This window comes from Achromobacter kerstersii (assembly GCF_902859595.1).
GTDB lineage: Bacteria > Pseudomonadota > Gammaproteobacteria > Burkholderiales > Burkholderiaceae_B > Achromobacter > Achromobacter kerstersii.
Map to the genome: position 1 here is coordinate 173,015 of NZ_CADIJQ010000007.1, position 56,460 is coordinate 229,474.

Consider the following 56,460-nt stretch of genomic DNA (forward strand, 5'->3'; position numbering starts at 1 on the left):
TTGAACGAGCTGACCGTCAGCCCGATGGGGGCGCCATCAAGGCCGGCGGCCGTGACAACCGTTACGCCCGTGGCGTAACGGCCCAGCGCGGTGCGGAAAAAAGCGGCGTCAAAATCAGGGGAGGAGGCGGGCATGCAATCGTTAAGTCGGGCGGGCGCGCAGCGCGCCCGGCATCAAGGCGACAGGCGTTCGATCTTCCAGGACGAGCCGTCGGCGACATAGCGCAGCCGGTCGTGCAGGCGCGACGGCCTGCCTTGCCAGAATTCGATCGCGGTGGGCTTCAGGCGGTAACCGCCCCAGTGCGGCGGACGCGGCGGCTCTTCGCCGAAACGTTCGCGGAATTCTTTTTCGCGGGCTTCCAGCGCTTCACGGGTGATGGGTTGGCTCTGGGGCGAGGCCCAGGCGCCAATGCGGGAACCGGCCGGGCGGCTGTGATAGTAGGCGTCCGATTCCTCGGCCGCGACCTTTTCCACCACGCCTTCGATGCGGACCTGGCGTTCCAGCGGCTGCCAGAAGAACAGCAGGCTGGCGCGCGGTTCGGCCAGCAGGTCGTGGCCCTTGCGGGATTCGTAGTTGGTGAAGAACGTGAAACCGCGCTCGTCATAGCCCTTGATCAGGACGATGCGGGCGCTGGGCTGGCCCGAGGCGTCCACCGTAGCCAGGGTCATGGCGTTGGGCTCAGGCACCTTGGCGGCCAGCGCTTCGTCGAACCAGCGCGAAAACTGGTCGAACGGCGAGGCGGCGGCCTGGGATTCCAGCAGGACGTTCTTTTCGTAGCTTTGACGCAGATCAGAGACGGACATGAGGCGTGGGAGTCAGCGTTGATAACAGGGAGTTTATACCGCTTGGGCAATCCCTCCCTTATTGACCCCGCGCAGGTCTCAGGCAAGTTTCCGCCCGGGAGGGCGGGCCGGGGCTGCGGCGGGGGGCCGCTCCCGGGTCATTCATGGGTCATTCTTGGGCTGTTCTTCGGTCGTTCTTCGGCCATTTTCCGATTTATGCGCCTTCTGGCAGCGTGTGCTCGTCGGCTTCCAGCATGCGGGCGATGGCGTCCAGGCGGGCGTCATGGATGCCGGCGGCGCGCAGCGCCTGGGCGGTTTGGACGACGTAATCGGTGCAGGGGCCGTAGCGGCCCGCGGCGCGGCGCACGATGGCCAGCAGCTCGGCGTCGGGCAGGGCGCGGATGTAGGCCGGGTTGTCCCGGTTCATGATGAAGACCAGCGCGCGGACGGTGCCGGCGTCGGTGGTGCAATTGATCCAGCGGGGCAGATAGGCGCCGGTGGACATCTCGCGTTCCCACAATGCCGGAAAGTAGGTCGGCACCTGGCTGCCCGCCAGACGGTAGACCACGCCCCGGCAGGAGCCCCCGCGGTCCAGGCCGAACACCAGGCCCGGGCATTCCGGGGTGCCGCGGTTCACACGAGACCACAGGCACAGCGCCCGGTGATGACCGCGCAAGGTCGCCAGGCGGCGTTCCATGAAATCAAAGTCAGGGCGCCAGATCAGCGACCCGTATCCATACACCCAGACGTCTTCGCCCGACTGCCAGTGGCGCAGGGCCTCTTCCAGCGATGCCTGCCTTTCCTCTTGCGTCCACAGACGAAAGGGCAGGCTGGCGCCGGCAATGCCGGGTTCGGGGGGAGAGGACTGCATGTTCACGACTACGGATTCCGTTCAGACTCGAGCGGGGGGTTGCGATTGGCCCACCCTCCCGCCATTAGGGCCAGCGAATAGGCCCAGAACAACGGGGCAACGCCGATGACCGCACCCAGCGCGCCGAAGGTCAACGGCAGAGAAACCTGCGAGCCATTGATCAGCGCCATGCGCAATCCCACGGCTTCGGCCGCACGGCCGGGCGGGGAATGCTGGTGCAAGAGGGATAGCATACTCGGTTGGCAGCACCCCAACGCAAGCCCCAGAATGAACGACAGCACGATCAGGATGCTAACGTCGGTGAACAGCGGGTAAAGCATGAAGTCGATGGCGGCCGTGGCCATGGCCACCCGCACCAGCGTCCACGACCGCACCCGGCGCATGATCAGCGGCAATACCAGCCGGATGACGAACGTTGCCGCCGCGAACGACGCAAGAATGACGCCAATGGTGGTGGCCGACAGCCCGATCGCCACGCCAAAGATTGGCACCACGAACAAGTGCGTGTCCCACGCGCCCGACAAAATGGTGTTGACCATCAGGATGCGGCGCAAGGCGGGGACGGCCAGCAGTTCGGTCACGCGGCGGCGCTGGGCTTCCTTGGCGCCTGACAATTGCGAATCCACGGCCTTCAATTGGTGACGCAAGGCGTAAAGGCCGATGCCGGAGAGCAGCGGCCCCAGGGCCAGCAGGCCGAAGGCGGTGCGCGTACCCAGATGGTCAATCGCCAGCCCGGCGATCAGCGGGCCAGAAAACCCCGAACCCGCCAGCGCCAGAGACATGAATGAAAAGTTGCGCAGACGTTGCGCGGGTTCGGCGTGGCCCAGCAAGTCTTGCGTTGCGACCTGATGCAGCATGAAGCCGATACCGATACAGCACGAGGCAATCAGCAATGCGACTTGCGTTTGCGAGATAAAGGGCAATGCGGTGCCGATGGCAACCAATGACGTCCCGATGACGAGCGGACGCACGATGCCGACCCGATCCACCCACCGACCCGCGCGCACCGAAAACAGCATCGGCAGCACCGCGAACACCGCGACCAGCGTGCCGACCTTGAACGTGGACAGCCCCATCTGCAACGCGGTCAGCGAGACGGTAATCCGTCCCCCTGTCAGCGCCACGTGATTCATCATTGCCAGCAGGCACAGCAGCACCGCCCCGGAAAATTCCGGGGAACTGGAAGGCGAGGAGGGGGATCTGTTGGAGGTAGACACGGCGTAACTGCGTTCATTCTGTGCGGATCATCGGCCTATGTCGAGGCGCGTTTATTTTGCGCTGCGGCAAATTGTTTCAGCGCGTGGCAACAAGATAGGCGCCATCTAGCGGCCAAGTCGTGCGCTTACGGTGCAAGATGGCGGCGCGTTCGCCGCACGTTCGCGCCATGTGCGGGCGCGGGGTTGCATGCTTGCGCCGATGACGTTGTATCGTTCTCGCAACGCAACAATTGGCTGGCTGTTTTAAGGCTGGACACCGCTTTACTGTTTTTCACCGTTTCGCCACACATAGGCCATCGTTTGGCCGGCACGCCCGTTTAGGATGGGCAGCTAAGTTTCGCAATACGGGCGGGGGCTCGCGCCTCGCCGCTTCTTACCAGGTTCAATGAAAAAGTCCCGCAGCAAGTTCAAGCGTTATGCGCTGATCGCCGTCGTCGTTCTGCTAGTGGCCCTGGGCCTGCGCGCCGCCTTCTTCTCGGCGCCGCCGCCGCCCACCTTCGCGGTGGCCGAAGTATCGCGGGCCAATCTGGAAGACAGCGTGCTGGCCAGCGGCACCATCGACGCCATTGAACGCGTCAGCGTGGGCGCTCAGGCAACCGGCCAGTTGAAGTCCCTGAAAGTGGAACTGGGCGATCGCGTCAAGAAAGGCCAGCTGGTGGCCGAGATTGATGACCTGACCCAGCAGAACGAATTGCGCAACGCCGAAGCGGCCTTGCAGACCCGCCGCGCCGAACGCGCCGCCAAGGTCGCCACGTTGAAGCAGGCCGAACTCGCCTTCAAGCGTCAACGCCAGATGCTGGCCGCCGACGCCAGTTCGCGCGAAGCCTATGAAACCGCCGAAGCCACGCTGGCCGTGACCCGCGCCGAAATCGCGTCGCTGGACGCGCAGATTGCACAGGCCGAGATCCAGGTCGACACGGCTCGCGTCAACCTGGGCTACACGCGCATCGTGTCGCCCATCGACGGCATGGTGGTGGCGGTGGTGACGAAGGAAGGCCAGACGGTGAACTCGATCCAAAGCGCGCCCACCATCATCAAGGTGGCGCAAGTGGACACGATGACGATCAAGGCGCAAATCTCGGAAGCCGACGTCACCCGCGTGAAGGCCGGCCTGCCCGTGTACTTCACCATTCTGGGCGAACCTGACCAGCGCTATCACGCGACCTTGCGCGCGGTGGAACCCGCGCCGGACTCCATTCAGAAAGACGACGCGACCACGTCGCTGACCTCGTCCAGCAGCTCTTCGACGACGGCCGCCGTCTATTACAACGGCCTGTTCGACGTGCCCAACCCGGACGAAAAGCTGCGCATCTCGATGACGGCCCAGGTCTTCATCGTGCTGGGCGAAGCCAAGGATGCGGTGGTGGTACCGGCCTCGGCGCTGGGCAAACGCGGGGAAGACGGCCGCTATGCGGTGCGCGTGGTTGGCAAAGACAACAAGACCGAGGTGCGCCACGTCAAGATCGGCATGAACAACAACGTGCAGGCGCAGGTGCTGGAAGGACTTGAGGTGGGCGAGCGCGTCGTGTCGGCGGACTCCGCGCCGGCGGCGGCTGCGACGCAACCCGGCCCGCCGCCGGGAGCCTGACATGAGCGGGCCGTTGATCTCGCTCTCTGGTGTGCGCCGAGAGTTTCCCGCGGGCGACCAGACGATTGCCGTCCTGAAGGACATCAACCTGACCATCGAGGCAGGCGAAATGGTGGCCATCGTGGGCGCGTCCGGCTCGGGCAAGTCCACCTTGATGAACATTCTGGGCTGCCTGGACCGCCCGACCCGCGGCGACTACCAGGTCAGCGGCCGCAGCACGGGCGAGCTGGACCCGGACGAACTGGCCGAACTGCGCCGCGAGCATTTCGGCTTCATCTTCCAGCGCTATCACCTGTTGTCAGACCTGACCGCGCTGGGCAACGTGGAAATGCCGGCCGTCTACGCCGGCAAACGGCGCGAGGCGCGGCTGGACCGCGCCGAAGAACTGCTCAAGCGGCTGGGGCTGGGCGACCGGTCTGAACACCGGCCCGGCCAGTTGTCGGGCGGCCAGCAGCAGCGCGTGAGTATTGCGCGCGCGCTGATGAACGGCGGCGACATCATCCTGGCCGACGAACCCACCGGCGCGCTGGACACGCACACGGGCCAGGAAGTGCTGCGCATCCTGGAAGAATTGAACGCGGCCGGCCACACCATCATCATCGTCACGCACGATATGAATGTGGCGCGGCATGCGCAACGCATCATCGAGATCAGCGACGGCGAAATCGTTGCCGACAAGCGCAACCCCGACGCGCCGCACCGCGAAGTGGTCCGCGATGACGCGCCGCCCCTGCCCAAGCGGCCGGCCTGGCAGTCGTACCTGGACCGTTGTGGCGAAGCCTTGCGCATGGCGCTGCTGGCGATGAACGCGCACCGGCTGCGCACGTCGCTGACCATGCTGGGCATCATCATCGGCATCGCCGCGGTGGTGTCGGTGGTGGCGCTGGGCGAAGGCTCGCGGCGCAAGATCCTGGAAGACATCAGCGCCATCGGCACCAACACGGTCGAGGTCTTTCCCGGAAAGGACTTCGGCGACGAGAAAGCCGTCAACATCCGCACGCTGGTCGCCGCCGACGCCGACGCGCTGGCCCGCGAACCCTATGTAGACAGCGTCACCCCCGAAGTGGCCACCAGCAACACGCTGCGCTATCGCAACGTGTCGGTGAACGGGTCGATCCAGGGCGTGGGCGAACAGTACTTCCGCGTGCGCGCCATCCAGCTTGAAAAAGGCAAGTTCTTCGATGAGACGAGTGTGGTGCGCCGGGCGCAGGAAGTCGTCATCGATGACGGCACACGGCGCGCGCTGTTTGGTTCACACACCGAGCCGATCGGGCAGGTGGTGTTCCTGGGGTCGATGCCCGCGCGCGTGATTGGCGTCACGGCGAAGAAGGAATCTGTCTTTGGCAACAACGAATCGCTGAACGTTTGGATTCCCTACACGACGGCGCTGTCGCGCGTGCTGGGCCAGCAGCATCTGAAGAGCATCACGGTGCGTGTCAACGACGCGACGCCGCCCGCCGCCGCCGAGAAGGCCATCGAACGCGTGCTGATGCGGCGCCACGTCGTGAAGGACTTCTTCGTCTTCAACACGGACGCCATCCGCAAGACCATCGAACGCACCACCGCCACGATGACCTTGCTGGTGTCGCTGATTGCGCTGATCTCGCTGATGGTGGGCGGCATTGGCGTGATGAACATCATGCTGGTGTCCGTGACCGAACGCACTCGCGAGATCGGGGTGCGGATGGCGGTGGGCGCGCGGCGCAGCGACATCATGCAGCAGTTCCTGATCGAAGCGGTGCTGGTCTGCCTGATAGGCGGGGCGCTGGGCATCATTCTGTCGCTGGCGTTGGGCGTGCTGGTGTCCAAGGCCACGGGCGGCTCGTTCCAGATGATTTACTCCACGGCATCGATGGTGGCGGCATTCACGTGCTCGACTTTGATCGGTGTGCTTTTTGGTTATTTGCCAGCGCGCAACGCGGCGCGCCTGGACCCCGTCGAGGCCTTGGCCCGGGAATGAGGACGATGAAAGCGGTTTCCCTGATCTGCAAACCCGTTGCCCTGGCGCTGCTGCTGGCGCTGGGCGGTTGCGGCAGCCTGCTGCGCAGCGACTACGAACCCCCGCTGACGCAGGCGCCCGCGGCGTGGACGTATGGTTCAGCGGCCAACACCAATGCGCCGTTGGCGGAAGGCGGCGCCTGGTGGCGTAACTTCAATGACCCTGTGCTGGATGGCCTGATCGACGCGGTGCTGGCGCGCAACAACGACCTGGCCGCTGCCGCCATCCGTGTCCGTCGCGCGCAGTATCAGGCGGGGCTGACCGAAGACAAGCTGATTCCGCAACTGGGCGGCGACGCCAACGTCACGCGCGTTCGCAATCTGTATGGCGACCGCAGCATCACGCGCACCAACCAAGCCGAGCTGACGGTCAGTTACGAGGTCGATCTGTGGGGCAAGCTGTCCCGCCAGCGCGACGCGGCGCAATGGGAAGCGCTGGCCACCGAAGAAGACCGCCAGTCGGCGGCGTTGTCCCTGGTGGGCACCACCGCGACCTTGTATTGGCAGACGGCCTTCATCAACCAGCGCATCGCCAGCAGCGAAGAGAGCATCGCGTATGCACGCCGCACGCAGGACCTGGTGCGCGCGCAATACGCGGCGGGTGGCGCATCGGCGCTGGAGCTTGCCGAAGCCGAGCAAACCGTCGCCAGCCAACAAGCCGCGCATACGCTGCTGGTGCAGCAGCGCGTGGAATACACGAACGCGCTGACGATTCTGTTCGATGGCCCGCCAGACCGCAGCATGGCCGACCCGGCCCGCCTGCCGCAGTACCCGCTGCCCGAAGCGCGCGCGGGCGTTCCGGCTGATCTGCTGGGCCGCCGCCCCGACTTGCGAGCCGCCGAGTTGCGCTTGCGCGAAGCGTTGGCCACGGTTGACGCGACGCGCGCCAGTTTCTACCCACCCGTGACGCTGACCGGCGCGGTAGGCAGCGCGAGTCCGACGCTGTCGAACGTGCTGCAAAACCCGATCGCAACGCTGGGCGTAGGCCTGACACTGCCGTTCCTGCAATGGAACCAGATGCAGCTGAACATCAAGATCTCGAAGGCAGACTACGAAGAACGCGTCGTCAGCTTCCGGCAGTCGTTGTACCAGGCGATGGCGGACGTGGAGAACGCGCTGTCGAACCGGACGCAGCTGTCGTTGCAGGCGGAGCAACTGGCAGTGTCGTTACGGGCGGCGCGGGAAGCGGAACGCTTGTACGAGGTCCGGTATCGGGCGGGCGCGGTGTCGTTGAAGGACTGGCTGGACGCGCAGGAGAAGCGGCGGACGGCGGAGATTGCGAGGGATGAAAATGGCTTGAATCGGTTGGTGAATCAGGTGACGGTTTACCGAGCGTTAGGGGGGGATGATTTGGTGGCTCGTGGTGGTGGTGTGGGTTCTTAAGACGCCCGTGACATCGGGGGCCTGGGGTGCGCGGGGCAACGATTGCGGTCCGGAGCCTTCGCTCCGGACTGCCCCGTTGTCATCTTCGTCCAGGCCTTCGGCCTTCCCTTCAGATTCCCTCGGGCTTATCGACGCCCCGCGCACCCCAGGCCCCCGACGCCACGGGCTCCGTCAGTTGCAATCTCACGGTAACTGGGGCGGTCGGGGTTCTTGAGGTTCTCGCCACCGGAATTTGAGTGGTGGAAGATCTTGCGGGGCCCGCTCCATGCCGGCCGCGCGGGCGGCCTTTTGGAGCTTACGCGTCGTGGTGCGTCGTCGCGGTGTTCGCTTCGCGTGTGGCTGAATTGCCGCGCTTCACCTGTTCGGCGAGGTATGGCCATCGGTTAGAGGGCATTCCTGCGAGGCTCGGCCATCGGATGAGTGGCGCTCCCCAGCAGGCACGGCCATCGGATGAATGGCGCTCCCCAGCAGGCACGGCCATCGAATGAATGGCGCTCCCTAGCAGGCACGGCCATCAGTTGAACTCCGGTGCGGTGGCGCGCGACGGGTCGGCACGCGCAAGGCAGTGGCGGACGCGCGCCACCCCTCTACCTCCCCCCAAATGTGCGGGGACCATAAAAAAACCATTCTCCACATTCGCGAAAGCGACCACCGCCCAAACGACCACCACCGCGTATGCCGAGTAAGGCCGCCCGCGCGGCCGGCACTCGGCGGGCCCCACAGCACTCGTGGCTAAGGCACACCCTAGCAGCGCGACATGCCAAGACTGCGGCAGCCCGTCGGCGCGGTGGCCCTGACTGCGCGCAACCTCGATGCGCCCGAGGGAATCTGAAGGGAAGGCCGAAGGCCTGGACGAAGATGACGAAGGGGACGTCCGGAGCGAAGGCTCCGGACCGCAATCGTGGGCGCGCGCAGTCAGGGCCACCGCGACGATGGGCGACCTACGAAGCACTAACCACCAGCGCCTACGACGCCCTAACGCCAAGAAGCACCAACGCCAGTACCCACCAAGCACAACCCTCTGTCCCTCCCCGAACAAAAAACCTGCCCTAAAATACCCGCCATGACCTCCCCCGATCACGCTCTCCCTCCCGCTGACCTTGAACGCCGTTTCGGCGGTCTCTCCCGGTTGTACGGCCCCCAAGCTCCTGCACGCCTGCAAACTGCGCACGTTGCGGTGGCTGGCCTTGGCGGAGTCGGGTCATGGACAGTCGAAGCGTTGGCGCGTTGCGGGGTCGGGGCGTTGACGCTGATCGACCTGGACCATATCGCTGAATCCAACGTCAATCGGCAGATCCACGCGCTGTCTTCCACGCTGGGCCAATCCAAGGTCGATGCCATGGCGGAACGCGTGTTGGCGATCAACCCGGAATGCCGGTTGACCCGCGTGGATGATTTCGTGTCGCCGGAAAACGTGGCCGACGTTCTGCCTGGCCCCTATACCGTCATCATCGACTGCACCGACCAGGCCGCGGCCAAGATCGCCATGATCTTGCATGCGCGTGCGTTGGGAATTCCCATGTTGTTGTGCGGGGGCGCGGGGGGCAAGACCGATCCGTTGGCCTTGCGGGCCGGTGATTTGTCGGTGGCGGTCAACGATGCCTTGCTCGCCAAGCTGCGCAACAAACTGCGCAAGGAACATGGCTTTCCGCGGGGGTCTGATCAGAACGGAAAAGCGCTCAAGCGTGTGCCGAAGATGGGCATTCATGCGCTGTGGTTTGACCAGCCCGCCATCCTGCCTGACGCCTGGACGCGTCCCACGGAAGGCGAAGATGACCTGGGCGCGTCGGGGCAGAACATTGCGCCGCAGGGCTTGTCTTGCGCGGGATATGGGTCGGTGGTGACCGTGACGGCCGCCATGGGCATGGCGGCGGCGAACGAGGCGTTGCGGCTGGCGATCTGAGCACCAGCTGGGGCAACGCAGCCCCTCTCGGCGGCCGCGCGCGTTTACAGCGCCACGAACACTATTCCGTCCTCGATCCTGACGGGATACGTCATCACGTTTTCACGCAGCGGCGAGCACAGCGCTCGGCCGTCGCGCACGTCGAAGCGGCCCTGATGCAGGGGGCATTCGATTTCGTGGCCCGTCAGGAAGCCGTCGCATAGCCTGGCGTTGCCGTGCGTACAGAGGTTGTCGGTGGCGTAGACCTCGCCTTCCACGCCGTACAGCGCGATTTCGCGGTCACCTGCCTGCACGGCGATAACGTCGTCTTCCGGCACGTCGGCGCGGGCGATGGCCTTGATCCATTGCGTACTCATGCGGCTTTCCTCTTCAGATGGGGTAGATGAGCGAATTCGGGATCAGTTCGCTGTCGAAAATGCACAGCCGCGATTCGAACTTCAGGCCGTCCGGCGTGCGGCGCACGACGTCCAGATAGCGGCCCACGTTGAACACGGTGGTCAGCTGGTTGGGCTTGGTGCGGAACACAGCGTAGTTCGCTTCGGATTCGATGCGGTCGTCGTCGACCGCCAGCACGCGCGGCGCGCCGACCACGTGGCGCTGGTAGTACGGGTCGTGAAAGATTGTGTCGGTGGCGCCGTAGATGCGGTCTTTCAGCATGCCGCGGCTTTCGAACGCCATCGTCGCCAGCGCATAGCCGCGTTCGTGGTTTTCGCGGGGCAGCACTTTGTAGACGCAGTCTTCCAGAAAGAAGTCAGGCCATTTCTCCCATTCTTCGGCGTCCAGCGCGGCGGCGTAGTCGGCGTACAGGCGGGTCAGCTGGTAGTAGAGCGGAAAGTCCAGCATCGTCATGCCTCCATCACGCGGCGCCAATACGCGTACATGCCGCGGATCAGCGTTTCGGTCACCATGTGGTCGGTGTTCTCGGCGGTCTTGCCGCCCAGTTCCGCCACGCTGCGGTGCCACGGCTTCTGTTGAAAACCCGATTGCGAAAATTCGATGACTTCGCCGTCGTCCGCCGACACAAAGCCGGCGGGGCCAAACAGGTTCGCCTGGCGCAGCCGCCGCCGCGTCATCTCAGGCGTGTCATCTGCGAAGCCGAAGTGCGTCCAGACGAAATCGAAGGCGTCGTGCCCCACGGGCTGGATGTGGCGGGTGGACAGCGAATTCACCTGCTGCTGAATGATGACGCTGGGAAACAGCGTCATCAGCACGGCGGTGGGGCCGTTCCACCAGGGCTCCTGCACGATGTCCAGGAAGCGGTCATCGTTTAACGACATCTGTTCCTTGAAGCTGGACACCCCGCTGGTGACGCTGCCCTTGCCGCCCTGGCCGCGCGTGGAAATCATGGCGGCGTGGCGGAAGTGGCGGTCCATTTTCAGTTCAGACCGGTTGTCCGCGCGCCACAGGCCGAAGGTGACGAACCAGGTATGCAGCAGGCCGGGGTGATAGGGGTCTTTAATGTTTTCCTGCATCAGCTTCCAGTTGCCCGGAATGCGCTGGCGGCTGTAGCCGTGAATCACCAATTCGCGGCCGTCGAAGACGCGGTCGAAGTAGTGCAGGATGTCGGGGCCCAGATAGTCTTCCAGCGGTTCGGCGTCGTGGTCGAACGACGCGAACACCACCCCGTTTCTACAGGCCACCGCCAGTTTGGTCAGGCCGTGGTCTTCCGTGTTGAAGTCGGCGGGCATGCCGCCGTTGACCTTGCCGTCTTGTTTGACGCCGCGCCGGAACGGCACGCCGATCAGGTTGCCTTGCAGGTCGTAATTCCATTGGTGATAGGGGCAGACGAATTCGCTGCGGTTGCCGGAGCGTTCCCGGCAGAACTGCACGCCGCGATGCGCGCACACGTTTTCCACCACACGGACCTGGCCCTCGTTGTCGCGCAGCAGGATGACCGAGCGTTCGCCGACCGCCGTGCGTTTGAAGTCGCCCGGCTTGGGGATTTCGGCCTCCAGGCCGACATAGCACCAGTGCGCCTGGTAGAAAAAGCGTTCCAGCTCGCGCTGGTGCAGGGCGGCGTCGGTGTAGACGCCAAAGGGGATGCGGTGTGAACCGTCACCCTGCCAGGGCGGGTCGATCTGCATGGTTTGTCTCCTATTTTTTATCGCTTCATCATCGAGCAGGCGATGAAATAAATAAATAGAATCTGATCAATAGAAGACATCACCAAAATCAATATTGGTGGAGACAAACGCATGAACCTGAAAGACGTGGACCTGAACCTGCTGGTCGTCTTCAACGAACTGCATAAGCATGGCCGGGTGTCGGCCGCCGCCCAGAGCCTGGGCATCTCGCAACCTGGCGTCAGCAACGCGCTGAGCCGGCTGCGCAAGCTGCTGGGGGATGAGCTGTTCTTGCGCACGTCGCGCGGGATGGTGCCCACGCCATATGCCGAGGCGCTGGCCCGGCCCATCGCGGATGCGCTGGGTGCGTTGCATGGCACGCTGAACGCGCATGCCGTGTTCGACCCCGCGCGCAGCGAACGGGCGTTCGTGATTGGCGTGAACGATGTGGGCGAAACCTACTTCTTGCCGCGCCTGATGCGGGCGCTGGACGCCGCCGCGCCGGGGGTCACGATACGCACCGTGCGCACCACGTCAATCGACGTCCGCGACGAAATGGAGCGTGGCCGCATCGACCTGGCCATGGGTTTTCTGCCTGGCCTGCAAAGCGGCTTCTTTCAGCGCAAGCTGTTCAGCCAGCCCTATGTATGCATCTTCCGGCACGACCATCCGCTGGCGCGTTCAGGCGTGTCGGCCAAGCAGTTTCGGGCGGCGGAGCATGTGGCGATCGTCTCCGAAGGCACGGGGCATGGCGTGGTGGATGAGGTGATTGCACGGGCTGGCATTCGCCGGCGCCTGAGGTTGACGGTGCCGCATTTCATCGCGGTGGGGCCGGTCTTGCAGGCCACCGACATGATTGCCGTGGTGCCGCAGCGCTTTGCCGACTGCGCCTGTACGCCGTTCGGGCTGGCGACGGCGCTCTGTCCGGTAAAGATTCCGGAGTCGGTCATCAATGTGTTCTGGCATGCGCGCAACCACCGCGAGCCTGCCAATCAATGGCTGCGGCAGGTAGTGGTGGAGCAGTTTGCGGATCAGGACGGGCGGGTCAGGCTTCCCGCAGCGTGACGCTGAACCAGCCGCGCAGTGCGTTGGACAGGCGGATTTCGTCGGCGGCGTGCAAGTCGGCCAGGGTCAGCACGCGTTCGCGCACGTTGCCGGTGTCCAGCAGTTCACCGCGTTGCACGCCCGGCAGGCAGCCGCTGTCGACAGGCGGCGTGTACCAGTGGCCGTCCATGCGCAGGTAAACGTTGCTGCGGCTGCCTTCGCACAGTTCGCCGCGTTCATTCAGATAGAGCAGGTCGAAGATGTGCGGATGCGCGGGCAGCCATTCGATGGTCTTCGTGTACCAGGGGCGATGCGTGGTCTTGTAGCGCAGCAGCGGTTCCGAAGACCGCAGCGCCTCGGGCGCCAGCATCACTTCCTGCACGGCGGGCAGTGGCGGCAGCATGGCCGTCTGGATGTGGCGGCTGCCGTCGCGGGCGACCAGCAGGCGCAGACGGTGCGGGCCGGGCGTGACCAGGCCCGTGGCGGCGATCATGATGTCGCCTTCCACCGCGCGGCCGCCCCAGACGTAGCCCAGCGCCTTGCATGACGCTTCCAGCCGCGCGAGGTGGCGGGCCAGCAGCGGCACGCGTTGTTCGGCATCGACCAGGATGGTCTCGATCAGTTCGGGTTGCATGGGACTCTCCTGGGCAATGGGCGGGGTGGGGCGCGCTCTATGCTACTACCGGCGGTGGTGACGTGGCAGGAGTTTGATGGGTTGCGCGTTGGGCATTACCTATCTGCGTGGATGATTGGCCGCGCGGATCGGCAACACCCTTCAACTCCGCAGGATGCGGGCCTTCCAGTGGCATTCCTGCCATTCTTCCGCCGGGTCGGAATCGTGGACGATGCCGCCGCCCACGCTGTAGACGCCGTGGCCATTCTGGTCCAGCACCAGCGTGCGGATGGCGACGTTCAATGAAAAATCGCCATTCGGCGCCAGCCAGCCCACGCTGCCGCAGTACAGGCCGCGCGGGGCGGTTTCCATCTGGCGGATGCGGCGCATGGCGGCGACTTTGGGGGCGCCGGTGATCGACCCGCAGGGGAACAGGGCGGTCAGCACGTCTGCCAGCGTGGCGTCGGGGGCCAGCGCCGATACGGTGGACGTCATGGTCCAGACCGTGGGGTAGCGTTCCAGCGAAAACAGGGCGTCGACCTTGACCGAACCCGGCTCGGCCAGCCGGCCCAGGTCGTTGCGCAGCAGGTCCACGATCATCAGGTTTTCGGCGCGGTTCTTTTCGCTGGCCAGCAATTCCTGGCCCAGCCGTGCGTCTTCAATCGGGTCGGGGTGGCGCGGTGCGGTGCCTTTCATGGGGCGGGTCGTCAGGCGGGGGCCATCGCGCCGGACGAAGAGTTCGGGCGAAAACGACAGCACCGTGCGTGCGCCGTCTTGGATGAATGCGCCGTGGGCAACCGGGTTGCGGCTGGCGATGCGCCGGTAGAGCGTGGCGGCGTCGCCTTGGTATTGCACGTCCAGCGGTTGCGTGAAATTGACCTGGTAGAGCTCGCCGTCGCCGATCAGCCCGCGGATGGCGTCGATCTGGCGCACATAAGCGGCTTCGGTCATGCGCGGGGCGGGCAGGCTGATGGCGGACGGCGCGCTGGCAGCGTCCGGCGCATCCCACGGGGTGTCGTCCACCTTGCGTTCGAAAACCAGCGCGGTCAGCCGGGCGCGGCCGTCGTCTTGCGGCGGCGACCACGGGCCGGCCGGCGCGGGCAGGGTGGCTTCGGGCAACAGCCATTCGCCCAGTTCATAGTCCAGCAACAGGGCGACCCAGCGCCCCTGTTGCCGCGCGGCCTCAATGGCCGCCAGCGCGGGGGCGACTTCGCCGGCGGTGCGCGCTTCGATGCGGGAGCAAAAGCCCTCGAACTTCAGCGCGCGGCCGGCCAGCCGGTCTTCAAAACGACATTCCATGCTTGCTACTGCGGTTGATGTGCCAGGAATTCCGTCAGGACGCGCCCCGTGTGGGAGTGGTCGGCCAGGGTCATCACATGTTCCGGCGAGCCTTCGGCAACCAGCTTGCCGCCGCCTGTGCCGCCTTCGGGGCCCAGGTCCAGCAGCCAGTCGGCTTCGGCGATGACGTCCAGATTATGCTCGATCACCACCACCGTGTTGCCGGCTTCCACCAGACGATGCAGCACATGGATCAATTTTTCGACGTCGGCCATCGACAAGCCCACCGTCGGTTCGTCCAGCACGTACAGCGTGTGCGGAATGCGCGAGGCGCGGCCGGTCTTGATCAGGCCATCGGTCAGGCGCGCCTTGGACAGCTCGGTGACCAGCTTGATGCGCTGCGCCTCGCCGCCCGACAGCGTGGGCGACGGCTGGCCCAGCGTCAGGTACCCCAGGCCCACGTCTTGCATCAGTTGCAGCGGACGATGGATTTTCGGGTGCGCCGCGAAGTAGCCGATGGCGTCGTCCACTTCCATGGACAGGAGCTCGCCGGCGTTCTTGCCGCGCATCTGCACGCTGAGCGTGTCGCTGTTGAAGCGTGCGCCATTGCACGCGTCGCACGGCACTTTCACGTCGGGCAGGAAGTTCATTTCGATGGTGCGCATGCCCTGGCCTTCGCAGATGGGGCAGCGGCCGTCGCCGGTGTTGAACGAGAAGCGCGCCGCCGTCCAGCCGCGCATGCGGGCTTCGCGGGTGTCGGCGAACTGCTTGCGCACGTCGTCCCAGAAGCCCACGTAGGTGGCCGGGCACGAACGCGGCGTCTTGCCGATGGGGGTCTGGTCCACTTCCAGCACGCGGTCGATGGCTTCCCAACCCTTAATGCTTTCGCAGCCGGCCCAGCCTGGCGACTTGCCTTGCGAGACGGCTTGCGTCAGGTTGTCCAGCAGTACTTCACGGGCCAACGTGGACTTGCCGGAACCGGACACGCCAGTCACCACACTGAGGCGGCCCACCGGAATCTTGGCGTCCACGCTGCGCAGGTTGTGCAGGCGCGCGCCGCGAATTTCGATCATGGGCGTGTCGGCTTCAACCGGACGGCGGCCTTGCAGCGGATGCGCAAGCGGCGTCTTCAGGTAGCGGCCGGTGATGGACTCCGGCGCGTTCATCACGTCTTCCACGGTGCCTTGCGCCACGACACGGCCGCCGCGGATGCCCGCGCCCGGTCCGATGTCGATGACGTGCGACGCGCGGCGGATGGTGTCGTCGTCATGTTCCACCACCACCAGCGTGTTGCCGTTGCCTTCCAGCCGCGCCAGCGCGTCCAGCAGGATGCGGTTGTCGCGCGGGTGCAGGCCGATGGTGGGCTCGTCCAGCACGTAGCAAACGCCCTGCAGGTTGGAACCCAGCTGCGCGGCCAGGCGGATGCGCTGCGCTTCGCCGCCCGACAACGTCGGCGCGGCGCGGTCCAGCGCCAGATAGTTCAGGCCCACTTCCTGCATGAAGTTCAGGCGGCCGCGGATTTCCGTCAGGATGTCGCGGGCGATTTCGCCTTCGCGGCCGCGCGCAACCAGTCCGGTGAAGAAGGTGTGCGCGTCAGACACGGGCAACGACGCCAGTTCGGCGATGGATTTATCGCGCCAGCGCACGGCGCGCGCGACGCGGTTCAGGCGCTGCCCGTCGCATTGCGTGCACGCCTTGGCCTCGCCTTCGTACCACGCGTTCCAGGCGGTTTCTTCGCCAGTCTGTTCTTCGTCAAAGCCCTGCAATTGCAGGCCCGTGCCGTAGCAGCCCGTGCACCAGCCGTGCTTGGAGTTGTACGAGAACAAGCGCGGGTCGGGTTCCGGGAAGCTGGTGCCGCAAGACGGGCACGCGCGCTTGACCGAGAAATGCTGTTGCTGCAATTCGCTGTTCAGCGCTTCATGCAGCTTGTTCACCGGCCACACCACCGACATCACGCCCTGGCCATTTTCCAGCGCGCTCTTGACGGCCGCGCGCAGGTCGGCTTCGTTGGCCGGGTCCACCACCACGTCCGCCACGGGCAGTTCGATAGTGTGTTCCTTGTAGCGATCCAGGCGCGGCCACGGGGCCACGGGGATGAACTCGCCGTCCACGCGCAGGTGCGAATGGCCCTTGGAACCGGCCCACTTGGCCAGGTCCGTGTAATAGCCCTTGCGCGCGGTGACCAGCGGGGCCAACAGGCCGATATGCTCACCCTTGTGGTCGCGCAGCAGGCGGGCCACGATCTGGTCCGTGTTCTGCGGTTCGACGGCCACGTTGCAATCCGGGCAGTACTGCGTGCCCAGCTTCACATAGAGCAGGCGCAGGAAATGGTGGATTTCCGTCATGGTGGCCACGGTGGACTTGCGGCCCCCGCGGCTGGTGCGCTGTTCGATGGCGACGGTGGGCGGGATGCCGAAGATGGCGTCCACATCCGGCTTGCCGGCCGGCTGCACGATGGCGCGGGCGTAGGCGTTCAACGATTCCAGATAACGGCGCTGGCCTTCGTTGAACAGAATGTCGAAAGCCAGCGTCGACTTGCCCGAGCCGGACACGCCGGTGATCACGGTGAATTTGTCGTGCGGGATTTCGACGCTGATGTTCTTCAGGTTGTGTTCGCGCGCGTTGCGGATTTCGATCGCCATGTTGCCTTGGCGGCGCGCACGCATCACGGATTGCAGCGGCGTGCCGTCGCCCGCCCCAATGGCGGCGTCGTTGTAGGTTGCGACGGGTTCGGCAATGCGGGCGGTCAGGCCGGCTTGCTCGGCTTCCTGCGCATCGGCGTCGCTGGTCACCACCACGTCGGCCGGCAGGATGCTGACCTCGTAGTCGCGCAGCGCGGCGCCGGTGTGGGACTTGGGGTTGTCCATCAGGTCTTGCGGCGTGCCTACGCCCAGCACCAGGCCGCCGGCGTCGCCGCCTTCGGGGCCCAGGTCGATCAGCCAGTCGGCTGCGCGGATCACGTCCAGGTTGTGTTCAATGACCAGCAGCGTGTGGCCCGCAGCTAGCAGCTTGCGGAAGGCGCGCATCAGCCGCGCGACGTCGTCAAAGTGCAGGCCGGTGGTGGGCTCGTCGAACAGGAACAGGCTGCCCTTCTTGGCGACCTTGGCCGTGGAAATGCCGCTGCGGGCGGCTTCGGCCAAGTGGCCGGCCAGCTTCAGGCGCTGCGCCTCGCCCCCCGACAACGTGGGCACGGGCTGGCCCAGCCGCACGTATTCCAGGCCCACGTCGGCCAGCGGCGCCAGGCCGGTCTGGACGTCGCGCAGGCCCTTGAAGAAGTCCAGCGCTTCGCTGACCGTCATGGCCAGCACTTCGTCGATGGACGCGCTCTTGCCCAGGTGTTCGACGCGCACTTCCAGCACTTCGGGGCGGAAACGCTTGCCGTCGCAATCCGGGCAGCGCAGGTAGACGTCGGACAGGAACTGCATTTCGACGTGTTCAAACCCGGTGCCGCCGCAAGTCGGGCAGCGGCCGTCGCCACCGTTGAAGCTGAACGTGCCGGCCGTGTAGGCGCGTTCGCGGGCAAGCGGCGCCTGGGCGAACAGCTTGCGGATGGCGTCAAAGGCGCCCACGTAGCTGGCGGGGTTGGAGCGCGCCGTCTTGCCGATCGGGGTCTGGTCCACCATGACCACGTCGGCAATCTGCTCGGCGCCCAGCAGGCGGTCAAACGCGCCGGGCGATTCCGACGGCTTGCCCTTTTGCTTGAGCAGGGCGGGGTACAGCACGTCTTGAACCAGGGTGGACTTGCCCGAGCCAGACACGCCGGTCACGCAGACGAGACGGCCCAGCGGCAGCTCAACCGATACGTTCTTCAGGTTGTGTGCATTGACGCCTTCCAGCAGCAGGCGCGGCGTGTTCGCCGCCACCGGCATGGGGCGCGGCGCTTCCACGCGCTGGCGGCCGCCCAGGTAATTGCCGGTCAGCGTGTCGGCCGCGCGCAGTTGCTTGGGCGTACCGTCAAAGACGATGTAGCCGCCGCGTTCGCCCGGGCCGGGGCCGATGTCGATAATGCGGTCGGCAGCCACCATCACTTGCGGATCATGTTCCACCACCACCAGCGTGTTGCCGGCGTTGCGCAGCCGGTGCATGACTTCCACCACGCGGTGCATGTCGCGCGGGTGCAGGCCGATGGACGGCTCGTCCAGCACGAACAGCGTGTTCACCAGTGATGTGCCCAGCGCGGTGGTCAGGTTGATGCGCTGCACTTCACCGCCCGACAGCGTGCGGCTCTGGCGGTCAAGCGTCAGGTAGCCCAGGCCCACGTCGCACAGGAATTTCAGACGCGCGCGGACTTCCGTCATCAGCAGATCGGTGGCCGCGTCCAGTGCACCCGAGAACGACAGCTCATCGAAGAAGCGTCGCACGCGTTCGATGGGCAGCAGCATCACGTCATGGATCGACAAGCCGCCGATATTGTTCAGCTGATCGCGCGTCCAGTTGGCGCCGACCGGCATGAAGCGCTGGTAGCGGCCGTCTTCCGGCGGCAGCACGGTGTCGGCTTCTTCTTTCGTGCCCAGGCGCCACAGCAGCGCATCGGGTTTCAGGCGCGCGCCGTTGCAGGTGGGGCAGGGCGTGTAGCTGCGGTATTTCGACAGCAGCACGCGCACGTGCATCTTGTAGGCCTTGGTTTCCAGCCAGTCGAAAAAGCGCTGCACGCCATACCACTGGTGCTTCCAGGCGTCGTTGCCGCCCTTCCAGTCGGGCGTGCCATACAGCACCCAGCGTTTGTGTTCTTCAGACAGGCTTTTCCATGGCACACCCAGCGGCACGCCCGCGCGCGGTGCGTACTTCTGCAGCTCGTCCTGGCATTCTTTATAAGACGGCGTGGTCCACGGCTTGATCGCGCCTTCCAGCAGGGTTTTGTTTTCGTCGGGGATGACCAGGCCGAAGTCGATGCCGATCACGCGGCCGAAACCGCGGCAGGCCTCGCAGGCGCCCAGCGGCGAATTGAACGAGAAGCTGCTGGGCAGCGGGTCGGTGTATTCGATGTTGCAGTCGGCGCAGTGCAGGCGGTCGCTGTACTTCCAGATGTCTGCGTTTTCGCCTTCGGCGTTCACGGCGTACACGGCCAGATGCCCGGCGCCCATGCGCAGCGCGGTGTCCAGCGCTTCCATGACGCGTTCGCGCTCGGTGCCGGCAAAGCGGAAGCGGTCTTGAATGACGTGCAGAATGCGGCGTTCTTCGCCCGCGTCCTTGGCGGCCTTGCCCTTCTTGGCGCCCTTGGCGGCTTTGGCGGCTTTTGCGCTTTTGGCAACGGTCGCGCGCGGCACGGCCGTTTCCTCGGCGTGCACGCGTGTATAACCCTGCTGCTCAAGAAAGCCGCGCACTTCGTCTTCGGTGAAGTTGGCGGGCACGGCGATGGGAAAGGTCACGACCAGGCGCGGGTCGCCTGCCACGGCGGCGCGTTCGGCCAGCGAGTGGTAGATGGAATCAGGCGTGTCACGGCGCACCACCTTGCCGCAGCCACGGCAGTACAGCCGGGCGCCCCGCGCGAACAGCAGCTTCAGGTGGTCGTTCAGTTCGGTCATCGTGCCAACCGTGCTGCGCGAGCTGCGCACGGGGTTGGTCTGGTCGATGGCGATGGCCGGCAAAATGCCTTCGATGCGGTCCACCTGCGGCTTGTCCATGCGGTCCAGGAACTGGCGCGCATAGGGCGAGAAGGTTTCCACGTAGCGCCGCTGGCCTTCGGCATACAGCGTGTCAAACGCCAGTGAACTTTTGCCGGACCCCGACACGCCGGTCACAACGACCAATTCGCCGGTGGCGAGAGTCAGGTCCAGGTTTTTGAGATTGTTCTGGCGTGCGCCAACGATGCGGATTTGGGAGCTCATGGACGGTATCGTAGCCTGAGGTAGGCGCCTGCCCGAGCGATAACCCTTCGCTGGTTCCAAGCGCGGCGATATGGAATAATTGCCTATATTGTGAGGCGCTTGTCCATAATATGGACAAATATAGGCCGTGCAGCTGTACAAATAAACAGTATCGCAGATTCGTCTGACATTCGTGCTGATTGCCTTACGAAATCGCTGCGGGCATTGTTGATGGCAGATTGTCATCATTTGGGGACGTTCTTGTTGGAAACCAAGGTCGCGGGCGCTGCGGCGTTCGCTAAATTCATGACCGTGTTGCAGGCGGTGGCCGATGCGCCCGAACCGCCCACGGCCGCGCTGCTGGCGCGTACCTGCGGCTATCCACGCCCGACGGTCTACCGCATCGTGGCGGCGCTGGCCGAGCAGGGCATGGTGGCGGAATCGGGCGGCGTGTACCGCCTGGGCACGCGCCTGATGTCGCTGGCCAGCCGCGCCTGGTCGCAATTTGACCTGCGTGCGGCTCTGGCGCCCGACTTGCAGGCGCTGCGCGACGCCACCGGCGAAACCGTGCATCTGGCGGTGCCGGCCGGCCACGAAATGATCTATATCGACAAGCTGGAAAGCCCCGGCCCGGTGCGCATGGTGTCGCGCGTGGGGTCATCGGTGGCGCTGCATTCCAGCGCGGTCGGCAAGGCCTATTTGGCCGCGCTGGACGACGCCGCCCGCGAACGCCTGCTGCGCGATTTGCCGCTGCAGGCCCGCATGCCCGGCACCGTCACCAGCCTGCCTGCGCTGCGCACCGTGCTGGACGAGGCGCGCCGCCGCGGCTATGCCATGGACAACGAGGAAAATGAAGCCGGCATCGTCTGCTACGGCGTGGCGCTGTGCGACGCGGCTGGCCGGCCGGTGGCGGGCGTCAGCGTCAGCACCTTGCTGTTCCGGCGGCAAGACGACCCGCAAGCCGCTTATATCGATCCCTTGCTGCGGCTGCGCGACGCCGCCGCAGCCAAACTTGCCGTCCTGCCGGCATCGTCCGGCGGCGTCTGACCGTTCGCCACAGAGGAATTCCATGACCGCTTCCGCTCCTATCGCCTCAAAGCTTTCCGCCCTGCTGGCCGCCCGGGTCGTGCCCGTGCTGCGCTATACGGACGCGGCCACCGCCGCCTATGCCGCCGAAGTGGCCGTGGCGGCCGGCTGCACCACCCTGGAACTGACCTGGACGATTCCGGGCGTGACGGACCTGGTGCGCGCGCTGCGCGACAAGCACGGCGCCAGCCTGCTGCTGGGCGTGGGCACCGTGCTGGATGAAACCCAGGCGCGCGAGGCCCTGGTGGCGGGCGCCGATTTCCTGGTGTCGCCCGCCTTGGCCACCGATATCGTCGACATGGCGCACGCCGCCGACGCGCTATGCCTGCTGGGCGCGTTCAGCCCCACCGAAGTGCTGGCCGCGCGCCGCGCGGGCGTGGACGTAGTGAAGGTGTTCCCCGCCGACACCGGCGGCCCCAAGCATCTGGCCGCGCTGAAATCGGTTTACCCCGACACGATCTTCTGCCCCACGGGCGGCATTACGCAAGACAACATGGCGTCGTACTTTGCCGCAGGCGCCGGGCTGGTGGGCATCGGCAGCAACCTCTACGACAAGGCCGCCTTCGCCGCGCGCGACACCGCCGCGCTGGTGGCCCAGATCACCCGTACCCGCGAGGCCGCCCATGGCTGACTTCGATATCGTCGCGCTGGGCGAACCGCTGGTTGAGATGAACCAGACGCACAAGGGCCAGCTGCAATATCTGCAAGGCTTTGGCGGCGACACGTCCAACGCCGTTATCGCCGCGGCCCGGCAGGGCGCCCGCTGCGCCTACCTGACGCGCGTGGGCAATGACGCCTTTGGCGCCCAGTTCCTGGACTTGTGGGCCTCGGAAGGGGTCGACACCAGCGGCGTGCAGCGCGATGACGACGCCCACACTGGCCTGTACTTCGTGCAGCACGGCCCCGACGGCCATGCGTTCAGCTACCTGCGCCGCGGTTCCGCCGCCAGCCTGATGACGCCGGCTTTGCTGGATAGCGGGCTGATCGAACGCAGCCAGTTCCTGCACGTGTCCGGCATCAGCATGGCGATCAGCACCAGCGCCTGCGATACGGTGTTTGCCGCCATCGAACGTGCGCATGCGGCTGGCGCCCAGGTCAGCCTGGATTCGAACCTGCGCTTGCGGCTGTGGCCGGTTGACCGGGCGCGCGCCATCTTGCGCGAAACCATGCGCGAGGCGGACCTGTTCCTGCCCAGCATGGACGACATGCAGCACCTGACCGGCAACGACGACCCCGAACGCACGCTGGACTGGATTCGCGATGGTGGCGCGGCGGGCGTGGTGGTGCTGAAGCTGGGCAAGGACGGTTCCATCATTGACGACGGCAAGACACGCACGCCGGTCGCCGCGTTGCGCGTGGACGCGGTAGACGCCACGGGGGCGGGCGATTGTTTCGCCGGCAGCCTGCTGGCCCGGCGCTGCCAGGGCGATTCCTGGGAAGACGCGGTGCGCTACGCGAATGCGGCGGCGGCGTTGTCCACCTTGGGCTATGGCGCGGTGGACCCGTTGCCGCGCACCGAACAGGTTTTGGCAAGGCTGAAGTCGCTGGCGGAGTGATGGCGGAGTGATGGCGGAGTGATGGCGGGCAGGGCGTTGAAAAATTTAGGGACGGATTATTCCCTGCCGATTCGCCGCCCTGATTTCCCGCCATTGGCGCCACCTGTGAATTTCAGGCTAAAATGCCAAGTTACCCAATTTTTCCGCCAGCCCGACTACCGGTTGTGCGGGATATTTTTTCCGCAAATTCAACAGGAGAATCAACATGGCTGAACGCAAACGCGTGCGTCGTAACACCCTGGAACGCCGTTGCCTGGGCAAGGCCTTCAAGCGCTTGTTCGTCAAGTCGCCCAAGGGTGTTTTCAAGATGCTGGAAAAGATCAAGCGCGTCTAATCAACGCCCTGATCTGAAAAATCCCCGCATGGCGCAAGCTGTGCGGGGATTTTTTTTGGGGTGCACTGAAGCTGGGCGAAGCGCGAAATGGGTGCAGGGCGAAAGGGGCGAAGCGCGATACCCGTCAACCTATCAGACCGCCGGACCCAGCTTCGGCTTGATGAAATCCATGAACGCCCGCGTCTTCGCCGGCTGGATGCTTGACGGGTAGATCACGTAGATCGAGATCGGGTCCACCGACCAGCCCGGCAATACGCGCCGCAGTGAATTGCGCTTGATGATCGGGTCCAGCGCCTGGCAATGGGGCATCCGCGTAATGGCCAGGTCCAGCCCGGCCAGCGTGCCCGCAATGCTCATATTGTTGGCGGCAAGATGGCCGCTGACCGGCACCACTTCATTGACCGACCCGTTGTGCAGCGTCCAGTGCGAATGCGCGTCGTCGATGGTGGTGCGCAGGCATTGATGCTGGCTCAGATCGGCGGGCGTCTTCGGTTCGCCGTGGCGTTCCAGATAGCGGTCGGACGCATACAGATAGTTGTCCAGCGACACCAGTTCCTGCACCACCGCGCCATCGGGCCGCGTGGCGCCGCCGCCATTGCCATTGCCATTGCCGGCATCCAGCGTGGCCAGCGAAAAGTCTGAATTGCGGCCAAAGCGCAGCACTACGTCGAACGGCGTGCCTTGCGCGTCGGACGCCGTCATCATGCTCAGGTCGAATTCGCATTCGACGTCGGGATAACGGTCGGTGAAGTCGTTGATGGTTTCCGGCAGCAGCCAGATCGCCAGGCTATAGGGCATCGACACCCGCAAATTACCGGATGGGCCGCCGGACAGCGACAGCAATTGTTCATGCGCCAGACGCGCTTCGTCGATCAGCCCCTGGCAGCGGCGCATGTACGCCGCGCCCGCTTCGGTCAGGTCCAGCCGGCGCGTGTTGCGGTTGATGAGCCGCAGGCCGATGGCGCGTTCCAGTTCATTGATGCGGCGAGACAGCGTGGACGTGGGCATGTCCAGCGCGCGGGCCGCCATGCTGAAGCTCTTGCGCTTGGCAACCTCGACGAACAAGGCGATGTCATTGAGCTGGACAGTTGAAGCTTCCATAGGCATTCCGGTTTGGGCCGCACGAGTTTACGCCAGTCCCGCTTGCGGCCCAATGCACAAACCCGCGCAATTTCGCCTGAATAATGCACGCGTTGTCAGATTTGATTGCAAATTCGAATGGGATGGCATCGGTTAGTGGGGGCATATCCCCTACACTTCAGGCGAAAACAGATAGACCAAGACCGCAGCGGTGTCACGGAGATCGCAAAGGGGCATAGCAGGCATGACCGATACACCAACGTTTTTCACCGTTCTGACGCCCACCTACAACCGGGCAGGCACGCTGCACCGGGTGTATGAATCGCTCTCCCGGCAGACATTCAGGGATTTCGAATGGGTGGTGGTGGACGACGGTTCCACCGACAACACACACGAATCCATCCTGGATTGGCAGACGCGCGCCGATTTTCCCATCCGCTATATCTGGCAGAACAACCAGCACAAGAAAACCGCCTTCAACCGTGGCGTGCGTGAAGCGCAAGGCCAGATGATTGTGGGTCTGGACAGCGACGACGAAATGCCGCCCGATGCGCTGGCCACCTTCAAGGACGCCTGGGACGCCATCCCGCCTGCGCGCCGCGATTCCTATGTGGCGATCACGGGCTTGTGCGCGCGCCCTGACGGCAGCATCGTGGGCGACCGCTATCCGCAAGACGTCTTCGACAGCACCGCTGTGGACGTGTACTTCCGTTATCGCATCAAGGGCGAAAAATTCGGCTGCATGCGCACCGACATCCTCAGGAAATATCCCTTTCCCGAAGACGTGGCGGGCTTCGTGCCGGAAAGCCTGGTGTGGTGGGCGATTGCACGCGCGGGCTATCTCAGCCGTTTCATCAACCGCGTCGTGCGCACCTACCACGACACGCCGGGCGGCCTGAGCCAAGGCGCCGTGTCCGTGTCCAACAACGCGCAGGGCCTGTACCTGCTGGCGTGGGACATGCTGCAACATCACCTGGAATTCTTCCGCTTCCGGCCGCGCGAATTCATCATGGCGGCGGCGCGCTATACGCGCTTCCGCCTGCACCTGAAGCACTCCGGCGTCCCGACCGCCGTGCAGGCCTACAAGCTGACGAACCCCGTCGCGACCTTCATGGTGGCGGCGATGTGGCCCGTCGGCTATGCGCTATACCGCCGAGACCGGCGGCGCGGGGTGGCCTGAGCCGCCGTGGCTGGCGGCGCTGCCTGATCCGCCTTGGGCCGCGCCGTGGCCTAGGCCCAGGTACACCTCGACCACGCGCGGGTCCACGGCGACTTCCGCCGCCGGGCCTTCCAGCGTGACGGCGCCCGTCTCCAGCACATAGGCGTAGTCGGCCACTTGCAGTGCGGCGCGGGCGTTTTGTTCGATCAGCAAAATGGACACGCCCATCTCGCGCAGCCGCGCCACAATGCGAAACACTTCGCGTACGATGCGCGGCGCGAGGCCCAGGCTGGGTTCATCGAGCATCAGCAGCCGGGGTTTGGCCATCAGCGCGCGGCCCACGGCCAGCATCTGGCGTTCACCGCCCGACAGGGTGCCGGCCAACTGGGCATGGCGTTCCTTCAAGCGCGGGAACAGCTCATAGACCTCTGCCAGCGTCTTGTCCTGATCGCGCAGGCCGCAACGGAAGCGGTGGAACGCGCCCAGCATCAGGTTGTCTTGCACCGTCATCTCGGCAAAGAGTTCGCGTTTCTCCGGCACCAGATTCATGCCGGCCGCCACCATTTCTTCGATCTCGGCATGTTCTTGCGCCTTGCCGCCGAACGTGATGTGGCCCGTTGACGGCAGCACACCCATGATGGCGGACAGCAAGGTGGTCTTGCCCGCGCCGTTCGGGCCGATCACGGTCACGATCTGGCCTTCGCCCACCGTCAGGCTCACGCCCGACACGGCTTCCACCTTGTCGTAGGCCACGCGCAGGCCGCGCACTTCCAGCAGGTTCGTGCTCATTCGTCCACTCCGCCCAGATACGCTTCAAGCACCGCGGGGTTGTTCTGGATGTCGGCGGGCAAGCCTTCGGCGATCTTTTCGCCAAAGTCCATTACCACCACGCGATCCACCAGGCCCATCACGAAATCCATATCGTGCTCGACCAGCAGGATGGCCATGCCTTCAGCGCGCAGCTTCTTCAGCAGCTCGGCCAGCTCGCACTTTTCTTGATACCGCAGCCCGGCCGCGGGTTCGTCCAGCAGCAGGATGCACGGGTCGGAGGCCAGCGCGCGCGCAATTTCCAGAATGCGCTGTTGGCCCAGCGCCAGCGAGCCCGCCTCGTCGTGCAGATGCTTACCCAGGCCCACGCGCTCAACCTGGCGCGCGGCTTCGGCCAGCAGGCGCGCTTCTTCGGGCCGGTCCATGCGCCACGCCGCGGGCAGCACGCCGCGATGCCCGCGCAGGTGGGCGCCGATGGCCACGTTTTCCAGCACGCTCATGCGGCCCAGCAGGCGCACATGCTGGAACGTGCGCGACAACCCCAGCCGCGCAATCTTGCGCGCGCCAGCGCCCGCCACCGATTCGCCCAACAACGTCACCTGACCCGACGTAGGCGTATCCACGCCCGAGATCTGGTTGAACATCGTGCTCTTGCCCGCGCCGTTCGGGCCGATCAGCGCCAGGATTTCGCCCGCGCGTATCTCCAGGTTCATCGCGTTGTTGGCGACCAGGCCGCCGAACTTGCGCGTCACGTCCACGGCCTTCAGCACCACTTCTCCACGCGCCGGCATGGGCTTGCGCGGCAGCGGCTCGGCGTTCATGTCCACGCGGCGCACCGCCTTCTTGACCGGCACCCAGCGGGTCAGCACCGGCCACAGGCCGCTGCGGGCGCGGTGCAGCAACAGCACCATGCCAAACCCGAAAACGATGACTTCAAAGTTGCCCGTCTGGCCCAGCAGCTTGGGCATCCAGTCCTGCAGCCATTGCTTGAGCACGGTGAATACCCCCGCACCCACCAGCGCGCCCCAGACCTGGCCCGCGCCGCCGATGACGGTCATGAACAGGTATTCGATACCCATCTGCAAGCCGAACGGGTTGGGGTTCACGAAGCGCTGCATGTGCGCATACAGCCAGCCCGACGCGCAGGCCTGCAACGCCGCGATGATGAAGATCACCATGCGCGAACGCGCCGTGTCCACGCCCATGGATTCCGCCATGACGCGCCCGCCCTTGAGCGCGCGGATGGCGCGGCCTTCGCGCGAGTCCAGCAGGTTTTGCGTGGACCATACCGCCACGAGCAGGAACGCCCAGATCAGGTAGTAGATGTGTTCGCCCTGGTTCAACGACCAGCCGAACAGGCTGATGGCGGGGATGTCCGGAATGCCGGTATGCCCGCCCAGCCCTTCAACGGAACCGAAAGCGAAGTACAGCGACAAGCCCCATGCAATGGTGCCCAGTGGCAGGAAGTGGCCCGACAGCTTGAGCGTGATCGCGCCCAGCAAATACGCGATCACCAGCGTCAGCACCAGGCCGGCCAGCAGCGTCAGCCAGGGCGATGCGCCCAGCCATGCCAGCCAGCTGGGCAGCGTGTCGGCGCGGGTCGTCAGCAGCGCGGTGGTGTAGGCGCCCACGCCCACGAACGCGGCCTGCCCAAAGCTGGTCAACCCGCCCACGCCCGTCAGCAGCACCAGGCCCAGCGCCACCAGCGCGTACAGGCCGATGTAGTTCAGCAAGGTCACATAGAACGGCGGCAAGGCCAGCGGCCCCAGCGCCAGCAGCGCCAGGAACACGAAGAGGATGATGCGGGGGTTCATTCGTCTTCTTCCTCGACGTGATGGCTTTTCAACGAGCGCCAGAGCAGCACGGGGATGATCAGCGTGAACACAATGATTTCTTTGTAGGCGCTGGCGTAAAACGACGAGAACGCTTCGATCAGGCCCACCAGAATGGCGCCGCCCGCCGCCAGCGGGTAGCTGACCAGCCCGCCGATGATGGCGCCCACGAAGCCCTTCAGGCTGACCATGAAGCCTGAATCGAAATACATGGTGGTGATGGGGGCGATCAAAATGCCGGACACCGTGCCGATCAGCGCGGCCAGGAAGAAGGTGGCGCGGCCCGCGAAAATGGGCGAAATGCCCATCAGTCGCGCGCCCAGCCGGTTGAACGCGGCGGCGCGCAGGGCTTTGCCGTACATCGAGCGCTCAAAGAACTGGTACAGCACCACGATCAGCACCGCCGACACCGCCACCACCCACAGTGCCTGGCTGTTGACGTTGATCGGCCCCAGCGTCAGGCTGGCGTCGGAAAACGGCGCGGTGCGCGCGCCCTCGGCGCCAAACGCCAGCAGCCCCAGGCCAACCAGCGCCAGGTGCACGGCAATGGACACGATCAGCAGCACCAGCGTTGAAGCCGACGCGATGGGTTGGTAGAACAAGCGATACAGCTGCGGACCCATCGGCACCACCAGCAGCAGCGTCAGCAAGGCCTGCACCGCCATCGGCAATTGCGCCAGCGGCAGCTGGTAAAGCAGGCCCGCCAGGATCAGCGGATAGATCACCTTGACGCCAATGCGCCACAGGCCGCGGTTGCGGCCAGGGCGCTTGGCCCGCGCCATCAGGTCGGCGGCGGCTTCGGCCAGCGCGAACGCCAGCAGCAGCCAGACCAGCAGCACGGGTTTACCGGCCTGGATGGCCGCCATGGTCAGCGCACCGAAGGCGACGAATTCGCCCTGAGGGATGAACAGCACGCGGGTAACGGTAAAGACCAGCAGGATCGACAACGCCAACAACGCATAGATCGCGCCGTTGGTGATGCCGTCCTGCCCAAGTATCAAGGCGATCTGAGCATTCATGCGAAAAAGTCCAAGCCGTTACTTCACGAGCGTCCAGTTGCCGTCTTTGACGGTGATGAGCTCGCGGCCGCGGTCATCGAAGCCGCTGTGGTCCGCGGCGCTCATGTTGTAGACGCCTTGCGTGCCTACCAGCTCCTTGGTCTGTTCCAGCGCGTCGCGCAAGGCGCTGCGGAATTCCTTGGTGCCCGGCTTGCCGGCCTTTTCTGCAATCGGTACCGCCTTTTCCAACAACAGGCCGGCGTCATAGACGTTGGCGCCGAAGGTGGCGGGCTTGGAGCCGTTCAACTTTTCGTACGCGGCGATGTAGTCGCTGGCGACTTTCTTGGACGGGTTGCTGTCCGGCATTTCCGGCAGCACCAGCATCAGGCTGGCGGCCAGCACCGTGCCTTCGACCTTCTTGCCGCCCAGCTTCAGGAAGTCGGGCAGGGCCGCGCCGTGGGTTTGGTAGAACTTGCCCTTGTAGCCCTGATCGAACAGCGTGGTTTGCGGCAACACGCTGGCCGCACCCGGGGCAGCGACCAGCACGGCGTCGGGCTTGGCGGCCAGGATCTTCAAGGCCTGGCCCGTGACCGAGCTGTCAAAGCGCAGGTAGCGTTCGTTGGCGGTGACCTTGATGCCTTTCTCGGTGGCCAGGCCCGAGAAAACCTTGTACCAGTTCTCGCCATACGGATCGTTCAGGCCGATGAAGCCCACCGTCTTGATGCCGTTCTTGGCCATGTGGTCCACCAGCGCACGGGCGATGATGTCGTCGTTCTGCGTGGTCTTGAACACCCACTTCTTCTGATCGTTCATCGGCAGCACCACCGCCGCTGTGCCCACGGGCGCCAGCATCGGCACGCCGGCTTCCGCGGCGAACTGGATCACGCCCATGGCGTTGGGCGAACCCGACGGCCCGATCAGCGCGTCCACGTTCTGCTCCGAAATCAGTTTCTTGAAGGCGGTGACCGAGTTGGTCGAATCGCTGGCGTCGTCCAGCGAGATGTACTCAATGGTCAGGTCACCGATCTTCTTGGGCAGCAGCGGCACCGTGTTCTTTTGCGGAATGCCCACCAGCGCGGTGGGGCCGGTGGACGACGTGACGACGCCCACTTTGACTTGGGCCAGCGCGGGCAGGGCGAACAGGGTGGCGATGGCGGCAGCAGCAGCCAGGGGGAGTTTCTTCGACAGCATGGCAAAACCTCCGGATAGGGAGCAGAGTGGGAGTGCGGCTGAAAAGCGGAGAAAACAGGAACGACAGGAATTACTTGTTGCTTAAAATCTCTAACCCTCAAGGATGAGCACTGTAGACGTGGTACTGATGCTTACCTATCCGTTAAAACCCGACGACAGACGGGGGATGCGCCCGGTCAGATGGTGATGGAACTGACGCTGGCGCCGCCGCACACAAACAAGGTCTGGCCGGTGACGAAGCTGTTGGCGGGGTCCGCAAAGAACATCACGGCGCGCGCCACATCGTCCGAGCGGCCCAGGCGCTTGACCGGGATGCCGTTGGCCAGCTGCTTTTCTCGTTCGCTGCCGGGTTCGATCACTTCGTAGAACATGTCCGTCTGGATCGGGCCGGGCGCCACCACGTTGACCGTGATGCCGTAGGGCGCAAGCTCCAGCGACCATGTGCGCGCCATGCCGACCATGCCGGCCTTGGTGGCCGAGTACGCAGTGCGGGTGGGCAGGCCCAGCGCGCCGCGCGAAGACATCATCACGATGCGGCCGAAATGGCGTTCCTGCATGCCGGGCAACGCGGCCTGCACCAGGCTGATCGCCGCACCCAGGTGGATCTGCGTCAACCCGTGCAGCTCTTCCTGCGTGACTTGCGGCAACAGGTTTGGCCAGATGACGCCCGCGTTGTGGATAACGTGGCTGATGGGAAATTTGGACGCGGCCTCCTGGCCGGCTTGCGCGGTGGCGTCAGCGTCCAGCAAGTCCACCTGCATGTTGTGCAGGCGCGGGTGGGTGAAGTCAGCGGCGCGGCGCGCCATCGAAATCACTTCGTAGCCCGCATCCAGCATGCTGCGGCAGATTTCGGCGCCGATGCCGGCGCTGCCGCCGGTGACCAGCGCTACGTTCGTATGTGTCATGCGTGTCCTTGGTTGGAGTTCGCCAAATGTGCCGGTCAGGCCTTGGGCGCCAGCGCCAGCACGCGCAGGGGGCTGCCCGAACCGCTGCGGATCTTCAGCGGCGCCGAGAAGATCACCGCGCCCGTCGGCGGCAGCTGATCCAGGTTCGTCAGGCATTGCAGGCCGTAGCGGTTGTTGCCGTGCATGTAGTAGTGGCAGGGGTAGGGCGGGTCCAGATGCTGGGCCTGGCCCGCGTCCGTGCCCACGGATTCCGTGCCGAAGCCGTGCACATCGCGCTCCTTGATCAGCCAGGGCACAACGTCGGCGTCGGGGCCGGGCGAGTGCGCACCGTCGTCTTGCAGGTTCAGGTATTCGGCGGGCTTGGCGCGCTTGGACCAGTCGGTGCGCATCAGCACCCACGAGCGCGCGGGGATGCGGCCATGCTGTTCTTCCCACTTCTTCACGAAGTCGATGGTGAGCAGGAAGTCGGGGTTGTTGCGGGCCTCGGCGGAACAGTCGATGACGCAGGCGCTGGCGATGAAGGCGTCGATGGGAATCGTGTCGACGGTGTTGTCGGGCTGGTCTTTGCCGGTGACCCAATGCGCGGGCGCGTCAAAGTGCGTGCCGGTGTGTTCCGAGCACGAGAAGTTGTTCCAGTACCAAGCCGGGCCGCGCTCGTCGTAACGCGAGATTTCCTCGATGCGGAACGGCCACGCTTGGCCGAATTCAGGAGGCAGCACGATGGTGGGGAATTCTGGCGTCAGCGTCTCGGTCAGGTCCACGATGCCGATGCGCCCGGACGCAAGTTCCGTCATGAATTGGGCAAGTATGTTCTGGCTCATGCTGTTGCTCCTTTTGATTCGTGTTGGGGGTCGTGCGTGGGCGGCGGCGGGGAGTCATGCCGGAGCCGTCAGGCGCCCAGTTCCCGTTCCAGTCCCTTGGGGTTTTCGGCCAGCCGAGCGCGGAATTCCTGCGCCACGTCGCCGACATAGACGTCTTCAACGCCATCCTTCAAGGCGCGCACGATGGCGGCGGCAATGGCTGCCGGCGCCACGCGCGGCGGGGGCGTGCGCTGTTCCCATTCGTGGTCGACCGGCCCGGGGAACACGTTCACCACCCGCACGCCCGCGCCACGCATCTCGGCGCGCAGGCATTGCGTCAGCGACAAGGCGGCGGCTTGCGACGCCGACCACATGCCGCGCGACGGCAGGTTCATGTGCGCGTAGATGGACAGCACGTTGACCCAGGCGGTGGCGCTGTTCACGCCGTCGGCGGCGCGGCCGCACAGCGCGGGGCCGAAGCCTTGCGCCAGCCGCATCAGGCCCAGCACGTTGACGTCCAGCGCGTCGAGCGCGGTGTTTACGTCCTTGCGGCCCATCAGGCCGCCTTCGCGTTCCAGGTCGGCCGTGTTCACCAGGATCTCGACCTTGCCGCCGATGGAAGCCGCCGCGCGTTCGACGGAATCGGTATCGGTGACATCCAGCGTCACCGTCTGCACGCGCGGGTCGGCGGCCAGCGCGTCAAACGCCGCGTCGCGCTTCCAGGTTTGCGGGTTGCCCACGAACACCGTGGGGCAACCTGCGTCCAGCAAGGCGCGCGCGACGGCATTGCCCACGGCGGATTTGCCATCGGTGACGAGCGCGCGGCGGAACTTCGGGTCGCACGAGGTTTCGCGCAGGGTCTTGTCGTCTTCCATGTTCGGGGTATTCCTTTCTGGCAGAGCGATCATCACGGCCTGGCCGCTGCGGTCCAGCTTCAGCGTCAGCCGCACGCGGGCGCCATCGGCGCAGTCTTGGTGCACATGGGCCACCACCGACGGGCCGGCGTCCATGCGCACGGTGCCTACGCGCCACGGCAGGCGTTCGCGGAAGTACAGGTCGTTGCTGTGATGCAGGGTGGTGCTGACCAGCAGCACGCCGTTGGGGTCGGCAGGCTTCCAGGGCAGGTGCTCGGACAGGCAATGGCCGCAGACTTCACGCGGCGGATATTGCACCGCGCCGCAGTCGGCGCAGGTCTGAAGATCAAAGCGGCCTTCGGCGGCGGCGGCGGTCAGCCCCAGCGCGGCGCGGCTACGCGAACCCGGCGGCAGCGTGGGCTGGCGAGTGCGCGCCACCGGATTCTTCCGGGGCGGTTTGGCTAGCGGCTCGGTCATGCGTCGCTCCTTGCCAGAATGGCCGCGGCGGTGCACAGCCCGCGGTCGTAATTGATCATGCCGAAGCCGCTGACCAAGCCAATGCGGGCGTCAGCCACTTGCGTGCCGCCTGCGGTGCCGGTCAGTTGGCGCAAGGCTTCGATCAGGCCCAGGTAGCCGCCCGCGGCACCCGCCTGGCCTACCGACAGCTGGCCGCCATTGGTGTTGAAGGGGAAGCTGCCGTCCACGGTGAAGGTGTGCTTGCGGATGAATTCCGGCGCGGCGCCTTTTTCGCAGAAGCCCAGGTCTTCCATTTGCATCAGGTTGATGACGGGATAGTCGTCATAGGCTTGCAGGAAGTCCATGTCGGCGGGCGTGGCGTTGGCTTGGCCGTAGAGTTCGTCCACGTCCATGGTCCAGCCGCCGCGCTTCTGGATCGGGTCGTCGATCCAGGCGTTGTGGCGTTCGATGGTGGCGCGGATGCGGGCGTAGGGCAGGTTCAGCGCGCGTGCCTGATCTTCGCGCATCACCAGAAAAGCGTCGGCGCCCGCGCAGGGCATCACGCAGTCGAACAGGTGGATTGGGTCGGTGATGACGCGCGCGTCCAGGTACTGCTGCAAGCTCAGCGGCTTTTTCATCAGCGCGTGCGGATAGCGCAAGGCGTTGTCGCGCTGGGCCACGCACAGCTTGCCGAAGTCTTCGCGGGTGGCACCCGTGGTGCGCATGTAGTTGGCCGTCAGCAGGGCGAAGCTGGCGTTCGGCCCGCCCGCGCCATAGGGGTAGACGGCGTCTTGCGCAAAGCGCGAGAACTGGCTGACCGTGTTGCGAAACGAGTCCACGTGGTTGGTGTCGCCCGCGATGCAGGCCACGATGTTCGCGTCGCCCGCTTGCACGGCGCGCGCGGCGCGGCGCAGGGCAGCCACGCCGCTGGCGCCGCCCATGGGGATGTGGTCCAGCCAGCGCGGGCTCATGCCCAGGTGCTGGACGAGACCCACGGCGGTGTCGGGCGCCAGCGTGAAGCTGGACACGCACAGGCCGTCGACATCAGTCTTGGCCACGCCGGACTGCCGGATAAGCGCGCCGAGTGCGCGCCCCAGCCACCAATGCGCGGCATGGGTGGAATAGCGTTCATACGGGATCGTGACGGGCAGCGCCGCCACAATGCCGTCGTAGCCCAGGCGGCTCATTGGGCAGACTCCTGGCGGGCGGGTTCCTGGCGCTTTTTCATGGCGTTGGTGTCGACGCAGCGCGCCGTGCCGGGCAGGGTGGGCGCAAGCGCCTTCATCTCGCCGCGCTGGATCTTGTTGGTGGTGGTGAGCGGCAGGCTGTCCACAAACGCCACATAGCCGGGCGCCTTGTAGTACGCCAGCTGCTCCAGGCACCACTGCACGATGCCGCGCGCGGCCTCCGCCATGGCGGAGGCGTCGGCGGGCAGGGATTCGGGCACCACGCAGGCCAGCACTTCGTCGCCGCGCACCGGGTCTGGCACGGCGGCCACCGCCACCGCTTTGACCAGCGGATGCTGCATCAGCACGCTTTCCACTTCCACGGCGGAAATGTTTTCACCGCTGCGGCGAATCACGTTCTTCTTGCGGTCTACGAAGCGCAGCGCCCCGTCGGCTTCGCGGCGGACGATGTCGCCCGTGTGGAACCAGCCGTCCTGCCAGGCTTCATCGGTTGCGGCTTCGTCTTTCAGGTAGCCGGCAAAGAAGCCGTAGCGCGGGTCGTCGCCCGCATGGCGGACCAGCAGTTCGCCATGTTCGCCCACGGCGGCGGGCTGGCCGGCGTCGGTCACGATGCGCACGTCGACGTCATCTTCTTCGCGGCCGAAGCTGCTGGTGCCGATGTGGCGCGGTTCCTGGTTGGCGATGATGACGGCGCCCGCGCCGGTTTCGGTCATGGCCCAGGCTTCCAGCAAGGGGAAGCCGAAGCGCGCTTCAAAGGGCGCATGCAGCTTGCGGTCTACGCCCGCACCGAAACCGAAGCGGATGGCGGGCTGCAAGTCGTCGTCCGACGGCGCGGCCTTCATCAGGATGGCGGGCATGACGCCCAGGTAATGCAGCACGGTGGCGCCGGAGTCGCGCACGCTGTTCCACCATGTTTTGGGATGAAAGCGATCCAGCGGAATCAGGCAGCCGCCGGTCAGCACCATCGCCATGGCCGAATACGCCATCGCGTTCATGTGGACCAGCGGCAGCGGGGTCAGCATGCGTTCCTGGCCGGGGCGCAGCGCGGCCAGGCCGCCAATGCGCGCATACCAGCCACCCGCGTGCAGGAAGTAGCGGTTGGGCAGGATGCAGCCCTTGGGGCGGCCAGTCGTGCCAGACGTGTACAGCAGCGCGCACTCGGTCAGTTCGGTAGGCGCGGTATCGCCCAGCGGCGCGGCAAAGGGGGCGGCGGGCGGCGCGTCGTCCGGACCCATCACGCGCAACGGGCGGCCCGCGCGTGCGGCGGCGGCCATCAGGTCGGCATGACGGTGCGGCAGGGCGACGGCCAAGGCGATCTCGGAGTGGCCGGTCAGGTATTCGAGTTCGGCCGCGCGCAGGTCGGGGTTGATCGGCACGACCGATACGCCCAGCGCGTTCAACGCGAACCAATGCAGGAAGAACGACGGGCGGTTCTCCAACAGCAGCCCCACGCGATGGCCATGGCCATAGCCCGCTTGGGCATAGGCGGCGCGCAGGGTGCCGATGGCATCCGCCGCGCGGGCGTAGCTGAGTTCGCCAACGTCGATGCCGTAGACGTCAGCGGTTTCCGGCAGGATGCACAGAAAGGGCTGGGCGCCGTAACGGGCGGCGGTGTCGCTGAAAGCCTGATGGACGGTGGTGCTCACAAGCCGCTCCTACATGAACAGTTGGATGTTGCCGAAGGCGGCATCGCAGTTGACGAGGTCAACGCGCTTCAAGCGGATGCGCAGCGCGCCGTCCTGCTCGACCAGGTGATGCGTGGCCCAGCCGGCAAACAGCGTCTGCGTGTCCTGCCGGGTTTCGACGTAGTGGAAGGCGGTGCGCACCACATGCCGGCCTTCGTTAGGCGCGGCGTCCGGGTGGCCGTGTTCCACCGTGGGCGCTTGCAGCAGGTGATGGCAACGGCTCTTGGGTTGCTGCGAAAACGTGCGCTGGCCGGCCAGCCGTTCCACGCGTACGCGCAACAGCAGCTTGTCTTCGTACATCAATGAGGCATGCAGCTTCGGGTCGGTCTGGCCATGCGCCAGCGGCATCCAGTAGTACCCGTCTTCGGTGTACAGGTTCAGCCAGTCTTCAAAGCGCAGCTCGTCCAGCAGGCGCGCTTCGGCGTAGACAAAATCAATCAACTCGCGGTCGCTTGCGCTCATACCGACTCCGGTCCGGTCATGTAGCGGCCCCATGCGCGGTACTGGTTGCGCATCTGCCATTCATTGGTGCCGTTGGTGGTGACGTTTTTCTGGCCGGCTTCATCCGGGGTGTACAGACGGCCCACGTTGACCCAGTCGCGCGCCCGCGAATTCAAACCGTCTTGCGCGCGTTCGTACATTTCCAGATCGTCATGGCCGACAACGGACGTGGGCGCGTTGATCAGCCGGTTGTACATAAGCGTGCGTTCCAGCAGCAGGTCGGGCGCGCCCACCAGGCGGAACGTCCACGATTCCACCAGCGTGCGGTCGGCGGCGATGGGCTTGAAGATGCGCAGCGTCTGGATCGGGCCCTTCACCATGATGTTGGGGAAGTACACAGTGTTGTGGCGCACATCGCCCAGAATCTGCTTGGCGCGTTCTTCGCCATAGGCTTCAACCATCGAATCCCAGTAACCCGGCACGCCCGAGTACGACGCGTGGATGGAGTCCGATACGCCGGTATGCCCGTGGCCGTTTTCCCACACGCGTATGCCCATGTTCTCGAAGAATTCATACGGCGAGATAAAGGGCGCAAACAGTTCCACCGCCATCGGTTTGGGCGTGCCTTCCGGCGCCTGTTCCCACACCTTCACGGCGGTGCCGGCCGACGATTCATGCGCCACCATCGGGTGGCAGGTGTCGGTCTGGTTGTCGACCAGCATCTTCCAGTTGCAACGATGCATGTAGCGCAGCACGCCGCCAGCCACTTCCAGCCGGCCTTCCGGGGACCGGTCAACCATGTTGTCCAGCGTGGACAAGGATTCGCCGAAGAAGTCCTCGAACGACTGGCCTTCCGGATTCAAGCGGCAGAACACGAAGCCGCGATGGTTCTTCACGTCTTTGACGGCCGCCATGCCCTGGCTGGCTTCGCAGTTTTCCAGGCCGGTGTTTTCGTAGCCTTTCTTCAGCGGAATCGACAGCAGGCTGCCATCGGTCTTGAACGTCCAGGCGTGGTAGGGGCAGCGGAAGAACTTGCCGGTGTTGCCACAGGCCTCGCCCGCCACCATCGTGCCCTTGTGCGGACAGCGGTTGTGCAGCACGCGCACGGTCTTGTCGCTATGGCGCACCATCACCACGGGCTGGTTGCCGACGGTGGTGGTGATGTAGTCGCCGTTGTTCGGCACCTGGCTGTCGTGCCCGACGTAGACCCAGGTGTTGGCGTACAGGCGCTCCATTTCCAGGTCGAACAGTTCCTGGTCGATGAACAGGTCTTTGTGGACTTCCGTGTCGCGCAGCAGGGCGCGGATGGCGTCGGGGTTGTCTCGGTATTTGGCCATGGTCGCTTCCTTGTCGTCGGGGCCGGCGGCCTTACAGGTCCAGCACCAGACGCGCCGACTTTGCGCGCGAGATGCAGATCTGGATGATCTTGCCGCTGGCCTTCTCGGTATCCGAGAGGTAGTAGTCGCGATGATCGGGTTCGCCTTCCAGCACGGTCGCCTGGCAGACGCCGCATTCGCCGCGCTTGCAGTCGAACATCGGGTCGCAGCCTTCTTCTTCCATGACGTCGACGATGGTTTTGTCGGCGGGTATGGTCAGCGTGCGGCCGGATTGGCGCAGCTCGACTTCAAAGGGCTGGTCGCCGGCTTGCGCCGCGGCGGTGGCGAAGAGTTCGAAGTGGACGTGGGCATCGGGCCAATGGCGGGCCTTGGCGCCTGCGATGACGGCGTCGATCAGGCCCTTGGGGCCGCACACGTACAGGTGCTGGCGCGGTGACGCTGCGGCCAGCACGGCTTGCAGGTCGAAACGGCAGGACGGGTCGTCGTCGGCATGAACGGAAAGGGCGTCGCCAGCCAGCGCTTCAAGCTCGGGCAGGAAGGCCAGCTGATCTTTGCTGCGGCCACAGTAGTGCAGATGAAAGTCGCGGCCGGCGGCCTTCAGCGCGGCGGCCATGGACGCCACCGGCGTGATGCCGATGCCGCCCGCGATCAACACCACGGGCTCGTCGCCCGCCGGCGATTCATGCAGCGGGAAATCGTTCTTGGGGCCTTCGACGCTAAGCGTGTCGCCTTCGGCGAGCCCATGCATGTGGCGCGATCCGCCCTGGCTGGTTTCTTCCAGCCGCACACCCAGCCGGTATTCCTGGGGTTCGGCGAAGTGATTGGCTTGCGGTGCCAGCTGCACCAGCGAATAGCAGCGCGGCTCGCGCAAGCCGGGCACCGTTACCTTCAAATGCGCGCCGGGGCCGAAGGCGGGCAGGGGGCCGGCGTCTTCACGGGCCAGACGGAAGGATCGGATCAGCGGCGACTCTTGCCGGACTTCGCGGATGATGAGTTTCAGTGTCTGCACGGCGTTTGTCTCTATCGGTATTCGAATCAGGCAGCCAGCTTTTCGGCCAGCTGACGTTCCATGGGGCCGCACTTTTCATCGGCCAGCGCGGTGTCGCGCAAGGCGCGCAATGACTCGGCCGCATCCGGCCGGCCCACCAGTTGCGCGGCTGCCGCAAGCAGTTGGCGGTACTTGCCGCCACCGCGCACATGCGTGTCGCTATAGCCCTTGACCAGCCGGCGGCAGTTGACGGTTTCAACGGCCAGCGCATAGTCCTGCGGCGCGAGCTTCGTGATCAGGTCCAGCCATTGCTGCAAGCCTTCGGATTCAATCTGGTGGCGCAGCGTGCGGCGGCGAAAGCGGCGCATGCCAGCCAGCGAATACAGCATCAGGAAGCCGCCGAGCGTGCCACTTTGCATCAGCCGCCCCTTGCCCAGCCGGCGTTCCACAAAGCCGCCAAAGGCCTTGGAGCCTTCAAGCCAGCGGCCCAGCCCTGTGGGCAAGGTGCCGCAAATTTCTTCCAGGCGCGGGTGCATGTAGTCGGTGGTCATGACCAGTTGGTCGGGGCGCGCGCCCACTTCTTGACGAATGCGGTCAAAGCGGGTGCCGCGCGTTTTCAGGTCGGCCACGCGTATCACGTCGTCGTACGCCATGGCGGTGGCGACATAGCGCGCGGCCGCACAGGTCAACGCCCATTGCTGGGCGTCGCCGCCGTGTTGCGCGTCAAGATCGCGCAGCGCCTTCATGCGGCGCAGGTAGTCGGTGGCGTAAGCCAGATCCTGGAATTCAATCTGGCGGCGCACGCCGGCCGTCAGCATGGGCTGCGCACAGGCGGGGAAGTCGCGCTTGATGGTGTCCAGCAAGGCTTGCGCCTTGGGGCTGGCGGCGCGTTCCGGCACGTTGGGAACGGGGCGCGTCAGGTCGATGGCGGCGGGTTGCGCGGGCGCCTGATGCGCGGCATCGAAACCCAGCGCAAAGGCGCGCAGGCTGGCGTCCACGCCCAGGCCCGCGCGGCGCACGGTGGCTTCGTAGTCTTCGCGTGAAAACGGCAAGGCGCCGCTGCCCGCCACGGCGCCGAACAGGCTGGCGCTGATGACGCTGCCCGCGCGGTCGGCCAGGTCTTGCAGGTCGAAACACAGAAAGCGCTTGGCGGCGGCGCGGCCGGCTTCCAGCACTTTGTTGGGGTCGGCGATGCCGTTGCCGGGGGCGGATTTTTCGCTGACGGCGTAGCTGCGGTGCGATGACGACAGCAGGACGGTGCGTTCAGGTGTGACCAGGCCGCGCTGAATGGCGCGGCCGCCTTCCATCAGTTCAGCCGCCACCACCAGGTCCACATCGCCGGGGGTAGGCATCAGCGCCAGCGCGGGCGGGCGTCCGGCGCGCTGCACATCCGCTTCGGGCAGCAGTTCCAGGTAGTAGATGGTGGCGCCGGTACGCTGCGCCACGCCCGGCACGGAGGTGGTCTGCGCCCACCATCCGGCGTGCTCGGCCATGTCGACGATCCAGTCGGCCAATACGCCGCCGCCCTGGCCGCCCATGGCCAGGATGGCGATCTTGATCGGGTTGCCTTGCTGCAATGCCACCGGGTTCATGAAAGCGTTGTCCTTACAGGGCGTATTGAGCCAGCCGCGCGGCGCGGCGGCGTTGCAGGAAACCAATGACCGCACCGCGCACACGCGCCATGAAACGGTCGCTGCCTGTCGGGTTGTGGACGATGTCGGCGCGGTAGAAAGACGGGCACAGCACGGCGGCATGCGCCACTTCGCCGCAGTTGCCGCAGCCGACGCAGCTGCTTTCCACATGCGCGACGGGGTCTTCTTTCAAGGGGTCGCCGCTGTCCTTCACGGACAAGGACGGACAGCCCGACAGCCGGATACAGGCGTGGTCGCCGGTGCAGACGTCGGGGTCCACGCCAAAGCGTTCCTTGACCATGCGGCGGCCTTCCTTGACGGCCTTGTTGAACAGCGGCTTCACGCGGCGCTGCTTGTTCAGCATGCATTCCGACTGCGCGATGATGACCTTCGGGCCTTTGATGTCGGTGGTCAGCGCTTCTTCGATAGTGGCGCGCACCTTGGCCACGTCGTACGTGCGGTCCAGCGTGCGCACCCATTTCACGCCGACGCCGCGCACGGCATGGTCGATGGGGTTGTTGGTGGAGCGGTCGGGGTTGTCGGCGCGGGACGACAGAATGTCTTGCCCGCCGGTTGCCGACGCGTAGAAGTTGTCGACGATGACGATGACGCCGTCGTACTTGTTGAATACCGCGTTGCCGATGCCGGACGACAGGCCGTTATGCCAGAAGCCGCCGTCGCCCATGATGGAAATGGGCCGCTTGGCGGCCGGCACGTTGAACGCCGCCGCGCTGGAGGCGCCCAGGCCGTAGCCCATGGTAGTGGCGCCCAGGTTGAAGGGCGGCAGGATGGAAAAAAGATGGCAGCCGATATCGCAGGAAATATGGTGCTGGCCCAGCGTTTCCTGCGCCAGCGTCAGCGCGGAAAAGATGGGGCGTTCGGGGCAGCCCGTACAGAACCCGGCGGGGCGCGGCGGCACGACCGAAGCCAGGCCTGCCACCTGCTTGTGGAAGGTAATGGGCTGCTCAGTGGGTGGTGCGGCGGGCTTTGCCGCAGGCTTCGGGCGCGACAGTTCGGTGATTTCCAACTGCCGGGCTTCAGGATCGGCACCGGCACCGGCACCGGCATCGGCGCTTGCCGCAGCCTGCGCATCCACCGCCACCGCTGCGTGCGTCTGCAACGATTCCGGGCGATGCCGCTTCAAGAATTCGTGCAAGCCATCACGCATCACTTGCGTGGTGTATTCGCCCGCCATCGGCAGCACGTCCTTGCCGGACAGATGCGTATCGATGCCGGCCTTGCGCAACACCGCATGCAGGTTCTGTTCGATGTAGTCGGGCTGGCCTTCTTCCAGCAGCAGCACGGCACGCTTGCCGCGGCAGAATTCGGTGACCTCGTCTTCGATGACGGGATAGGTCACGTTCATGACGTACAGGGGAATGCGGCTGTTGCCGAAGTTGTCGGCCAGGCCCAGCAACTGCAATGCGCGGATGACGCCGTTGTACAGGCCGCCTTGCAGGATCAGGCCGATGTCGTTCTGGTCGCCGTCAAAGTGCTCGTTGAGCTGGTGTTCCTTGATGTAGCGGATGGCGGCGGGCCAGCGTTCTTTGATCTTTTCCTGTTCGTGCAGGAAGGACGCGGGCGGCAGCACGATGCGGCTGGTGTCGCGCGCCGGGCTTTCCAACGCTTCGGCCAGCGAGAACGCGGGCCGTTTGTTTTCCTTGGCGATGAAGCGGCCATGCACGTGGCAGCCGCGGATGCGCAGTTGCAGCATCACCGGCGTCTTGCTGGCTTCGGACAATGCAAAGCCGTCTTCCACGGCCTTGACCATGCTTTCCAGGTTGGGGCGCGGGTCCAGCAGCCAGATCTGCGACTTCATGGCGAACGCGTGCGAGCGTTCCTGCATGATGGACGAGCCTTCGCCGTAGTCTTCGCCCACGATGACGAGCGCGCCGCCCGTGACGCCGCCGGAGGCCAGGTTGGCCAGCGCGTCCGACGCGACGTTGGTGCCGACAGTGGATTTCCACGTGACGGCACCGCGAATGGGGTACATGACGGAGGCGGCCAGCGTGGCGGCGGCGGTGGCTTCCGAGGCGCTGGCCTCGAAGTGCACGCCCAGTTCCTGAAGGATGTCGTTGGCATCCGCCAGCACATCCATCAGGTGGGAAATGGGTGAGCCCTGATAGCCCGCGACATACCCCACGCCCGACTGCAACAGCCCCTTCGTGACGGCCAGAATGCCTTCGCCGCGAAACTCTTCGCCGGCCCCGATGCGCAACTGCTGGACTTCTTTCTTGAAAGACCTTTCAGCCATCTCGAACTCCTTCGCGGGCCGGCGCGCCGGTCCTCAAGCCTTGCTGCCATGCAGCATCGTCGTGTCACGAAATTTCCGTCTGAAAAATACTTTAGGAGTCAACGTTTTAGCTGTCAACAAAAAAGATGAAATTTCATGGAAATCAAAAAATATCACGCTAAAACAAGGGTGTATATACTGGTTGTTCTCTAGTCCCATGGCAGTATTCTGGCGCTGTCATGGTGCAAAAACGGGTTGCGATTTCGGGTATACCCTGTGCTGCGCAACAGCATTGCGGCACAACATGGCGCGCGTTTGCGCCGTCGTGGTGCAATGCCTTTTTTCGGCCGTCGGCCATCCATGAATTCCGGTGCGTGGGAGCAAAGCAACATGCGGTTGGACAAGCAGCGGGACACGCTTCTGACAGGACGCAGCGCGGCGGGGCCGCGTTTCGTTGACGGCTATCTGGCCTATCTGCTGGCGCAGGCCAGCCAGCGCATTTCGGCCGAATTCCATTTGCAGGTGAAGGCGGCGGGGCTGTCGGTGACCGAATGGCGGGTGCTGGCCAGCCTGGAGGGCAGCCCCGGCGAAACCATCGGCACGCTGGCGGTGCTGGCCATTACCAAGCAGCCCACGCTGAGCAAGGTGGTGCAGCGGATGGAAGCCGAAGGGCTGGTGGCGCGCACCGGCGTGCGGGCAGACCGGCGCCAGACGCGCGTCTGCATCACCACCAAAGGCACGCATCTGATCGCGAGCCTGTGCGAACAGGCCTTGCAGCATCAGAAGGCGGTGCTGGCGCCGTTTGGCGAAGAGAAGGCCGCGCTGCTGATCGAGATGCTGGGCACGCTGATGACCGAGCACGTTCCGCTGGAATTGCCGATTGACGCGGACGAGTAGGAATCCGGGCAAGCCGTGCCGCGGATGAGCCGAACGGCGCGTGAGCCTTGCCGGGGACGCGCCGGGCTGCGCGTGAACGGGCCCGTTGCATCCGCGCACTCGAACATCGTTCGATCCAATTATTTTGTTACAAGCATATGCGTCCCTTATTAGGTCTCCCTCTGTGAAAAGGGGCCACGGTACGCATAAACCCTGAATTGACTGGGGTCTTGGCGCTAGGCACACTCGCGCCGGTATTCAGACTAATGTCAGGAGTTAACCCCTATGCGCCGCACTTTGATTGCTATCGCGATCGCCGCCGCCGTGGCAGCACCCTCGATCGGGTACGCCAAGACTTTCCGTTGGGCCGCTCAGGGCGACATCCTTACCTTTGATCCGCACTCGCAGAACGAAGGCATGACGATCGCCGCCAACAGCTACATCTACGAACCGCTGGTGGACTACGACAAGACGTTCAAGGTGGTGCCGCGCCTGGCGACGGAATGGGAACAACTGTCGCCCACCCTGTACCGCTTCAAGCTGCGCCCCGGCGTGAAGTTCCATGACGGCGCCGCCTTCACGGCGGACGACGCGGTGTTCTCGATTCACCGCGCCATGGCCCCCACGTCGAATTACAAGGCCTACACGACCGGCATCAAGGAAGCGCGCAAGATCGACGACCTGACGATCGAAATCGAAACGTCGGCGCCCAACCCGGTGCTGCTGCGCCAGCTGACCAACGTGTTCATCATGAACAAGGCCTGGTCGGAAAAGAACAACATCGCCAAGCCGCAGGACTACGTCAACAAGGAAGAAACCTTCGGCGCCCGCAACACCAACGGCACCGGCCCGTACAAGCTGAAGACGCGCGAAGTGGACGTGCGCACCGTCTTTGAAGAAAACAAAGACTGGTGGAACAAGGCTGGCAAGGTCGGCAACGTGACGGAAGTGGTGTTCACGCCGATCAAGCAGAACGCCACCCGCACCGCGGCGCTGCTGTCGGGCGAGATCGACTTCGTGCTGGACCCGGCCGCGCAAGATCTGGAGCGTCTGCGCCAGGCGCAGAAGGTCGTTGAAGGCAACGAATACCGCACCATCTACCTGGGCCTGGATCAGAAGCGTCCGGAGTTGCAGTACTCGAACATCAAGGGCAAGAACCCGTTCCAGGACATCCGCGTGCGTGAAGCGCTGTACCGCGCCATCGACGTGGACGCCATCAAGCGCGCCGTGATGCGCGGCCTGTCTGCGCCCACCGGCACGATGATCGCGCCGCAGGTGCATGGCTGGGCGGAATCGGTGCACAAGCGCGTGCCCTACGATCCCGAAAAGTCGCGCGCGCTGCTGAAGGAAGCGGGCTACGACGGCACGCTGAACTTCACGCTGGACTGCCCGAACAACCGCTACATCAACGACGAAGCCATCTGTCAGGCCGTGGTTGGCATGTGGGCCAAGGTGGGCGTAAAGGCCACGATGAACGCCATGCCGCGTTCCACGTACTTCCCGAAGGTGCAGTCGTTTGACACCAGCGCCTACCTGTTCGGCTGGGGCGTGCCCACGTTCGACGCCATGTACTCGCTGCAAAACCTGATCCGCACCAAGGGCGAAGGCGCGGACGGCATGTACAACCTGGGCGGCTACAGCAACAAGGAACTTGACGCCATCATTGATCGCATCAAGACCGAGACTGATCCCGCCAAGCGCGACGCCGACATCATCACCGTGCTGGAAGGGCACGCCAAGGACTTCGGTCACATCCCGCTGCATGACCAGGTCATCCCCTGGGCGATGCGCAAGAACGTCACGGTCATCCACCGTGCCGACAATCGCCTTGTTGCCGATTGGGTCAAGGTTGACTGATCCCGGCTAACCAGACGGCGTGGAGCCTACCCGGCTCCCGCCGTTTTGCTTTTGGTTTTTCCCGCCTATGTTTGCTTTCATACTGCGTCGCCTGTTGCAGGCCGTAGCGGTGATGCTCACCGTCGCGCTACTGGCCTTTGTGCTTTTTCAATACGTCGGCGACCCTGTCACCATCATGCTGGGGCAGGACGCCACCGATGCCGAGCGCATCGAGTTGCGTGAACGCTTGGGGCTGAACGAGCCCGCCATCGTTCAATTCGGCCATTTCGTGGCCAACGCCGCGCAGGGCAATTTCGGTATATCCCTGCGTCAGAGCGAACCCGTTTCCACCTTGTTGAAATCCCGCCTGCCGGCAACGCTAGAGCTGTCCATGGTGGCCGCCTTGCTGGCGCTGGTCGTGGGTGTGCCGCTGGGGGTGTACACCGCGCTCAAGCGCAACAGCCTGGTGTCTCAGCTGCTGCTTGCAGGATCGCTCTTGGGCGTGTCGTTGCCGACGTTCCTGATTGGCATCCTGCTGATTCTGGTCTTCTCGGTGCAGCTGGGCTGGCTGCCCAGCTATGGGCGGGGCGATACCGTCGCCGTGGGCTGGTGGACGTCGGGCCTCTTCACCGCGACCGGCTGGAAGCATTTGATCCTGCCGTCCATCACCTTGTCGCTGTTTCAGATGACCTTGGTGCTGCGCCTGGTGCGTTCGGAAATGCTGGAAGTGCTGCGGTCTGACTACATCAAGTTTGCCCGCGCCCGGGGCCTGAAGCGCCGCGCCATCCACTTCGGCCATGCGTTGAAGAACACGATGGTGCCGGTGATCACCATTACCGGCTTGCAGCTGGGCGGCATCATCGCTTTCGCCATCGTCACCGAGACCGTGTTCCAGTGGCCGGGCATGGGCCTGCTGTTCATCCAGGCGGTGCAATTCGCCGACGTGCCGGTCATGGCCGCGTACCTGTGCCTGATCGCGCTGGTGTTCGTGGTGATCAACCTGATCGTCGATCTTCTTTATTTCGTCGTGGACCCGCGCTTGCGTTCCGGGATGACTCGCGCCGGGGGGGCTCACTGATGCGCGCCGTACTCAAACGCTGGTGGGACAGCGACATTGCCTGGGCCTGGCGCCGGGCGCCCGTGGCCATCATTGCAACGCTGCTGCTGGCGACGTTGCTGATTGGCTCGTTCGGCGCCGGCTGGGTCGCGCCGCACAACCCCTTCGATCTGACCAAGGTGGAATTGCTGGACGCCTTGTTGCCGCCCGCTTGGGAGGCCAACGGCCAGGCGACGTATCTGCTGGGCACCGACAGCCAGGGCCGCGATCTGTATTCGGCCATTCTGTACGGCACGCGCGTGTCGCTGTTGATCGGGTTGGCGTCGGTGGTGCTGTCAATGCTGATCGGCATTGTGCTGGGGCTGATCTCGGGCTACGCGGGCGGGCGCATCGACGCGTTCATCATGCGGGTGGCCGACGTGCAGCTGTCGTTCCCGGCCATTCTGATCGCGCTGCTGATCGATGGCGTGGCGCGTGCCGCGGTGCCGCGCGACATGCATGAGCTGATCGCGTTCCCGGTTCTGATCGGCGCCATTGCGCTGGCCGGCTGGCCGCAATATGCACGCACCGTGCGCGGCTCCACGCTGGTGGAGAAGAACCGCGAATACGTGCAGGCGGCGCGCGTGATTGGGGTGGCGTCGCCCGTCATCATGTTCCGCCACGTGCTGCCCAATGTGCTGGGGCCGGTGCTGGTGTTGGCGACGGTGCATCTGGCCACCGCCATCATCACCGAGGCGACCTTGTCGTTCCTGGGGGTGGGCGTGCCGCCGACGGCGCCGTCGCTGGGCACGCTGATCCGTATCGGTAACGACTTCCTGTTTTCCGGCGAATGGTGGATCACCATTTTCCCGGGCGCGGCGCTGGTGCTGCTGGTGCTGTCGGTCAACCTACTGGGTGACTGGCTGCGCGATGCGCTCAACCCGCGGCTGAATTGAGGTAACCATGAGCGCACTTCTAGAAGTCCGCAATCTGCGCGTGGAGTTTCCCACGCGCCGCGGCACGCTACGCGCCCTGGACGATGTGTCCTTTTCCATCCAGGCGGGCGAAGTCCTGGGCGTGGTGGGTGAGTCGGGCGCCGGCAAATCGCTGACCGGCGCGTCCATCATTGGTTTGCTGGAGCCGCCGGGGCGCATCGCCGCGGGCGAGATCCTGCTGGCGGGCCGCCGTATCGACAATCTGCCTGATGAGCAGATGCGCCGCGTGCGCGGACGCGAGATCGGGGCGGTGTTCCAGGACCCGCTGACGTCGTTGAATCCGCTGTACACGGTGGGCCGGCAGTTGGCCGAAACCATCGTCACGCACTTGGATATGACGTGGTCGCAGGCGCGCAACCGCGCGGTGGAGCTGTTGGCATCGACGGGTATTCCGGCGGCGCGCGAGCGCATTGACCACTATCCGCATCAGTTCTCGGGCGGGATGCGTCAGCGCGTGGTGATTGCGCTGGCGCTGGCGGCCGAGCCCAAGCTGGTGGTGGCCGACGAGCCGACGACGGCGCTGGATGTGTCCATTCAGGCGCAGATCATCGAGCTGCTGAAACGGTTGTGCCGCGAGCATGGCACGGCGGTGATGCTGATCACGCACGATATGGGCGTGATTGCGGAAACGGCCGACCGCGTGGCGGTGATGTACGCGGGCCGCGTGGCCGAGATCGGGCCGGTGGCGGATGTGATTCACAAGCCGCGCCATCCGTATACGTCGGGGCTGATGGGGTCGATTCCGTCGCTGGAAGGGCACACGGAAAGGCTGGTGCAGATTGACGGCAGCATGCCGCGCCTGAACGCGATTCCGCCGGGCTGTGCGTTCAATCCGCGTTGCGGGCAGCGTTTGCCGCGCTGTGCGACGGAGCGCCCCGAGTTGTTGCCGGCGGGCACGTCCCGCGCGGCCTGTTGGTTGCATGACGAAAAAAGTAAGGTGGCCGCATGAGCACGCCTCTGGTTGAAGTGAAGGACGCGGCGCGCTGGTTCGATGTGTCGCCGCCTTGGTTGGAACGCAAGCTGGCGGGCAAGCCGCGGGTGATGCTGCGCGCGGTGGATGGCGTGTCGTTCGAGATTGCGCGGGGCGAAACGTTGGCGCTGGTGGGCGAGTCAGGGTGTGGAAAATCCACGGTGGCGCGGATGCTGGTGGGTTTGTATGGCCTGACGCGGGGGGATATCCGTTTCGATGGGCAGCCGTTGTCGCGGATGTCGGAGAAGGGCGGGCGGGCGTTGCGCAAGCGCTTGCAGATGATTTTCCAGGACCCGTATGCCAGCTTGAATCCGCGTTGGCGCGTGGGCCGCATCATTGCGGAGCCGATGCTGACGCATACGCAGATGACGCCCGACGAACGGGTTGCGCGGGTTAGTGAATTGCTGAAGCAGGTGGGGCTGGACCCGGCGGATCAGGGGCGCTATCCGCATCAGTTTTCGGGCGGTCAGCGCCAGCGCATTTCGATTGCGCGGGCGTTGGCGGTGAATCCGGAATTCCTGGTGTGCGATGAGCCGACGTCGGCGCTGGACGTGTCGGTGCAGGCGCAGGTGCTGAATCTGATGAAGGATCTGCAACGCAAGCTGGGGCTGACTTACCTGTTCATTTCGCACAATCTGGCGGTGGTGCATCACGTGGCGGATCGCGTCGGGGTGATGTATCTGGGGCGGATGGTGGAAGTGGCGCCGCGTGATGAGTTGTTTGCGCGGCCACGGCATCCGTATACGCGGATGCTGCTGGAGGCGATTCCGGATATCAATGGGGCGGGGAAGCCGCGTACCGCAGTGGCGGGGGAAGTGCCGAATCCGTTGAATCCGCCGTCAGGGTGTACGTTTCATCCGCGGTGTCCGCATGCGAATGATCGGTGCCGGGCTGAGGCGCCGGTGGCTCGGTTGGCGGGGGTGTCGGTGGTGGCTTGCCACGCGGTGGAGGAGGGGCGGATTTCGGGGTGAGTTGTTTTTGACGGGTGTTGGTGCTGGGGCGGTTGTTGTTCTTTTGGCGATCGTTGCGCTTAGGGTGATCGTTGTTCTTGTGGCGTCCGTCGCGGTGGGGGGCGGGGTGCGCGGGTCAACGATTGCGGTCCGGAGCCTTCGCTCCGGACTGCCCCTTCGTCATCTTCGTTGTTGCCTGCGGCAACTGCCTTCAGATTCCCTCGGGCGCATCGACTCCCCGCGCACCCCGCCCCCCACCGCGACGGACTCGCGTTGTGCATGAATTGACCGGCCCTGGGGCGGATGGTGTGCTTGGCGTTTTTGCCGCGCGTTTTTTTTGAGTGGGAAGGTCTTGCTGGGCCGCCAAAGCCGGCCGCGCGGGCGGCCTTTTTTGGCATTTGGGTGGCTTGTGGGGTACGGCCGCTGATGGCCGCTTGCGGCGGACGGTGCTGAGTCATTCGTAGGATGGGTGACGCGCGTATTGGCTTGCGCTCTTGCGCTGTTGCGCTGTTGCGCTCTTGCGCTATTGCGCGATTGTGGATCGCGCTTACCCATCATTGCCGACTTGGTATGACTTCAAATTCAATGGCGCGGTTCTTCTACGCGCTCATACGGCGTGTCGTCGTCTTCATCGTCCTCGTCGTCTTCTTCTTCCTCTTCGTCGTCCTGAACCGGCTGCGGCTCCTCGGTCAACGCGAAGGGCAAGACGTCTTCCAAGCTGTCTGACCACGCGGATTCTTCGCCGTCGTGGTCCAGCTTGATGAATCTTTCGCCTTCGTTCAGCGAAATCTGTACGGCCCACAGGTAAAGGCAGTCGTAGGTGTCGTCGTCAGAATGCGGCAGGCCGCCGCGGTTGCCCAGGATGCGGGAGCCGGCGCCGCCCAGTTGGACGTGGGTCTGGTCTTCTTCGACTTTTGCGTTTTCGTCCAGCGGAACGCCGTAGGTCACCCACTCGGTGCCTTCGTCGCCCAGCACCACTTCGGCCAGGACCGGTTTGCCCAGGTAGGCGCTGAGGGCGTCAGCCGTTTTGGCCAGCATGTCCAGTTCGGATGCGCTGAAGTGGGTGACGGAAGTGGGGGGAGTTGCAGAGGCGGACATGAAATTTCCTGGGCGCGATGAAGCCGCGACGGCACGGCAAAATACATAAGGTCAGGCGACATTGTCGCGCGATCGGCGTTGCAATGCATCGGACGCTTGGATGACGAAGTGGTAAGGCCTTTCAGGCCATGGCCGGTACGCTGCGTTTGCGCACGCTGTCGGGGGATTCGCCGGTCAGCCGCTGGAACATGGCGATGAAGGCGGAGGGTGTGCTGTAGCCCAGTTCGCGCGCTACGGTTTGCACGGGTTGGCCGGCGTCCAGCATGCCTAGTGCGGATACGACGCGCAGGCGTTGGCGCCAGTCGTTGAACGACATACCCAGATGCTGTTGGCAGTGGCGCAGCAGGGTGCGCTCGGTGATGCCGGCGGTGGCGGCCCAGTAGGCGGCGCCGCGTTTGTCGCCGGGGCGGCGCTGTAACGCCGACAGGATGGGGGCCAGCACCGGTTCTGTGGTGGATGGCAGATAGCTCGCGTAGGCGCGGGCCTGGCGGGCTTGGTCGATAACGATCTGCGCCATCCGGCGGTCTTCGGGGGTGGCGGGGTAGCGGATGCCGCGCCGTTCGAAGTCGGCCAGAATCGCGCGCATGACGGGGCTGATCTCAAGGGTGCAGGGCGTATCGGGTAGCCCTGCGCAGGCCTCGGCCGGGATATCGATGCAGGCGTAGTGCACTTCGCCTTCGTTCTGGCAGCAGTGCTCCACATGCGGCGGTATCCAGATGGCGTACTGCGGCGGCGACAGGTAGGTGACGCCGTTGATGCCGATTTCCATGATGCCCGACAGCGCAAAGTTCAGTTCCGCCCACGGCGAGCTGTGGCGCTGCATGCGCGAATGGGGCGTGAAATGCAGGATGCGGCAGGCCAGCGGATAGGGCAGGTGGCCGGCCAGAACCGGGGCGGAATCGGCGAAGTCCATGTCGGAAGTTCGTACGGAAATGTCTGTTTTTCATTATATACAGCATGTCGGACACGCCCTACACTTGCGGCCTATTCCTATCTGGCATTACGCATTCATGACGCGCGCTGACTCTCCCACCATTCCCGCCCGCTATCTGTTGTTTCCGATGCTGGCGGCCCTGATCTGGTCGGTCAATATGATCGTTACCAAGATGGCCGCTGGCGTGATTTCACCTGCCGTGATCGGTTTTTACCGCTGGGCGCTGGCTGGCGTGATGCTGACGCCGTTTGCGCTGCCGGGCGTGTGGGCGCAGCGCCGGCTGATCGTGCCGTACTTGCCCAAGTTCGCGGTGCTGGGCGGTTTGGGGATGGCGCTGTACCAGGGCCTGGCCTATGTGGCGGCGTCCACCACCACCGCCACCAATATGGGCATCATCACGGCGATGATTCCGCTGCTGACCATCGCGGTCGGGACGGTCGTGCTGCGCCAGCGGCCGACGCTGATGGCGATGCTGGGCGGCCTGGTATCGCTGGCCGGGCTGGCGTTGCTGATTGGCGAAGGCGATCCGGCGCGGCTCTTGTCGGTGGGTGCGAACCCGGGTGATCTGCTGATGGGCATGGCCGCGCTGGCCTATGCGCTGTACGGCGTGCTGCTGCGCCGCTGGGGCTTGCCGGTGGGGCCGTGGCAGTCGCTGTATGTGCAGGTGGCGTTTGGCGTGTTGTTCCAGCTGCCCGCGTTTCTGATGGCGGCGCCGTCGCCGCTGAATGCCGACAACGTGCCGCTGGTGCTGTATGCGGCAATTTTCCCGTCGCTGTTTGCGCCGTTCCTGTGGATGCAGGGGGTGAAGCACCTGGGCCCGAACCGCGCCAGTATCTTTTTGAACCTGATGCCGGTGGCCACGGTGGCGATCGCTGCCGTCTTCCTGGACGAAAAGCCGCATATCTTCCATATCGTGGGGGGCGCGCTGGCGCTGGCGGGGGTGATGCTGGCTCAGATGCGCACGCCGCGCCTGGGGTTGCGCACGGGCAAAGCTGGCGGTTGACCGCAGTGTTCCGTCCCTGACGCACGCCTGTCAGGGTTCCGGCCTACAATCGACGGTTCATCAGCTTTCTTTCCCTATACGAGCCCATGGCCCAATACGTCTACACCATGAACCGCGTCGGCAAGATCGTGCCGCCCAAGCGGCAGATTTTGCGTGATATCTCGCTTTCGTTTTTTCCTGGCGCCAAGATCGGCGTGCTGGGCCTGAACGGCTCGGGCAAGTCGACGCTGCTGAAGATCATGGCTGGCGTCGATAAAGAGATCGAAGGCGAAGCCATTCCCATGCCGGGCCTGAACATCGGCTATCTGCCGCAGGAACCGCAACTGAACCCCGAGCACACGGTGCGCCAATCGGTCGAAGAAGGCCTGGGCGCCGTCGTCACCGCCAAGAAGCGCCTGGACGAGGTCTACGCCGCTTACGCCGAGCCCGACGCTGACTTCGACGCGCTGGCCGCTGAACAAGCCGATCTGGAAGCCATCATCGCCGCCGCCGCCTCCAGCGGTTCGGACGATATCGAGCACCAGATGGAAATCGCCGCAGACGCCCTGCGCCTGCCGCCCTGGGACGCCATCGTCGGCAATCTGTCGGGGGGTGAAAAGCGCCGCGTGGCCCTGTGCCGCCTGCTGCTGTCCAAGCCCGACATGCTGCTGCTTGACGAACCCACCAACCACTTGGACGCCGAAAGCGTGGAATGGCTGGAGCAATTCCTGCACAAGTTCCCCGGCACCGTCGTCGGCGTGACCCACGATCGCTACTTCCTGGATAACGCCGCTGAGTGGATTCTGGAACTGGACCGCGGCTACGGCATTCCCTGGAAGGGCAACTACAGCTCGTGGCTCGAGCAAAAAGAAGACCGCCTGAAGCAGGAAGAGTCCTCGGAATCGGCCCGCCAGAAGACGATCAAGAAAGAACTGGAGTGGGTGCGTCAGAACCCGAAGGGCCGTCAGGCCAAGGCCAAGGCGCGTCTGGCCCGCTTCGAGGAACTGTCGTCCTACGAATACCAGAAGCGCAACGAAACCCAGGAAATCTTCATTCCGGTGGGCGAGCGTCTGGGTAACGAGGTCATTGAATTCAACAACGTCAGCAAGGCGTATGGCGATCGCCTGTTGATCGACAACCTCAGCTTCAAGATCCCGCCGGGCGCCATCGTTGGCATCATCGGCGCGAACGGCGCCGGTAAGTCCACGTTGTTCCGCATGATCGCCGGCCGCGAACAGCCGGATTCGGGCGAAGTCACCATCGGCCAGACCGTGAAGCTGGCCTATGTGGACCAGTCGCGCGATGCGCTGGAAGACAAGAAGACGGTGTTTGATGCTGTGGCCGACGGCGCCGACATCCTGACCGTGGGCAAGTTCGAAATGTCGTCGCGCGCCTATCTGGGCCGCTTCAACTTCAAGGGCGGCGACCAGAACAAGGTGGTGGGCCAACTGTCGGGCGGTGAACGCGGCCGTCTGCACATGGCCAAGACGCTGATCGCGGGCGGCAACGTGTTGCTGCTTGACGAACCGTCCAACGACCTCGACGTTGAAACGCTGCGCGCGCTGGAAGACGCCTTGCTGGAGTTCCCCGGCAGCGTCATGGTCATCAGCCACGATCGCTGGTTCCTGGACCGTATCGCCACGCACATCCTGGCGTTCGAAGGCGATTCGCAAGTGGTGTTCTTCGACGGCAACTACCAAGAGTACGAAGCCGACAAGAAGCGCCGCCTGGGCGAAGAAGGCGCCAAGCCCAAGCGCCTGCGCTACAAGGCACTGAAGTAAGCCTTGCGGTAAAGCAGTCTGAGAAATCCCGGCCGATGCGCCGGGATTTTTTCACGATGCTAGAATCAAAAACCGCATCAGATGATGTAATTTTTGATTCACCTATTGTGGCGGGGCAAACATGCGTACGACGGTGACGCTCGATGATGAATTGCTCGAGAGGGCGCGTACCTACACGGGTATACAAGAGACGTCTGCACTCGTGCAGCAGGCGCTGACCAATCTTGTTCAGAAAGAAGCAGCGAAGCGCCTGGCGAAGCTGGGTGGATCTTCTCCGAAATTGAAGCTGGCTCCCAGGCGGCAAACGGAGACGTCAGATGATCCTAGTTGATACGTCTATCTGGGTTGACCATCTGGGCGCGGCTCGCGAGCCCCGGCTTGAGCAGCTGTTGAACAATGAGTACGTGCTGATGCATCCGTTCATTGTGGGCGAGTTGGCGCTTGGTTCTCTGGGAAAGCGTGACATGGTGTTGGGTGCGATGACGCTATTACCGCAGGCCGTCCGGGCAAGTCACGACGAGGCGATACATTTCCTTCATGCCGAAAGACTGTTTGGTAAGGGTATCGGCTATGTTGACCTGCATCTGCTTGCGTCCACCCGACTTACGCCTGGCGCCTCGTTGTGGACCAAAGACAAACGGCTCAGGTCCGTCGCGGTGGCATTGAATTTGTCCGTTGAGCCGCCGCTATATCATTGAGGTTTGCAGCGGCGGGTGCCTGAGCATTGCTGCTGATGCGGCCCAACATTCCAGATGCAGAATTTCCGGAGATCTTCCATGCTGCTGCACGCCTCCGATTCCACATTCCTCATCGTTGATATGCAGGGCCGGCTGATGCCGGTCATCCATGACAACGAGGCCGTGCTGAACTCCACGCACAAGCTTGCGCAAGCCGCGAGGTTGCTGGATGTGCCGGTGATCGCCACCGAACATCACAGCAAGATGCTTGGCGTCACGGTCGACCCGCTGCGCGACATTGTGCAGTCGACGTTTCAGAAGATGCATTTTTCTTCCGCGCGCGAACCCGGCTTTGAAGCGTGGTTGCCCGCCGCGCGCAAGACCATTCTGGTGGCAGGTTGCGAGGCGCATATCTGCGTGCTGCAAACCGTGATCGGCTTGGCGGACATGGGCTACAAGGCGGTGTTGGTGTCTGATGCCGCCGGCTCGCGCAAGCCTGCTGATCATCATGCCGCGTTGCGCCGTGCGCGTGCGCATGGTGCGGATATCGTCACATCGGAAATGGCCATATTTGAGTGGATGGAGACTTGCGAGCATCCGCGCTTTCGTGATGTGTTACGTCTGGTCAAATAGCCGATGGGGCCTGCAACATTGCCCCCAGAGGCGCGCAAAGATTCTCTCGCTGTTTGACACAATTCCTGGGCAAACCTAACACCGCTTGCCGCGATATTTTGAGATCCTGAAGTTTCTAAACCCAAAAGGGGATCGCGCGCTCGCGTTAGGTCCATGGTGCGGCCCCTGGGTATAAGAATAGGAGCCTCATCATGAAAATCGCATCTCTTTCCAAAATCTGTATCGCCGTGGCGATGACCGCCGCAATGGCCGGCTGCTCGTCCTGGGACGGCATGAGCCATCGTCAAAAGAGCACGGTGGGCGGGGCCGCATTGGGCGGTGTCGCAGGCGCCGTGATCACTAACGGCGGCGTGCTCGGTACGGTTGGCGGAGCAGCGATCGGTGGCGTGATCGGCGATCAGGTCGGCAAGCGCTAAGCGTCTGCCCGCCATGCAAAACGCCCGGCATTGCCGGGCGTTTTTTTATGGCCGTTGTGGTGGACGCGCGCCAGCAGAGGCCGGCGCGGCCACGCCGCATCACGTATCGTTCTGCGGCATCTCGATCTTCACTTCCAACACTTCCAGCGTGTCCTGGCGTTCCAGGTGCACCTTGATGTCTTCAGGGTTGATCTTCACGTATTTTGAG

Annotated in this window: 51 protein-coding genes (2 of these 51 only partly in view); 23 read left to right on the forward strand and 28 right to left on the reverse strand. The window is 64.6% G+C overall.

The genetic code is table 11. The features are described from left to right. The 4 genes from HV765_RS20455 to HV765_RS20470 all read right to left on the reverse strand — a co-directional run. Positions 1-134, reverse strand: the start of a protein-coding gene (locus tag HV765_RS20455) for a flavin reductase family protein (protein ID WP_054420602.1). The gene continues 391 nt to the left of window position 1, outside the view; only the first 134 of its 525 coding nucleotides appear in the window; it begins with the start codon at positions 132-134; the stop codon falls past the left edge of the window. Between the two features lie 39 nt (positions 135-173). Next, a complete protein-coding gene (gene pdxH, locus HV765_RS20460) occupies positions 174-803 on the reverse strand; it encodes a pyridoxamine 5'-phosphate oxidase (RefSeq protein WP_054420603.1) in 630 nt (209 codons plus the stop codon). Positions 804-996: 193 nt separating this feature from the next. Further along, the gene (locus tag HV765_RS20465) at positions 997-1,659 is read right to left on the reverse strand and encodes a gamma-glutamylcyclotransferase (RefSeq protein WP_054420604.1); all 663 of its coding nucleotides are present in this window, start codon (positions 1,657-1,659) and stop codon (positions 997-999) included. 2 nt (positions 1,660-1,661) lie between these two features. Beyond that, on the reverse strand, positions 1,662-2,870 hold the full coding sequence (locus HV765_RS20470) for an MFS transporter (RefSeq protein ID WP_175170780.1): 1,209 nt from the start codon (positions 2,868-2,870) through the stop codon (positions 1,662-1,664). A gap of 385 nt (positions 2,871-3,255) precedes the next feature. On the opposite strand from HV765_RS20470, the gene HV765_RS20475 reads away from it, so the two are divergent. The 4 genes from HV765_RS20475 (at position 3,256) to HV765_RS20490 (ending at position 9,742) form a co-directional block, all read left to right on the forward strand. Then, a complete protein-coding gene (locus tag HV765_RS20475) occupies positions 3,256-4,458 on the forward strand; it encodes an efflux RND transporter periplasmic adaptor subunit (protein ID WP_054420605.1) in 1,203 nt (400 codons plus the stop codon). Position 4,459: 1 nt separating this feature from the next. Further along, positions 4,460-6,418, forward strand: a complete 1,959-nt coding sequence (locus HV765_RS20480) for a MacB family efflux pump subunit (RefSeq protein WP_175170781.1) — start codon at positions 4,460-4,462, stop codon at positions 6,416-6,418. Positions 6,419-6,423: 5 nt separating this feature from the next. Next, positions 6,424-7,839 (forward strand): efflux transporter outer membrane subunit, encoded by a 1,416-nt coding sequence (locus tag HV765_RS20485; RefSeq protein WP_175170782.1) that lies wholly within the window; start codon positions 6,424-6,426, stop codon positions 7,837-7,839. A gap of 1,063 nt (positions 7,840-8,902) precedes the next feature. Beyond that, positions 8,903-9,742: a tRNA threonylcarbamoyladenosine dehydratase gene (locus HV765_RS20490; protein ID WP_175170783.1), complete on the forward strand. Its 840-nt coding sequence runs from the start codon at positions 8,903-8,905 to the stop codon at positions 9,740-9,742. 44 nt (positions 9,743-9,786) lie between these two features. Here the strand turns inward: HV765_RS20490 and HV765_RS20495 are convergent, their stop codons facing one another. Genes HV765_RS20495 through HV765_RS20505 form a run of 3 tightly spaced genes read right to left on the reverse strand, consistent with a single transcriptional unit; the run spans position 9,787 to position 11,826 of the window. Beyond that, positions 9,787-10,098: a non-heme iron oxygenase ferredoxin subunit gene (locus HV765_RS20495; RefSeq protein ID WP_054428098.1), complete on the reverse strand. Its 312-nt coding sequence runs from the start codon at positions 10,096-10,098 to the stop codon at positions 9,787-9,789. 13 nt (positions 10,099-10,111) lie between these two features. Beyond that, positions 10,112-10,585 (reverse strand): aromatic-ring-hydroxylating dioxygenase subunit beta, encoded by a 474-nt coding sequence (locus tag HV765_RS20500; RefSeq protein ID WP_054428097.1) that lies wholly within the window; start codon positions 10,583-10,585, stop codon positions 10,112-10,114. Positions 10,586-10,587: 2 nt separating this feature from the next. Further along, positions 10,588-11,826 (reverse strand): aromatic ring-hydroxylating dioxygenase subunit alpha, encoded by a 1,239-nt coding sequence (locus tag HV765_RS20505; RefSeq protein WP_175170784.1) that lies wholly within the window; start codon positions 11,824-11,826, stop codon positions 10,588-10,590. 111 nt (positions 11,827-11,937) lie between these two features. Here HV765_RS20505 and HV765_RS20510 point away from each other — a divergent pair, with 111 nt between their 5' ends. Next, complete coding sequence (locus tag HV765_RS20510) at positions 11,938-12,870, forward strand: LysR family transcriptional regulator (protein WP_175170785.1); 933 nt, start codon at positions 11,938-11,940, stop codon at positions 12,868-12,870. On the opposite strand, the gene HV765_RS20515 is transcribed toward HV765_RS20510, so the two are convergent. From HV765_RS20515 to uvrA, 3 genes are all read right to left on the reverse strand, one after another. After that, positions 12,851-13,483 carry an aminotransferase class IV family protein gene (locus tag HV765_RS20515; RefSeq protein ID WP_175170786.1) on the reverse strand — a complete coding sequence of 211 codons (633 nt, stop codon included), beginning with the start codon at positions 13,481-13,483 and terminating at the stop codon, positions 12,851-12,853. The two genes, HV765_RS20510 and HV765_RS20515, sit on opposite strands and share 20 nt — an antisense overlap. 141 nt (positions 13,484-13,624) lie before the next feature. Further along, positions 13,625-14,761, reverse strand: coding sequence for an aminodeoxychorismate synthase component I (locus HV765_RS20520; RefSeq protein WP_175170787.1), 1,137 nt, complete (start codon positions 14,759-14,761; stop codon positions 13,625-13,627). Between the two features lie 5 nt (positions 14,762-14,766). Then, on the reverse strand, positions 14,767-20,568 hold the full coding sequence (uvrA, locus tag HV765_RS20525) for an excinuclease ABC subunit UvrA (RefSeq protein ID WP_175170788.1): 5,802 nt from the start codon (positions 20,566-20,568) through the stop codon (positions 14,767-14,769). A gap of 240 nt (positions 20,569-20,808) precedes the next feature. Here uvrA and HV765_RS20530 point away from each other — a divergent pair, with 240 nt between their 5' ends. From HV765_RS20530 to HV765_RS32070, 4 genes are all read left to right on the forward strand, one after another. Then, positions 20,809-21,594: an IclR family transcriptional regulator gene (locus HV765_RS20530; RefSeq protein WP_254600656.1), complete on the forward strand. Its 786-nt coding sequence runs from the start codon at positions 20,809-20,811 to the stop codon at positions 21,592-21,594. 22 nt (positions 21,595-21,616) lie between these two features. Next, on the forward strand, positions 21,617-22,264 hold the full coding sequence (locus tag HV765_RS20535; protein WP_175170790.1) for a bifunctional 4-hydroxy-2-oxoglutarate aldolase/2-dehydro-3-deoxy-phosphogluconate aldolase: 648 nt from the start codon (positions 21,617-21,619) through the stop codon (positions 22,262-22,264). Beyond that, positions 22,257-23,189 carry a sugar kinase gene (locus tag HV765_RS20540; protein ID WP_054428089.1) on the forward strand — a complete coding sequence of 311 codons (933 nt, stop codon included), beginning with the start codon at positions 22,257-22,259 and terminating at the stop codon, positions 23,187-23,189. Before HV765_RS20535 ends, HV765_RS20540 begins: the two co-directional genes overlap by 8 nt. Before the next feature lie 205 nt (positions 23,190-23,394). After that, entirely contained in the window at positions 23,395-23,523 is a 129-nt protein-coding gene (locus HV765_RS32070; protein WP_006226408.1) for a hypothetical protein, read from the forward strand. A gap of 132 nt (positions 23,524-23,655) precedes the next feature. On the opposite strand, the gene HV765_RS20545 is transcribed toward HV765_RS32070, so the two are convergent. After that, positions 23,656-24,624: a LysR family transcriptional regulator gene (locus HV765_RS20545; RefSeq protein WP_054428088.1), complete on the reverse strand. Its 969-nt coding sequence runs from the start codon at positions 24,622-24,624 to the stop codon at positions 23,656-23,658. 223 nt (positions 24,625-24,847) lie between these two features. Here HV765_RS20545 and HV765_RS20550 point away from each other — a divergent pair, with 223 nt between their 5' ends. Continuing rightward, the gene (locus tag HV765_RS20550) at positions 24,848-25,783 is read left to right on the forward strand and encodes a glycosyltransferase family 2 protein (RefSeq protein WP_054428087.1); all 936 of its coding nucleotides are present in this window, start codon (positions 24,848-24,850) and stop codon (positions 25,781-25,783) included. Here the strand turns inward: HV765_RS20550 and HV765_RS20555 are convergent. The 14 genes from HV765_RS20555 to HV765_RS20620 all read right to left on the reverse strand — a co-directional run bounded on the left by HV765_RS20555 (position 25,748) and on the right by HV765_RS20620 (position 43,089). Continuing rightward, positions 25,748-26,551, reverse strand: coding sequence for an ABC transporter ATP-binding protein (locus HV765_RS20555; protein WP_254600657.1), 804 nt, complete (start codon positions 26,549-26,551; stop codon positions 25,748-25,750). The genes HV765_RS20550 and HV765_RS20555 overlap by 36 nt on opposite strands. Then, positions 26,548-28,344: a branched-chain amino acid ABC transporter ATP-binding protein/permease gene (locus tag HV765_RS20560; protein ID WP_054428086.1), complete on the reverse strand. Its 1,797-nt coding sequence runs from the start codon at positions 28,342-28,344 to the stop codon at positions 26,548-26,550. Before HV765_RS20560 ends, HV765_RS20555 begins: the two co-directional genes overlap by 4 nt. Next, positions 28,341-29,381 (reverse strand): branched-chain amino acid ABC transporter permease, encoded by a 1,041-nt coding sequence (locus tag HV765_RS20565; RefSeq protein ID WP_175170791.1) that lies wholly within the window; start codon positions 29,379-29,381, stop codon positions 28,341-28,343. The genes HV765_RS20560 and HV765_RS20565 overlap by 4 nt, the downstream gene beginning before the upstream one ends. A gap of 18 nt (positions 29,382-29,399) precedes the next feature. Continuing rightward, positions 29,400-30,551, reverse strand: coding sequence for an ABC transporter substrate-binding protein (locus HV765_RS20570; RefSeq protein ID WP_054428084.1), 1,152 nt, complete (start codon positions 30,549-30,551; stop codon positions 29,400-29,402). Between the two features lie 176 nt (positions 30,552-30,727). Further along, the gene (locus tag HV765_RS20575; RefSeq protein WP_054428083.1) at positions 30,728-31,456 is read right to left on the reverse strand and encodes an SDR family NAD(P)-dependent oxidoreductase; all 729 of its coding nucleotides are present in this window, start codon (positions 31,454-31,456) and stop codon (positions 30,728-30,730) included. 35 nt (positions 31,457-31,491) lie between these two features. Further along, positions 31,492-32,277 carry a cyclase family protein gene (locus HV765_RS20580; RefSeq protein ID WP_175170792.1) on the reverse strand — a complete coding sequence of 262 codons (786 nt, stop codon included), beginning with the start codon at positions 32,275-32,277 and terminating at the stop codon, positions 31,492-31,494. Between the two features lie 68 nt (positions 32,278-32,345). Next, positions 32,346-33,587 carry an SDR family NAD(P)-dependent oxidoreductase gene (locus tag HV765_RS20585; RefSeq protein ID WP_175170793.1) on the reverse strand — a complete coding sequence of 414 codons (1,242 nt, stop codon included), beginning with the start codon at positions 33,585-33,587 and terminating at the stop codon, positions 32,346-32,348. Then, on the reverse strand, positions 33,584-34,753 hold the full coding sequence (locus HV765_RS20590; RefSeq protein WP_175170794.1) for a thiolase family protein: 1,170 nt from the start codon (positions 34,751-34,753) through the stop codon (positions 33,584-33,586). Before HV765_RS20590 ends, HV765_RS20585 begins: the two co-directional genes overlap by 4 nt. Then, positions 34,750-36,399, reverse strand: coding sequence for an AMP-binding protein (locus HV765_RS20595; RefSeq protein WP_175170795.1), 1,650 nt, complete (start codon positions 36,397-36,399; stop codon positions 34,750-34,752). Before HV765_RS20595 ends, HV765_RS20590 begins: the two co-directional genes overlap by 4 nt. 9 nt (positions 36,400-36,408) lie before the next feature. Continuing rightward, positions 36,409-36,900, reverse strand: a complete 492-nt coding sequence (locus HV765_RS20600) for an aromatic-ring-hydroxylating dioxygenase subunit beta (protein ID WP_175170796.1) — start codon at positions 36,898-36,900, stop codon at positions 36,409-36,411. Further along, the gene (locus HV765_RS20605) at positions 36,897-38,216 is read right to left on the reverse strand and encodes an aromatic ring-hydroxylating dioxygenase subunit alpha (RefSeq protein WP_054428077.1); all 1,320 of its coding nucleotides are present in this window, start codon (positions 38,214-38,216) and stop codon (positions 36,897-36,899) included. Before HV765_RS20605 ends, HV765_RS20600 begins: the two co-directional genes overlap by 4 nt. Positions 38,217-38,247: 31 nt before the next feature. Continuing rightward, a complete protein-coding gene (locus HV765_RS20610) occupies positions 38,248-39,225 on the reverse strand; it encodes a PDR/VanB family oxidoreductase (RefSeq protein WP_175170797.1) in 978 nt (325 codons plus the stop codon). 26 nt (positions 39,226-39,251) lie between these two features. Beyond that, positions 39,252-40,796 carry an indolepyruvate oxidoreductase subunit beta family protein gene (locus HV765_RS20615; protein WP_175170798.1) on the reverse strand — a complete coding sequence of 515 codons (1,545 nt, stop codon included), beginning with the start codon at positions 40,794-40,796 and terminating at the stop codon, positions 39,252-39,254. Between the two features lie 13 nt (positions 40,797-40,809). Then, on the reverse strand, positions 40,810-43,089 hold the full coding sequence (locus tag HV765_RS20620; protein WP_175170799.1) for an indolepyruvate ferredoxin oxidoreductase subunit alpha: 2,280 nt from the start codon (positions 43,087-43,089) through the stop codon (positions 40,810-40,812). Between HV765_RS20620 and HV765_RS20625 the strand changes: the two genes are divergently transcribed. The 7 genes from HV765_RS20625 (at position 43,070) to HV765_RS20655 (ending at position 49,752) form a co-directional block, all read left to right on the forward strand. Next, positions 43,070-43,432: a hypothetical protein gene (locus tag HV765_RS20625; protein WP_175170800.1), complete on the forward strand. Its 363-nt coding sequence runs from the start codon at positions 43,070-43,072 to the stop codon at positions 43,430-43,432. The genes HV765_RS20620 and HV765_RS20625 overlap by 20 nt on opposite strands. Positions 43,433-43,458: 26 nt before the next feature. Further along, a complete protein-coding gene (locus tag HV765_RS20630; RefSeq protein WP_054428074.1) occupies positions 43,459-43,965 on the forward strand; it encodes a MarR family winged helix-turn-helix transcriptional regulator in 507 nt (168 codons plus the stop codon). A 264-nt stretch (positions 43,966-44,229) separates the two neighbouring features. Then, complete coding sequence (locus tag HV765_RS20635) at positions 44,230-45,801, forward strand: ABC transporter substrate-binding protein (protein WP_054428073.1); 1,572 nt, start codon at positions 44,230-44,232, stop codon at positions 45,799-45,801. Between the two features lie 67 nt (positions 45,802-45,868). Next, positions 45,869-46,858, forward strand: coding sequence for an ABC transporter permease (locus HV765_RS20640; RefSeq protein ID WP_054428072.1), 990 nt, complete (start codon positions 45,869-45,871; stop codon positions 46,856-46,858). Beyond that, the gene (locus HV765_RS20645) at positions 46,858-47,772 is read left to right on the forward strand and encodes an ABC transporter permease (RefSeq protein WP_175170801.1); all 915 of its coding nucleotides are present in this window, start codon (positions 46,858-46,860) and stop codon (positions 47,770-47,772) included. The genes HV765_RS20640 and HV765_RS20645 overlap by 1 nt, the downstream gene beginning before the upstream one ends. 7 nt (positions 47,773-47,779) lie before the next feature. Then, entirely contained in the window at positions 47,780-48,760 is a 981-nt protein-coding gene (locus HV765_RS20650; protein WP_054428070.1) for an ABC transporter ATP-binding protein, read from the forward strand. Continuing rightward, on the forward strand, positions 48,757-49,752 hold the full coding sequence (locus tag HV765_RS20655) for an ABC transporter ATP-binding protein (protein ID WP_054428069.1): 996 nt from the start codon (positions 48,757-48,759) through the stop codon (positions 49,750-49,752). The genes HV765_RS20650 and HV765_RS20655 overlap by 4 nt, the downstream gene beginning before the upstream one ends. Before the next feature lie 561 nt (positions 49,753-50,313). On the opposite strand, the gene HV765_RS20660 is transcribed toward HV765_RS20655, so the two are convergent. Both HV765_RS20660 and HV765_RS20665 read right to left on the reverse strand, forming a co-directional pair. Next, complete coding sequence (locus HV765_RS20660; protein WP_175170802.1) at positions 50,314-50,829, reverse strand: hypothetical protein; 516 nt, start codon at positions 50,827-50,829, stop codon at positions 50,314-50,316. 121 nt (positions 50,830-50,950) lie between these two features. Next, the gene (locus HV765_RS20665; protein ID WP_175170803.1) at positions 50,951-51,742 is read right to left on the reverse strand and encodes an AraC family transcriptional regulator; all 792 of its coding nucleotides are present in this window, start codon (positions 51,740-51,742) and stop codon (positions 50,951-50,953) included. A 97-nt stretch (positions 51,743-51,839) separates the two neighbouring features. Here HV765_RS20665 and HV765_RS20670 point away from each other — a divergent pair, with 97 nt between their 5' ends. The 6 genes from HV765_RS20670 to HV765_RS20695 all read left to right on the forward strand — a co-directional run bounded on the left by HV765_RS20670 (position 51,840) and on the right by HV765_RS20695 (position 56,252). After that, complete coding sequence (locus HV765_RS20670; protein WP_156336661.1) at positions 51,840-52,766, forward strand: DMT family transporter; 927 nt, start codon at positions 51,840-51,842, stop codon at positions 52,764-52,766. An 86-nt stretch (positions 52,767-52,852) separates the two neighbouring features. After that, entirely contained in the window at positions 52,853-54,526 is a 1,674-nt protein-coding gene (gene ettA, locus HV765_RS20675; protein ID WP_006217650.1) for an energy-dependent translational throttle protein EttA, read from the forward strand. Between the two features lie 121 nt (positions 54,527-54,647). Then, positions 54,648-54,857, forward strand: a complete 210-nt coding sequence (locus HV765_RS20680) for a type II toxin-antitoxin system VapB family antitoxin (RefSeq protein WP_082387118.1) — start codon at positions 54,648-54,650, stop codon at positions 54,855-54,857. Beyond that, positions 54,844-55,224 (forward strand): type II toxin-antitoxin system VapC family toxin, encoded by a 381-nt coding sequence (locus HV765_RS20685; protein ID WP_054424597.1) that lies wholly within the window; start codon positions 54,844-54,846, stop codon positions 55,222-55,224. Before HV765_RS20680 ends, HV765_RS20685 begins: the two co-directional genes overlap by 14 nt. Before the next feature lie 78 nt (positions 55,225-55,302). Further along, positions 55,303-55,836, forward strand: a complete 534-nt coding sequence (locus HV765_RS20690; protein ID WP_175170804.1) for an isochorismatase family protein — start codon at positions 55,303-55,305, stop codon at positions 55,834-55,836. Between the two features lie 191 nt (positions 55,837-56,027). Next, on the forward strand, positions 56,028-56,252 hold the full coding sequence (locus tag HV765_RS20695) for a glycine zipper 2TM domain-containing protein (RefSeq protein ID WP_054424593.1): 225 nt from the start codon (positions 56,028-56,030) through the stop codon (positions 56,250-56,252). 99 nt (positions 56,253-56,351) lie between these two features. Here the strand turns inward: HV765_RS20695 and minE are convergent, their stop codons facing one another. Further along, positions 56,352-56,460, reverse strand: partial view of a cell division topological specificity factor MinE gene (gene minE, locus HV765_RS20700; RefSeq protein ID WP_054424591.1) — the final stretch only. The gene runs 149 nt beyond the window's last position; the window shows 109 of its 258 coding nt (coding positions 150-258); its start codon lies off the right edge, out of view; it ends in the stop codon at positions 56,352-56,354.

What these genes read in the sequence shown, in the direction of transcription:
- pdxH (WP_054420603.1), bottom strand. Translation starts at nt 803, where the DNA reads ATGTCCGTCTCTGATCTGCGTCAAAGCTACGAAAAGAACGTCCTGCTG.
- HV765_RS20475 (WP_054420605.1), top strand. Translation starts at nt 3,256, where the DNA reads ATGAAAAAGTCCCGCAGCAAGTTCAAGCGTTATGCGCTGATCGCCGTC.
- HV765_RS20480 (WP_175170781.1), top strand. Translation starts at nt 4,460, where the DNA reads ATGAGCGGGCCGTTGATCTCGCTCTCTGGTGTGCGCCGAGAGTTTCCC.
- HV765_RS20485 (WP_175170782.1), top strand. Translation starts at nt 6,424, where the DNA reads ATGAAAGCGGTTTCCCTGATCTGCAAACCCGTTGCCCTGGCGCTGCTG.
- HV765_RS20490 (WP_175170783.1), top strand. Translation starts at nt 8,903, where the DNA reads ATGACCTCCCCCGATCACGCTCTCCCTCCCGCTGACCTTGAACGCCGT.
- HV765_RS20495 (WP_054428098.1), bottom strand. Translation starts at nt 10,098, where the DNA reads ATGAGTACGCAATGGATCAAGGCCATCGCCCGCGCCGACGTGCCGGAA.
- HV765_RS20500 (WP_054428097.1), bottom strand. Translation starts at nt 10,585, where the DNA reads ATGCTGGACTTTCCGCTCTACTACCAGCTGACCCGCCTGTACGCCGAC.
- HV765_RS20505 (WP_175170784.1), bottom strand. Translation starts at nt 11,826, where the DNA reads ATGCAGATCGACCCGCCCTGGCAGGGTGACGGTTCACACCGCATCCCC.
- HV765_RS20510 (WP_175170785.1), top strand. Translation starts at nt 11,938, where the DNA reads ATGAACCTGAAAGACGTGGACCTGAACCTGCTGGTCGTCTTCAACGAA.
- HV765_RS20515 (WP_175170786.1), bottom strand. Translation starts at nt 13,483, where the DNA reads ATGCAACCCGAACTGATCGAGACCATCCTGGTCGATGCCGAACAACGC.
- HV765_RS20520 (WP_175170787.1), bottom strand. Translation starts at nt 14,761, where the DNA reads ATGGAATGTCGTTTTGAAGACCGGCTGGCCGGCCGCGCGCTGAAGTTC.
- uvrA (WP_175170788.1), bottom strand. Translation starts at nt 20,568, where the DNA reads ATGAGCTCCCAAATCCGCATCGTTGGCGCACGCCAGAACAATCTCAAA.
- HV765_RS20535 (WP_175170790.1), top strand. Translation starts at nt 21,617, where the DNA reads ATGACCGCTTCCGCTCCTATCGCCTCAAAGCTTTCCGCCCTGCTGGCC.
- HV765_RS20540 (WP_054428089.1), top strand. Translation starts at nt 22,257, where the DNA reads ATGGCTGACTTCGATATCGTCGCGCTGGGCGAACCGCTGGTTGAGATG.
- HV765_RS32070 (WP_006226408.1), top strand. Translation starts at nt 23,395, where the DNA reads ATGGCTGAACGCAAACGCGTGCGTCGTAACACCCTGGAACGCCGTTGC.
- HV765_RS20545 (WP_054428088.1), bottom strand. Translation starts at nt 24,624, where the DNA reads ATGGAAGCTTCAACTGTCCAGCTCAATGACATCGCCTTGTTCGTCGAG.
- HV765_RS20550 (WP_054428087.1), top strand. Translation starts at nt 24,848, where the DNA reads ATGACCGATACACCAACGTTTTTCACCGTTCTGACGCCCACCTACAAC.
- HV765_RS20555 (WP_254600657.1), bottom strand. Translation starts at nt 26,551, where the DNA reads ATGAGCACGAACCTGCTGGAAGTGCGCGGCCTGCGCGTGGCCTACGAC.
- HV765_RS20560 (WP_054428086.1), bottom strand. Translation starts at nt 28,344, where the DNA reads ATGAACCCCCGCATCATCCTCTTCGTGTTCCTGGCGCTGCTGGCGCTG.
- HV765_RS20565 (WP_175170791.1), bottom strand. Translation starts at nt 29,381, where the DNA reads ATGAATGCTCAGATCGCCTTGATACTTGGGCAGGACGGCATCACCAAC.
- HV765_RS20570 (WP_054428084.1), bottom strand. Translation starts at nt 30,551, where the DNA reads ATGCTGTCGAAGAAACTCCCCCTGGCTGCTGCTGCCGCCATCGCCACC.
- HV765_RS20575 (WP_054428083.1), bottom strand. Translation starts at nt 31,456, where the DNA reads ATGACACATACGAACGTAGCGCTGGTCACCGGCGGCAGCGCCGGCATC.
- HV765_RS20580 (WP_175170792.1), bottom strand. Translation starts at nt 32,277, where the DNA reads ATGAGCCAGAACATACTTGCCCAATTCATGACGGAACTTGCGTCCGGG.
- HV765_RS20585 (WP_175170793.1), bottom strand. Translation starts at nt 33,587, where the DNA reads ATGACCGAGCCGCTAGCCAAACCGCCCCGGAAGAATCCGGTGGCGCGC.
- HV765_RS20590 (WP_175170794.1), bottom strand. Translation starts at nt 34,753, where the DNA reads ATGAGCCGCCTGGGCTACGACGGCATTGTGGCGGCGCTGCCCGTCACG.
- HV765_RS20600 (WP_175170796.1), bottom strand. Translation starts at nt 36,900, where the DNA reads ATGAGCGCAAGCGACCGCGAGTTGATTGATTTTGTCTACGCCGAAGCG.
- HV765_RS20605 (WP_054428077.1), bottom strand. Translation starts at nt 38,216, where the DNA reads ATGGCCAAATACCGAGACAACCCCGACGCCATCCGCGCCCTGCTGCGC.
- HV765_RS20615 (WP_175170798.1), bottom strand. Translation starts at nt 40,796, where the DNA reads ATGAACCCGGTGGCATTGCAGCAAGGCAACCCGATCAAGATCGCCATC.
- HV765_RS20620 (WP_175170799.1), bottom strand. Translation starts at nt 43,089, where the DNA reads ATGGCTGAAAGGTCTTTCAAGAAAGAAGTCCAGCAGTTGCGCATCGGG.
- HV765_RS20630 (WP_054428074.1), top strand. Translation starts at nt 43,459, where the DNA reads ATGCGGTTGGACAAGCAGCGGGACACGCTTCTGACAGGACGCAGCGCG.
- HV765_RS20635 (WP_054428073.1), top strand. Translation starts at nt 44,230, where the DNA reads ATGCGCCGCACTTTGATTGCTATCGCGATCGCCGCCGCCGTGGCAGCA.
- HV765_RS20640 (WP_054428072.1), top strand. Translation starts at nt 45,869, where the DNA reads ATGTTTGCTTTCATACTGCGTCGCCTGTTGCAGGCCGTAGCGGTGATG.
- HV765_RS20645 (WP_175170801.1), top strand. Translation starts at nt 46,858, where the DNA reads ATGCGCGCCGTACTCAAACGCTGGTGGGACAGCGACATTGCCTGGGCC.
- HV765_RS20650 (WP_054428070.1), top strand. Translation starts at nt 47,780, where the DNA reads ATGAGCGCACTTCTAGAAGTCCGCAATCTGCGCGTGGAGTTTCCCACG.
- HV765_RS20655 (WP_054428069.1), top strand. Translation starts at nt 48,757, where the DNA reads ATGAGCACGCCTCTGGTTGAAGTGAAGGACGCGGCGCGCTGGTTCGAT.
- HV765_RS20660 (WP_175170802.1), bottom strand. Translation starts at nt 50,829, where the DNA reads ATGTCCGCCTCTGCAACTCCCCCCACTTCCGTCACCCACTTCAGCGCA.
- HV765_RS20665 (WP_175170803.1), bottom strand. Translation starts at nt 51,742, where the DNA reads ATGGACTTCGCCGATTCCGCCCCGGTTCTGGCCGGCCACCTGCCCTAT.
- HV765_RS20670 (WP_156336661.1), top strand. Translation starts at nt 51,840, where the DNA reads ATGACGCGCGCTGACTCTCCCACCATTCCCGCCCGCTATCTGTTGTTT.
- ettA (WP_006217650.1), top strand. Translation starts at nt 52,853, where the DNA reads ATGGCCCAATACGTCTACACCATGAACCGCGTCGGCAAGATCGTGCCG.
- HV765_RS20680 (WP_082387118.1), top strand. Translation starts at nt 54,648, where the DNA reads ATGCGTACGACGGTGACGCTCGATGATGAATTGCTCGAGAGGGCGCGT.
- HV765_RS20685 (WP_054424597.1), top strand. Translation starts at nt 54,844, where the DNA reads ATGATCCTAGTTGATACGTCTATCTGGGTTGACCATCTGGGCGCGGCT.
- HV765_RS20690 (WP_175170804.1), top strand. Translation starts at nt 55,303, where the DNA reads ATGCTGCTGCACGCCTCCGATTCCACATTCCTCATCGTTGATATGCAG.
- HV765_RS20695 (WP_054424593.1), top strand. Translation starts at nt 56,028, where the DNA reads ATGAAAATCGCATCTCTTTCCAAAATCTGTATCGCCGTGGCGATGACC.